Origin of the sequence: Streptomyces sp. NPDC005866 (assembly GCF_040629895.1) — a bacterium.
Classification (GTDB): Bacteria; Actinomycetota; Actinomycetes; order Streptomycetales; family Streptomycetaceae; genus Streptomyces.
On sequence record NZ_JBEXWP010000010.1, the window covers coordinates 188,818 to 244,654 of the forward strand.

At 71.3% G+C, this 55,837-nt stretch carries 53 protein-coding genes and 2 pseudogenes (2 of these 55 running past the window's edge); 33 read left to right on the forward strand and 22 right to left on the reverse strand.

The window, feature by feature from the left end; genetic code table 11:
- Together ABZ396_RS17425 and ABZ396_RS17430 are read left to right on the forward strand one after the other, a co-directional pair.
- A protein-coding gene (locus ABZ396_RS17425) for a beta-L-arabinofuranosidase domain-containing protein (RefSeq protein WP_358921938.1) crosses the window boundary here: on the forward strand, positions 1–760 show its end. It extends 2,024 nt beyond the left edge of the window; the window shows 760 of its 2,784 coding nt (coding positions 2,025–2,784); its start codon lies beyond the left edge, outside the window; its stop codon occupies positions 758–760.
- Positions 761–850: 90 nt separating this feature from the next.
- Entirely contained in the window at positions 851–2,287 is a 1,437-nt protein-coding gene (locus ABZ396_RS17430; protein WP_358921939.1) for an MFS transporter, read from the forward strand.
- Positions 2,288–2,330: 43 nt separating this feature from the next.
- Here the strand turns inward: ABZ396_RS17430 and ABZ396_RS17435 are convergent, their stop codons facing one another.
- Positions 2,331–3,104, reverse strand: coding sequence for a LysR family substrate-binding domain-containing protein (locus ABZ396_RS17435; protein ID WP_358921940.1), 774 nt, complete (start codon positions 3,102–3,104; stop codon positions 2,331–2,333).
- 83 nt (positions 3,105–3,187) lie between these two features.
- Here ABZ396_RS17435 and ABZ396_RS17440 point away from each other — a divergent pair, with 83 nt between their 5' ends.
- The 3 genes and pseudogenes from ABZ396_RS17440 to ABZ396_RS17450 form a co-directional block, all read left to right on the forward strand.
- A complete protein-coding gene (locus ABZ396_RS17440; protein WP_358921942.1) occupies positions 3,188–3,580 on the forward strand; it encodes a DUF5997 family protein in 393 nt (130 codons plus the stop codon).
- Between the two features lie 274 nt (positions 3,581–3,854).
- A complete protein-coding gene (locus tag ABZ396_RS17445) occupies positions 3,855–4,595 on the forward strand; it encodes a class I SAM-dependent methyltransferase (protein ID WP_358921944.1) in 741 nt (246 codons plus the stop codon).
- A gap of 7 nt (positions 4,596–4,602) precedes the next feature.
- Positions 4,603–4,815: pseudogene (locus ABZ396_RS17450) on the forward strand (transcriptional regulator); the annotation flags it as partial.
- 124 nt (positions 4,816–4,939) lie between these two features.
- On the opposite strand, the gene ABZ396_RS17455 reads toward ABZ396_RS17450, so the two are convergent.
- Complete coding sequence (locus ABZ396_RS17455) at positions 4,940–5,368, reverse strand: secondary thiamine-phosphate synthase enzyme YjbQ (RefSeq protein WP_358921946.1); 429 nt, start codon at positions 5,366–5,368, stop codon at positions 4,940–4,942.
- 85 nt (positions 5,369–5,453) lie between these two features.
- Between ABZ396_RS17455 and ABZ396_RS17460 the strand changes: the two genes are divergently transcribed.
- Positions 5,454–6,530, forward strand: coding sequence for an NAD(P)-binding domain-containing protein (locus tag ABZ396_RS17460; protein ID WP_358921948.1), 1,077 nt, complete (start codon positions 5,454–5,456; stop codon positions 6,528–6,530).
- Positions 6,531–6,558: 28 nt separating this feature from the next.
- Here the strand turns inward: ABZ396_RS17460 and mltG are convergent, their stop codons facing one another.
- Complete coding sequence (mltG, locus tag ABZ396_RS17465) at positions 6,559–7,407, reverse strand: endolytic transglycosylase MltG (protein ID WP_358921950.1); 849 nt, start codon at positions 7,405–7,407, stop codon at positions 6,559–6,561.
- A gap of 173 nt (positions 7,408–7,580) precedes the next feature.
- Complete coding sequence (locus tag ABZ396_RS17470; protein WP_358921951.1) at positions 7,581–9,485, reverse strand: ABC transporter ATP-binding protein; 1,905 nt, start codon at positions 9,483–9,485, stop codon at positions 7,581–7,583.
- Between the two features lie 137 nt (positions 9,486–9,622).
- Between ABZ396_RS17470 and ABZ396_RS17475 the strand changes: the two genes are divergently transcribed.
- Complete coding sequence (locus ABZ396_RS17475; RefSeq protein WP_358921953.1) at positions 9,623–10,075, forward strand: MarR family transcriptional regulator; 453 nt, start codon at positions 9,623–9,625, stop codon at positions 10,073–10,075.
- Positions 10,076–10,193: 118 nt separating this feature from the next.
- Here the strand turns inward: ABZ396_RS17475 and ABZ396_RS17480 are convergent, their stop codons facing one another.
- Both ABZ396_RS17480 and ABZ396_RS17485 read right to left on the reverse strand, forming a co-directional pair.
- Entirely contained in the window at positions 10,194–10,340 is a 147-nt protein-coding gene (locus ABZ396_RS17480) for a hypothetical protein (RefSeq protein ID WP_358921955.1), read from the reverse strand.
- Between the two features lie 18 nt (positions 10,341–10,358).
- A complete protein-coding gene (locus ABZ396_RS17485; RefSeq protein ID WP_358921957.1) occupies positions 10,359–11,954 on the reverse strand; it encodes a peptide-N4-asparagine amidase in 1,596 nt (531 codons plus the stop codon).
- 130 nt (positions 11,955–12,084) lie between these two features.
- Here ABZ396_RS17485 and ABZ396_RS17490 point away from each other — a divergent pair, with 130 nt between their 5' ends.
- Positions 12,085–13,611 (forward strand): M1 family metallopeptidase, encoded by a 1,527-nt coding sequence (locus ABZ396_RS17490; protein ID WP_358921959.1) that lies wholly within the window; start codon positions 12,085–12,087, stop codon positions 13,609–13,611.
- A gap of 215 nt (positions 13,612–13,826) precedes the next feature.
- Positions 13,827–15,824 (forward strand): N-acetylmuramoyl-L-alanine amidase, encoded by a 1,998-nt coding sequence (locus tag ABZ396_RS17495; protein WP_358921961.1) that lies wholly within the window; start codon positions 13,827–13,829, stop codon positions 15,822–15,824.
- Between the two features lie 21 nt (positions 15,825–15,845).
- Here ABZ396_RS17495 and ABZ396_RS17500 read toward each other — a convergent pair whose 3' ends face one another.
- On the reverse strand, positions 15,846–16,616 hold the full coding sequence (locus ABZ396_RS17500) for a L,D-transpeptidase family protein (RefSeq protein ID WP_358921963.1): 771 nt from the start codon (positions 16,614–16,616) through the stop codon (positions 15,846–15,848).
- 196 nt (positions 16,617–16,812) lie between these two features.
- On the opposite strand from ABZ396_RS17500, the gene ABZ396_RS17505 reads away from it, so the two are divergent.
- The 4 genes from ABZ396_RS17505 to ABZ396_RS17520 all read left to right on the forward strand — a co-directional run bounded on the left by ABZ396_RS17505 (position 16,813) and on the right by ABZ396_RS17520 (position 21,410).
- Complete coding sequence (locus ABZ396_RS17505; RefSeq protein ID WP_358921965.1) at positions 16,813–18,654, forward strand: ABC transporter ATP-binding protein; 1,842 nt, start codon at positions 16,813–16,815, stop codon at positions 18,652–18,654.
- Positions 18,651–20,432: an ABC transporter ATP-binding protein gene (locus tag ABZ396_RS17510; protein ID WP_358921966.1), complete on the forward strand. Its 1,782-nt coding sequence runs from the start codon at positions 18,651–18,653 to the stop codon at positions 20,430–20,432. The genes ABZ396_RS17505 and ABZ396_RS17510 overlap by 4 nt, the downstream gene beginning before the upstream one ends.
- Positions 20,433–20,627: 195 nt before the next feature.
- Complete coding sequence (locus tag ABZ396_RS17515) at positions 20,628–21,092, forward strand: DUF5709 domain-containing protein (RefSeq protein ID WP_358921968.1); 465 nt, start codon at positions 20,628–20,630, stop codon at positions 21,090–21,092.
- A 57-nt stretch (positions 21,093–21,149) separates the two neighbouring features.
- Positions 21,150–21,410 (forward strand): type B 50S ribosomal protein L31, encoded by a 261-nt coding sequence (locus ABZ396_RS17520; RefSeq protein ID WP_358921970.1) that lies wholly within the window; start codon positions 21,150–21,152, stop codon positions 21,408–21,410.
- A gap of 8 nt (positions 21,411–21,418) precedes the next feature.
- Here ABZ396_RS17520 and ABZ396_RS17525 read toward each other — a convergent pair whose 3' ends face one another.
- Complete coding sequence (locus ABZ396_RS17525; RefSeq protein ID WP_358921972.1) at positions 21,419–22,213, reverse strand: metal-dependent hydrolase; 795 nt, start codon at positions 22,211–22,213, stop codon at positions 21,419–21,421.
- Positions 22,214–22,358: 145 nt separating this feature from the next.
- On the opposite strand from ABZ396_RS17525, the gene ABZ396_RS17530 reads away from it, so the two are divergent.
- Together ABZ396_RS17530 and ABZ396_RS17535 are read left to right on the forward strand one after the other, a co-directional pair.
- Positions 22,359–24,872, forward strand: a complete 2,514-nt coding sequence (locus ABZ396_RS17530) for a DUF3516 domain-containing protein (protein ID WP_358921974.1) — start codon at positions 22,359–22,361, stop codon at positions 24,870–24,872.
- Positions 24,873–24,891: 19 nt separating this feature from the next.
- Positions 24,892–25,758, forward strand: coding sequence for an acyl-CoA thioesterase II (locus ABZ396_RS17535; protein WP_358921976.1), 867 nt, complete (start codon positions 24,892–24,894; stop codon positions 25,756–25,758).
- A 58-nt stretch (positions 25,759–25,816) separates the two neighbouring features.
- On the opposite strand, the gene ABZ396_RS17540 is transcribed toward ABZ396_RS17535, so the two are convergent.
- Positions 25,817–26,725 carry a DUF6397 family protein gene (locus ABZ396_RS17540; RefSeq protein ID WP_358921978.1) on the reverse strand — a complete coding sequence of 303 codons (909 nt, stop codon included), beginning with the start codon at positions 26,723–26,725 and terminating at the stop codon, positions 25,817–25,819.
- 127 nt (positions 26,726–26,852) lie between these two features.
- Entirely contained in the window at positions 26,853–27,266 is a 414-nt protein-coding gene (locus tag ABZ396_RS17545; protein ID WP_358921979.1) for a roadblock/LC7 domain-containing protein, read from the reverse strand.
- A gap of 95 nt (positions 27,267–27,361) precedes the next feature.
- Between ABZ396_RS17545 and ABZ396_RS17550 the strand changes: the two genes are divergently transcribed.
- Complete coding sequence (locus ABZ396_RS17550) at positions 27,362–27,790, forward strand: PPOX class F420-dependent oxidoreductase (RefSeq protein ID WP_358921981.1); 429 nt, start codon at positions 27,362–27,364, stop codon at positions 27,788–27,790.
- Between the two features lie 3 nt (positions 27,791–27,793).
- Here the strand turns inward: ABZ396_RS17550 and ABZ396_RS17555 are convergent, their stop codons facing one another.
- From ABZ396_RS17555 to ABZ396_RS17575, 5 genes are all read right to left on the reverse strand, one after another.
- A complete protein-coding gene (locus ABZ396_RS17555) occupies positions 27,794–28,399 on the reverse strand; it encodes an ATP/GTP-binding protein (RefSeq protein ID WP_358921983.1) in 606 nt (201 codons plus the stop codon).
- Positions 28,400–28,638: 239 nt separating this feature from the next.
- Positions 28,639–29,052, reverse strand: a complete 414-nt coding sequence (locus tag ABZ396_RS17560) for a DUF742 domain-containing protein (RefSeq protein WP_358921985.1) — start codon at positions 29,050–29,052, stop codon at positions 28,639–28,641.
- Positions 29,053–29,068: 16 nt separating this feature from the next.
- Positions 29,069–29,506, reverse strand: a complete 438-nt coding sequence (locus tag ABZ396_RS17565) for a roadblock/LC7 domain-containing protein (RefSeq protein WP_358921986.1) — start codon at positions 29,504–29,506, stop codon at positions 29,069–29,071.
- Entirely contained in the window at positions 29,503–32,007 is a 2,505-nt protein-coding gene (locus ABZ396_RS17570) for a sensor histidine kinase (protein ID WP_358921988.1), read from the reverse strand. The genes ABZ396_RS17565 and ABZ396_RS17570 overlap by 4 nt, the downstream gene beginning before the upstream one ends.
- A 44-nt stretch (positions 32,008–32,051) precedes the next feature.
- Positions 32,052–32,825 (reverse strand): MHYT domain-containing protein, encoded by a 774-nt coding sequence (locus ABZ396_RS17575; protein ID WP_358921990.1) that lies wholly within the window; start codon positions 32,823–32,825, stop codon positions 32,052–32,054.
- Between the two features lie 150 nt (positions 32,826–32,975).
- Here ABZ396_RS17575 and ABZ396_RS17580 point away from each other — a divergent pair, with 150 nt between their 5' ends.
- Complete coding sequence (locus tag ABZ396_RS17580) at positions 32,976–33,575, forward strand: methyltransferase domain-containing protein (protein ID WP_358921992.1); 600 nt, start codon at positions 32,976–32,978, stop codon at positions 33,573–33,575.
- A gap of 578 nt (positions 33,576–34,153) precedes the next feature.
- On the opposite strand, the gene ABZ396_RS17585 is transcribed toward ABZ396_RS17580, so the two are convergent.
- The 4 genes from ABZ396_RS17585 to ABZ396_RS17600 form a co-directional block, all read right to left on the reverse strand.
- A complete protein-coding gene (locus ABZ396_RS17585; protein WP_358921993.1) occupies positions 34,154–34,393 on the reverse strand; it encodes a hypothetical protein in 240 nt (79 codons plus the stop codon).
- 171 nt (positions 34,394–34,564) lie between these two features.
- Positions 34,565–35,020, reverse strand: a complete 456-nt coding sequence (locus tag ABZ396_RS17590) for a hypothetical protein (RefSeq protein WP_358921995.1) — start codon at positions 35,018–35,020, stop codon at positions 34,565–34,567.
- The gene (locus tag ABZ396_RS17595; protein WP_358921997.1) at positions 35,017–35,901 is read right to left on the reverse strand and encodes a metallophosphoesterase; all 885 of its coding nucleotides are present in this window, start codon (positions 35,899–35,901) and stop codon (positions 35,017–35,019) included. The genes ABZ396_RS17590 and ABZ396_RS17595 overlap by 4 nt, the downstream gene beginning before the upstream one ends.
- A 125-nt stretch (positions 35,902–36,026) precedes the next feature.
- Positions 36,027–36,572 carry a cupredoxin family copper-binding protein gene (locus ABZ396_RS17600; protein WP_358921999.1) on the reverse strand — a complete coding sequence of 182 codons (546 nt, stop codon included), beginning with the start codon at positions 36,570–36,572 and terminating at the stop codon, positions 36,027–36,029.
- Positions 36,573–37,315: 743 nt separating this feature from the next.
- Here ABZ396_RS17600 and ABZ396_RS17605 point away from each other — a divergent pair.
- The 8 genes and pseudogenes from ABZ396_RS17605 (at position 37,316) to ABZ396_RS17640 (ending at position 43,762) form a co-directional block, all read left to right on the forward strand.
- Positions 37,316–37,918: a sigma-70 family RNA polymerase sigma factor gene (locus ABZ396_RS17605; RefSeq protein ID WP_358922001.1), complete on the forward strand. Its 603-nt coding sequence runs from the start codon at positions 37,316–37,318 to the stop codon at positions 37,916–37,918.
- A 25-nt stretch (positions 37,919–37,943) separates the two neighbouring features.
- Positions 37,944–38,732, forward strand: a complete 789-nt coding sequence (locus ABZ396_RS17610; protein ID WP_358922003.1) for an anti-sigma factor — start codon at positions 37,944–37,946, stop codon at positions 38,730–38,732.
- Positions 38,733–39,302: 570 nt separating this feature from the next.
- Positions 39,303–39,731 carry an ATP-binding protein gene (locus tag ABZ396_RS17615; RefSeq protein WP_358922005.1) on the forward strand — a complete coding sequence of 143 codons (429 nt, stop codon included), beginning with the start codon at positions 39,303–39,305 and terminating at the stop codon, positions 39,729–39,731.
- A 292-nt stretch (positions 39,732–40,023) separates the two neighbouring features.
- Positions 40,024–40,440 carry a hypothetical protein gene (locus ABZ396_RS17620; RefSeq protein ID WP_358922006.1) on the forward strand — a complete coding sequence of 139 codons (417 nt, stop codon included), beginning with the start codon at positions 40,024–40,026 and terminating at the stop codon, positions 40,438–40,440.
- Positions 40,441–40,789: 349 nt separating this feature from the next.
- A complete protein-coding gene (locus ABZ396_RS17625) occupies positions 40,790–41,077 on the forward strand; it encodes a hypothetical protein (RefSeq protein WP_358922008.1) in 288 nt (95 codons plus the stop codon).
- Positions 41,078–41,254: 177 nt separating this feature from the next.
- A pseudogene (locus ABZ396_RS17630) lies at positions 41,255–42,187 on the forward strand (IS5 family transposase).
- Between the two features lie 348 nt (positions 42,188–42,535).
- Positions 42,536–42,775: a hypothetical protein gene (locus ABZ396_RS17635; protein ID WP_358922015.1), complete on the forward strand. Its 240-nt coding sequence runs from the start codon at positions 42,536–42,538 to the stop codon at positions 42,773–42,775.
- 144 nt (positions 42,776–42,919) lie between these two features.
- Entirely contained in the window at positions 42,920–43,762 is an 843-nt protein-coding gene (locus tag ABZ396_RS17640; protein WP_358922010.1) for a hypothetical protein, read from the forward strand.
- 55 nt (positions 43,763–43,817) lie between these two features.
- Here the strand turns inward: ABZ396_RS17640 and ABZ396_RS17645 are convergent, their stop codons facing one another.
- The gene (locus ABZ396_RS17645) at positions 43,818–44,000 is read right to left on the reverse strand and encodes a hypothetical protein (RefSeq protein ID WP_181809683.1); all 183 of its coding nucleotides are present in this window, start codon (positions 43,998–44,000) and stop codon (positions 43,818–43,820) included.
- Positions 44,001–44,376: 376 nt separating this feature from the next.
- Here ABZ396_RS17645 and ABZ396_RS17650 point away from each other — a divergent pair, with 376 nt between their 5' ends.
- Both ABZ396_RS17650 and ABZ396_RS17655 read left to right on the forward strand, forming a co-directional pair.
- On the forward strand, positions 44,377–45,579 hold the full coding sequence (locus ABZ396_RS17650) for a lipase (RefSeq protein WP_358925737.1): 1,203 nt from the start codon (positions 44,377–44,379) through the stop codon (positions 45,577–45,579).
- Between the two features lie 201 nt (positions 45,580–45,780).
- The gene (locus ABZ396_RS17655) at positions 45,781–47,121 is read left to right on the forward strand and encodes an esterase-like activity of phytase family protein (protein WP_358925739.1); all 1,341 of its coding nucleotides are present in this window, start codon (positions 45,781–45,783) and stop codon (positions 47,119–47,121) included.
- A 54-nt stretch (positions 47,122–47,175) separates the two neighbouring features.
- Here the strand turns inward: ABZ396_RS17655 and ABZ396_RS17660 are convergent, their stop codons facing one another.
- Both ABZ396_RS17660 and xylA read right to left on the reverse strand, forming a co-directional pair.
- A complete protein-coding gene (locus tag ABZ396_RS17660; protein WP_358925735.1) occupies positions 47,176–47,694 on the reverse strand; it encodes a hypothetical protein in 519 nt (172 codons plus the stop codon).
- Between the two features lie 187 nt (positions 47,695–47,881).
- Complete coding sequence (xylA, locus tag ABZ396_RS17665; protein ID WP_358925734.1) at positions 47,882–49,048, reverse strand: xylose isomerase; 1,167 nt, start codon at positions 49,046–49,048, stop codon at positions 47,882–47,884.
- Between the two features lie 240 nt (positions 49,049–49,288).
- Between xylA and xylB the strand changes: the two genes are divergently transcribed.
- The 6 genes from xylB to ABZ396_RS17695 all read left to right on the forward strand — a co-directional run.
- The gene (gene xylB, locus ABZ396_RS17670; protein ID WP_358925732.1) at positions 49,289–50,734 is read left to right on the forward strand and encodes a xylulokinase; all 1,446 of its coding nucleotides are present in this window, start codon (positions 49,289–49,291) and stop codon (positions 50,732–50,734) included.
- 54 nt (positions 50,735–50,788) lie between these two features.
- Complete coding sequence (locus tag ABZ396_RS17675; RefSeq protein WP_358925730.1) at positions 50,789–51,997, forward strand: ROK family transcriptional regulator; 1,209 nt, start codon at positions 50,789–50,791, stop codon at positions 51,995–51,997.
- A gap of 201 nt (positions 51,998–52,198) precedes the next feature.
- Positions 52,199–53,692: an APC family permease gene (locus ABZ396_RS17680; protein WP_358925728.1), complete on the forward strand. Its 1,494-nt coding sequence runs from the start codon at positions 52,199–52,201 to the stop codon at positions 53,690–53,692.
- The gene (locus ABZ396_RS17685; RefSeq protein ID WP_358925726.1) at positions 53,689–54,702 is read left to right on the forward strand and encodes an acetamidase/formamidase family protein; all 1,014 of its coding nucleotides are present in this window, start codon (positions 53,689–53,691) and stop codon (positions 54,700–54,702) included. Before ABZ396_RS17680 ends, ABZ396_RS17685 begins: the two co-directional genes overlap by 4 nt.
- Positions 54,703–54,750: 48 nt before the next feature.
- Complete coding sequence (locus ABZ396_RS17690; protein ID WP_358925724.1) at positions 54,751–55,356, forward strand: peptidoglycan recognition family protein; 606 nt, start codon at positions 54,751–54,753, stop codon at positions 55,354–55,356.
- 42 nt (positions 55,357–55,398) lie between these two features.
- On the forward strand, positions 55,399–55,837 hold the beginning of the coding sequence (locus ABZ396_RS17695) for a GAF domain-containing protein (protein WP_358925722.1). 860 nt of this gene lie beyond the right edge of the window; 439 of the gene's 1,299 nt are visible here — the first part of the coding sequence; its start codon is at positions 55,399–55,401; the stop codon falls past the right edge of the window.

Genomic DNA, 55,837 nt, shown 5'->3' on the forward strand with positions numbered 1-55,837 from the left:
CAGCCCGTCCACGCTGACCTGGGCCGAGAAGGGGATCACCGTCGGCCAGACCACCGGCTACCCCCGGGAACAGGGCAGCACGCTCGCTGTCGGCGGGAGCGGGCGGGCCGCCTTCGAACTGCGGCTGCGGGTGCCGGTGTGGGCGACGGCCGGGTTCCGGGTGACCGTCAACGGGCGTGCGGTGCCGGGCACTCCGGTACCGGGCAGCTACTTCGCCGTGCCCCCGAGGACCTGGCGGGCAGGGGACACCGTGCGGGTGTCGGTTCCCTTCCGGCTGCGGGTCGAGAAGGCCCTCGACGACCCTTCGCTGCAGGCCATGTTCTACGGCCCCGTCAATCTCGTCGGCCGCAACTCGGCCACGGAGTATCTGAAGTTGGGGCTGTACCGGAACGCGGGGCTCTCCGGGGACCTGCTTCCGTCCCTGACTCCGGTGCCCGGCACCCCGCTCCACTTCACCCTCGACGGAACCGAGTTCGCCCCCTTCCACGAGGGGACCGAGGACCCGACCCACGCCTACTTCCGGCGCTCGGAGCCCACGGTGGTGTTCGGCGGCCTCGACTCGGCGGTCGCCAACCCGGTCAAGCCGGACGGCGGTTCACTGCTGGACGAGGTCTGGGCCGGGGCGCCGTTCCACGCCAAGGGGGCACTGGTGGCGCGGGTGCGTTCGGTCGTGGCCGCGTGGGTGGCGGGAGGCCTGCTGACCGGGGCGGACGGGGACCGGATCGTGGCTACCGCGGGGAAGGCGTCGTACGCGCGCTGACATCCGGGCCGTCACCCGGAAGGGCCAGTGCTGCCAGCCGTTCGCTCCGCCGGTCGTGCGATGTGCGTGACGACTGCATAGCGTTGCCGCATGACCATGACCTGGGCAAAGCCGCAGCGACCGGCCACCGAGGACCGGCGCTGGCGGGCGCTCGGGGTCTGTCTGGCGGCCGGCTTCATCTCGCTGCTCGACACCTCGATCGTCAATGTGGCGTTGCCCTCGCTGGAGCGCGGGCTGGGCGCGTCGGCGGCCGCCCAGTCCTGGGTGGTCTCCGGGTACGCCCTGACCTTCGGGCTGGCGCTCGTCCCGGCGGGCCGGCTGGGTGACATGCGCGGGCGGCGCCAGGCCTTCCTGTTCGGGCTGGCCATGTTCACGCTGGCCTCGGCGGCGTGCGGGCTCGCGGCGAGTCCCGACTGGCTCGTGGTGTTCCGGCTGATCCAGGGCGCGGCGGCGGGCTTGGTCGCGCCGCAGACCTCGGGGCTGATCCAGCAGATGTTCCAGGGCGCCGAGCGGGCCAAGGCCTTCGGGCTGCTCGGCAGCGTCGTCGGGGTCTCGACGGCGGTGGGCCCGCTGGCCGGCGGTCTGATCATCGACGCCGTCGGCACCGGCGACGGCTGGCGCTGGGTGTTCTTCGTCAATCTGCCCATCGGGGTGGCCGCCTTCGTCGCGGGGCTGCGGCTGCTGCCCCGGTTCCCCGCTTCGCCGGGCCGGCGGGAGGAGTTCGACCCCGTCGGGGTGGTGCTCCTCGGTGCCGGGGTGCTCGCGCTGATGCTGCCACTGGTGCAGGAGCAGCAGTGGCCCGGGCGGCTGAAGTGGGCACTGCTGCCGGTGGGCGGACTGCTGCTGGGCCTGTTCTGGGCGTGGGAGCGGCGGCAGGGACGGCTCGGACGGGCACCCCTGGTCGATCTGGACCTGTTCTCGCTGCGGTCCTTCACCCTCGGCGCGCTGATCAGCCTGACCTACTTCGCGGGCTTCACCACGGTCTTCTTCGTCCTCGCCCTGTTCCTTCAGAACGCGGCCGGATACAGCGCACTGGCCTCCGGTCTCACGGTGCTGCCGTTCGCGATCGCCTCGGCGGTCGGTGCCGCCCTCGGGGGCCGGCTGGTGGTGCGCCACGGGCGCAATCTGGTCGTCATCGGCCTCAGCGGGGTGGCGCTGGGGCTGCTCGGGATCATCGCGGTGGTGCGGCTGGTGCCGTTGGAGAGCGCGGGGTGGGCCATGGCGGTACCGATGATCATTGGTGGGATCGGCTCCGGTCTCGCGATCTCCCCCAACACGACGCTCACGCTCACCCGCGTCCCGGTGAAGCGGGCCGGCGCGGCCGGAGGCGTGCTGCAGACCGGCCAGCGCGTCGGCTCGGCGGCCGGGATCGCCGTGGTGGGCGCGGTGTACTTCGCCCACTTCGCGAACGGCGGCCCGGCCACCGAGGCGCTCCAGCTGGGCCTGCTCACGTCCGTCGGGTTGATCATGGTGGCGCTGTGTCTGGCGGTCGCCGATCTGCGCGAGCGGGCGAAGGCACCGGAGTAAGACTGAACCCAGGCCGGCCCGGTCCTGGCCCAGGACCTCGGGCTTATGACCGGCGGCGGGGCTTTCCGCGCTTCGCGGGCTTGGCGGACTGGGTGCGCTTCGCTCCGGTGGTCCGGCCCTGTGCGCCACGGCCGGCCGCGGTCGCCTTCTGCGGCCGTTTGGGCTGCGCCTGCGATGCCCTTGATTCCTGAGGCGTCTGTCCGGCCTGACGGCCGCGTGTGCTGTTGACCGTGCGGCCACGGACGATGCCGATGAAGTCCTCGACCATGTCCGTGGTGGCCTCCTCGGGCCAGGACAGGACTACGGTCGACTGCGGGGCGTCGGTGAGCGGCCGGTAGGTGAGGTCCCGGCGGTGGTACAGACGGGCCAGCGACTGTGGGACGACCAGCAGGCCGACGCCGGCGGCGACCAGTTCGACGGCGTCCTCGGTGGTGGCCGGGCGCTCGAAGGCGGGCTCGCCGGGCGGTGCGTCCCAGTCGAAGACGTCGTCGAGGGGGTGGAAGAGGACCTCGTCGGCGAGGTCGGCGACGGTGACCTCCTCGGCCGCCGTGATGACGTGGTCCTTGGGTACGACGACCACCGTGGTCTCGGTGTAGAGGGGGATCGCGCTCAAGAACGTACGGTCCACCGGGAGCCGTACGAAACCGGCGTCCGCGTCACCCGCGCGCAGCATGTCGGACGCCTCGGCCGCCGTGACCTGGTGGAGGCTGAGAGGGATGTCGGGCAGGCGCTCGTTCCAGATCCTCGCCCATTTGGCGGGCGTCACGCCGGGGACGTACGCGAGCCGGAACGACGGTGTTTCCTCCGAGCCTGTCACCAGGCCAGGTTAACCGGCCGGGGCCGTCAGCCCCGCATCGGCCGTGGTCGGCGCCTGCGTGCCCGGCCGATACCCTTGACCTCATGAGTTCGCACCAGACCGCCCAGACGATGAAGCCCGCGACCGCGGCGAAGAAGCTGGGTGTGTACCTGCCCGCCACGCCCGCCGCCTTCCAGGAGGGTGTGGTCTCGCGCGCCGAGCTGACCGAGCTCCAGGCCGACCCGCCCGAGTGGCTGCGCGAGTTGCGGGCCAACGGCCCGCACCCGCGTCCGGTGGTCGCGGAAAAGCTGGGCGTGTCCATCGCGGGGCTGGCGCGCGGCGGGGTGACGGAGCCGCTCACCACCGAGCAGATCGACGAGCTCAAGCGCGAGCGGCCCGAGTGGCTGGACAAGGAGCGCGCCACGCAGGCAGAGGTCCGCAAGGAGGGCGCGCGGCTGAAGAACCTGAAGCGGGAGAAGGACGCGGGACAGGACTGAGGTCCCGACCCGCGCCGCCCGCTCACGGCCCCGGTCCAGGCGTATCCGCCTGCGGACCGGGGCCGTCGCCGTACCCTGCCGTACGCCTCTCAGCCGTGCGGGGAATCCGCCACCGTGCTCCCGGCAGGCCCGGTCGGGCTGCTCCGGCGTGGCGCGGCCGTGCGGCGGATGCGGTAAGGCCGTCCCGGCCGCCACTGACCACGCGGAGTCGGAGGGCCCGGGGCCGTGAAATTGCGTGGACGACGGCTCTGGCCGCCCGGCAGAGTGACCGCCCATGACGAGCAGTGAACTGTGGAGCCGCGCCGAGGCCGACCGCTACGACGCGGAGGAGACCGAGATGACCTCGGCCGCCGTGCTCGGGCCGACCGTGGACTTCCTCGCCGAACTCGCCGCAGACGGCCGGGCGTTGGAGTTCGCCATCGGAACCGGCCGGGTCGCTGTCCCGCTCCGGGAGCGCGGGGTGCCCGTGGTGGGCATCGAGTTCTCCGAGCACATGGCGGCCGTTCTGCGCCGCAAGGCCGACGCCGAGACGCTGCCGGTGGTGATCGGGGACATGGCGACGACCACCGTGCCCGGCGAGTTCTCCCTGGTCTATCTCGTCTACAACACGATCTCGAACCTGCTCACGCAGGACGAGCAGGTCGAGTGCTTCCGCAACGCGGCCCGGCATCTGTCGCCCGGCGGCCGGTTCCTGATCGAACTGGGCGTGCCGCCGCTACGACTGCTGCCGCCCGGCCAGGTCGCAGTGCCGTTCGACGTCTCCGCGGGGCATATCGGGTTCGACACCTTCGACCTGGTCGAGCAGATCCTCGTCTCGCACCACCTCACCCGTGACCGCGAGGACGGCCGCTACCGCCGCGGCCGCTCCCGGCACCGGTACGCGTGGCCGGCCGAGCTGGATCTGATGGCCAGGATGGCGGGGCTCGAACTGGAACGGCGCGTCGCGGACTGGGACGGTTCCCCGTTCACCCAGGACTCGACGAAGCACATCTCCCTGTGGCGCAGGCCCGTGTAGCGCCGCCAAGGTGGTCCGGCACCCCCTCGTCGGCGAGCTGACCCTCGACTGGGACACGCTGGCCCCGACCGTCGACGCCGAGCACCAGCTCGTCGTCTGGTCCGCCGAACCCGGCTCGCCCTCCCACGACGCGCTGCGCATCCTCGCCTCCTGGGCAGGCGCGACAACCCCGGCTCCGACGGACACCGGCGCCGCCCGCGATCGCTCCATGCCCAGCTGACCTCCGTAGCGCCCGCAGCCACACCGGAACCCTGAGCAGCGGCAACCCGAAAGAACCGGGCGTGTTCCTCAAGGCCCGCCGGGCCGCTCTGGACCCCCTCCAGCTGGCCCTGCGCGAGCCGGAATCAGGCGCCGGCGAGAAACGAAAGGCGCACCTTTCGTTCGGAGTTGTCCCTGTTCGTATCGACCAGGCACACCGACTGCCAGGTGCCCAGTTCCAGGTGGCCGTCGATCACCGGAAGGGTGGCGTGCGGGGCCACGAGCGCCGGGAGGACGTGGTCGCGGCCATGGCCCGGGCTGCCGTGCCGGTGCTGCCAGCGGTCGTCGGCGGGGAGCAGGGTGTGCAGGGCGGCCAGCAGGTCGTCGTCGCTGCCGGCGCCGGTCTCGATGATGGCGATACCGGCCGTCGCGTGTGGGGTGAAGACGTTCAGCAGGCCGTCGCGGCCGGCCGCGGCCTCGCGCAGGAAGGCCTCGCAGTCGGCGGTCAGGTCGACGACCCGCTCGCGGGTACCGGTGGTGACTTGGAGCACTCGTGTGGTGAAGGCATCCGACATGCCCCCATCCTCGCCCATCCGCCGGGCCGCCGTTGCGAGCGACCGCGTCGGGAAGATCCACGGCCACCCCCCGGTTGGTAGAAGCGTGAACAACATGCGCGAGGTCGAGGTAGTCGTCACAGGCGCTGGTCAGGCGGGTCTGTCCAGCGCCTATCACCTGCGGCGCACCGGTTTCGAGCCGGACCGCGACTTCGTGGTCCTGGACCACTCCCCCGCCCCGGGCGGCGCCTGGCAGTTCCGATGGCCGTCGCTGACGTACGGCAAGGTCCACGGGATGCACGCGCTGCCGGGCATGGAACTGACCGGAGCCGACCCGGCACGACCGTCCGCCGAGGTCATCGGTGAGTACTTCGCGGCCTACGAACGCACCTTCGAGCTGCGGGTACGGCGGCCCGTGGACGTCCGCGCGGTCCGCGAGGGCGACGGCGGACGGCTGCTCGTGGAGACGGACGCCGGGGACTGGTCGGCGCGGGCGCTGATCAATGCCACCGGCACCTGGGACCGGCCGTTCTGGCCGCGCTACCCGGGCCAGGAGACCTTCCGCGGGCGGCAGTTGCACACCGCGCGGTACGCCGGGCCCGAGGAGTTCGCCGGGAAGCGGGTGGTGGTCGTCGGCGGCGGGGCCTCCGGCACCCAGCAGCTGCTGGAGCTCGCCCCGTACGCGGCCGCCACCACCTGGGTCACCCGCCGGCCGCCGGTCTTCCGCGAAGGGCCCTTCGACGAGGGCGTTGGCCGGGCCGCGGTGGCGCTGGTGGAGGAGCGGGTGCGGCAGGGACTGCCGCCGCGCAGCGTGGTCTCGGTCACCGGGCTGCCCCTGAACGACGCCGTCCGGCAGGGCCTGAAGGACGGCGTCCTGGACCGGCAGCCGATGTTCGACCGCATCACTCCGGACGGGGTGGAGTGGAACGACGGCCGGCATGTCGACGCCGACGTCATCCTCTGGGCGACCGGTTTTCGCGCCGCCCTCGACCATCTGGCGCCGCTGCGGCTGCGCGAGCCGGGAGGCGGGATCCGCGTCGAGGGGACCCGGTCGGTCGTGGATCCGCGTGTCCACCTCGTGGGCTACGGCCCCTCGGCCAGCACCATCGGCGCCAACCGCGCGGGCCGCGAAGCCGTCCGGGACATCAGGCGGCTGCTCGCCGGGGAGCCCGTCGCCGCGTGACGGGTGACGTACCGGCGTCACCTCGGCCTCAGTGGGACCGCTGCGAGACCTGCGGCGACTCCTTGGCCTTGCTGTTGCGCACCGCGTTGAACTCGGCGACATTGCGCTGGTGTTCGGCGTAGTCGGCGGTGAACCGCGTGTCCCCGGGCTTGACCGTGACGAAGTAGAGCCAGTTGCCCGGCGTCGGGTTCATCGCGGCACGCATGGCGTCCTCGCCCGGGCTGTCGATCGGCGTGGGCGGCAGGCCCATGCGCTGGTAGGAGTTGTAGGGGTTCGCGATACGCGTGTCCTCAAGAGTGGTGTTGAGGGTGCTGCGGTTGAGGGCGTAGTTGAGGGTGGAGTCCATCTGCAGCGGCATACCGCTCTGCAGCCGGTTGAAGACGACCCGGGCCACCTTGCCCATGTCGGCCTTGTCCGCCGCCTCGGCCTGGACGATGCTGGCAATGGTCACCGCCTGGTAGACGTTCATCGCGTTGCGCTGAGCGCCGGCCGCGACGGGCGCCGCACCGAACGTCTGGTTGGCGGTGTCCACCATGAACCGCAGCACGGACTGCGGGGTCGCGCCCTTGTCCAGGGGATAGGTGGCCGGGAAGAGATAGCCCTCCGGGTTGCCCCCGGCGTCGCCTGGCAGCTTCAGGCCGGCGGTGCCGACGGACCGCTTGGTGCTACCGGCGGGGAGAGCGAGCGCCTTGTCGACGGCGTCGTAGACCTGGGAGGCGCGCCACCCCTCCGGGATGACCAGGGTGGCGGGCCTGGCGGCCGCGCCGTGCACCAGGGACAGCAGCGGCACCGCCACGGCGGCCCCCGCCACCACGACGCCGGCCACCACGATAAGGAGTCTGCCCCTGCGCGTCAGCCGGACCGCCTTCCGTCGCATCGCCCCCGGGCGGCTCGCGTTCCGCCGGCTCGCGTTCCGCCGGCTCGTGTTCCGTCGGCTCGTGTTCCGTGACGGAGTGTTCGTCTGCATGTGGGCACGTTAGCCCGCAGACTGCCGCAAACCCGACATATCTTCAGCTTGTCGGCTGTAGTCGTCGGCTCACGTAGCCGGCTTCAGCTTGTCGGCGGAGTCGCCGGCTGACGCCCCCGGTCGCCCCGCCGGCGCCCCGCCCGTCTCACCGACTCCCACTGGGTTGCCTCACCGGTTCCGGTCGGCCGCTCCCCCGCCGTGTCCACTCGGGCGTCCCGGCGCACCAGCGCCGCGTACCGTCCGTCGAGTTCCAGCAGTTCCTCGTGCGTGCCCCGTTCGGCCACCCGGCCGGAGTCGAGGACGACGATCTGGTCGGCGCCGCGGATCGTGGACAGCCGGTGGGCGATGGTGACGGTCGTCCGGTTGGCCGACAGGGCGTCGATGGCTTCCTGGACGGCGTGTTCGGTGCGGGTGTCCAGGGCGCTGGTCGCCTCGTCGAGGATGAGGACCGGCGGGTCGCGCAGGATGGTGCGGGCGATGGCCAGCCGTTGCTTCTCACCACCGGAGAAACGGTGACCGCGTTCGCCGACGACGGTGCCGTAGCCGTCGGGCAGCGCGGCGATGTGGTCGTGGATCTGGGCCGCGCGGGCGGCCGCGTGGAGTTCCTCGTCGGTGGCTTCCGGCTTGGCGAAGCGCAGGTTTTCGGCGACCGAGGCGTGGAAGAGGTACGTCTCCTGCGAGACGACCCCGACCGCACGGGCGAGGGTGTCGAAGTCGAGGTCACGGACGTCGACGCCGTCCAGGGTGACCCGGCCGCCAGTCACGTCGTAGAGCCGGGGAACCAGGTAGCCGAGCGTGGACTTGCCGGCGCCGGTCGGGCCGACGATCGCCAGGCTGCCGCCGGCCGGGACGGTCAGGTCGATGCCGTCGAGGACGGGCCCGCTCTTGTCGTCGTAGCGGAACTCGACCTTCTCGAAGCGCACCTCGCCCTTCACACGGTCCAGGTGGACCGGCTCGTCCCGCTCGGTGATGTCCACGGGCAGGTCGAGGTACTCGAAGATGCGCTGGAAGAGGGCGAGCGAGGTCTGGATCTGGACGCCGGTCTGCAGCAGGCTCACGGCCGGGCGGAACAGGCCCTGCTGGAGGGAGACGAAGGCGACGATGGTGCCGAGCGAGATCTGCGGGCCGCCCAGCTGGAGGGCCATGCCGGCGGTCCAGTAGATGACGGCCGGCATCGCGGCCATCACGATCGTGATCACGGCCATGCGCCAGCGGCCGGCCATGTTCGAGCGTACTTCCAGGTCGACGAGCTGCTCGGACTCGTCGGCGAAGGAGGCGGTGAGCGAGTCGGCGCGGCCCATGGTCCGGCCGAGCAGGATGCCGCTGACGGAGAGCGACTCGGTGACCGTAGCGGCCATCGAGGCCATCTGCTTCTGGCGTTCGGTGGTGATCTTCTTGCGCTCGTTGCCGACCCGGCGGCTGACCCACACGAAGGCCGGGAGCAGGACCAGCGAGACGACGGTGAGCCGCCAGTCGAGGGCGATCATCGCGACGATCGTGGCGACCACGCTGGTCAGGTTGGAGACCAGGGAGGTGGCCGTGGAGGTGACAGTGGCCTGCATGCCGCCGATGTCGTTGGCGATGCGGGACTGCACCTCGCCGGTGCGGGTGCGGGTGAAGAAGGCGAGCGACATGCGCTGGAGGCGGCCGTAGACGGCGGTGCGCAGGTCGTGCATGACGCGCTGGCCGACTGTGGTGGATATCAGCGTCTGCAGGACCCCGAAGACGCTGGTGAGGACGGCGCTGAGGATCATGCCCAGCGCCAGCAGGCTGAGCAGTCCGGTGCGGCCCTGCGGGATCGCGGTGTCGAGGATCGCCTTCAGGAGGAAGGGCGTGGCGACCGAGACCAGCGAGGCGGCGCCGACCAGCAGGCCGACGATCGCGAGCCGGCCGCGGTAGGGGCGGAAGAGTGTGAGGATGCGGCGCACCTGGCGGGGTTGTCCGGCCGAAGTGCCGTCCGGGGTCCAGTTGATCTCGTCTCGGGGCATGGCTCCTACGGATGGGTGCGGTGGTCAGGGACTCGGAAGTCCGAGTATCGGCTCGCGGAGGCTGTCCTGCAGGCTCACGGAGCTTAGCTCATTGTTACCTATACTCACAATGAACATGGTCCTGATATTGTTCCCCTATGACCACCCCCGATTCCGAGGGCCGGCTCGCCGACCAGTTGCTGCGGCTCACCCGCCGGGTGCACCGCATCCAGAAGCGCCATTTCGAGGCGCGTCATCTGGGCGTCACCCCGGCGCAGTCCCGGCTGCTGCGCACCCTCGCCCACTACGACACGCCCCCACGGATGGCCGATCTCGCCGAGCGCCTGGAGGTGGTGCCGCGCGCGGTGACCACGCTGGTCGACGGCCTGGAGGCGAGCGGCAAGGTGCGCCGGGCGGCGGATCCGACGAACCGCCGGGTGACGCGGATCGAGATCACGGACGAGGGGCGCGAGACCCTGCGGGAGCTGCGGGGTGCCCGGCGGTCGGCCGCCGAGGAGATCCTGGCCCCGCTGTCGGAGGAGCAGCGTGCGGCACTGGGCGGGCTGCTGGACGCCCTGGTCGACGGAGCGGCGGCGGCGAAGGGCTGCTGAGACACGAAGGGGCTCCCCTCCCGAACTTCCGAAGGGGAGCCCGTTCCCGTCGCGGCCTTCCCACGGGAGCGGCTTCCTTCGCGGGCCTTGCCGAGGGGAGCCCCTTTCCGTCGCCGGGTCAGCTCTCGGAGACGAGTTCCTCGGCCCGTTCGTTCTCCCGCACGGCCGCGGTCTCGCCGCCCAGCACCCGCTCGGCCCGCTCGACGTCCAGCGCACCCTCCCAGCGGGAGACGGCGAAGACGGCCATGCCCTTGCCGGTGAGCATCAGCAGCAGGACCTCGGCTCAGCAGCCGCTGCGATCCTCCGTCAGCACCCCCTGTTCGGTGGCCAGCGAACGGTCGTAGCACCCGTCGGACCCGTACAGCCGGTAGCGCTCGCTCGATGTGCCGACCGCGTGCCGCTGGTCGCGCGGCACGCCTAGGGTGTATGTCGCGTCACCGCGGTAGGTGTCGTCGAGCCGCGACCAGCCGCCCCCGGCCCGCGTGACCGCCGCCCGGTCGCCGAGGGTGAGTTCGGTGCGCAGCCGGTCGTCCGTGCCGACGGTGATGGCGCCGTTCATCGTGTACGTCCGGTGGGTGCGTGTCGTCCGGGGCGCTCCGCCCGCCTTCGCGATGACGCTCTGGTCGTCCGTCCAGGTGGCGTCGAGCGCGTCCGTCGTCTCGCCGTCGGTCCAGCGGTGCGCGGACGTGTTGGCCAGCGTCCGGCTTACGGTGGTGGTCACCCGGCCGTGCGAGGTGTCGACGTATCCGGAGACGGCGAGCCGGTGCCCGGCGTCGGTGTCGAGCCGGTACTCCCCCGGACCCGGCGTGTACACCGAGGAGTTGACGGGATTTGAGGCTTCGGCGTCGGTGAGCTTCCCGGTGACGTGGGCGCGGTGCGCGTCCTGCCAGACCAGCACGTTCACGGGGGCGCTCCAGCCGGCCTGGCCCTCGGGCACCCCGGCGACGGAGACCTCGACCTGGTGCGGGCGGCCGTCGTTGAGCAGTCCAGCGAACGGCGTCAGGTCGTATTCGATCGGCTTGACGTCGAAGGCGCGCGGGCCCGGAATGACGTACCAGAGGAAGGGGTTGGACCAGCCGCCTGTCCACACGTTCGGGAACGGTGAGGCGATTCCGGCGAGTTGGCCGTCGACCTTGATCTGCACCTCCCGGTAGGGCCCCTTGTCCGCCTTGCAGGAGTACGACGCCGGGTCGGCCACGGTGAGATACCAGAACTCCTCGCAGCCGCCGCCGGATCCGGTGGCGTACACCTCGGCGACGATGCGTTCGCTGTTGCGCGGGGTGGTGAGGGTGGTGCCGCCGTCCAGGGTGAGCACCTTGTCGGGGACGGTGGCCTGGGGGCGTCCTGCGTAGAAGGTGAGCGTGGCCTTGACGTCGATGACGCCGGTGTACGTGTCGTCGACGACGTTGCCGATGAGCATCTCGACGTCCCGGGTGCCGCGGAACGTGTCGCTGTAGCGGGTGACGTCCTTCTCCACATGCCACCCGATGCCGTCCGGCGAGGGCTCGGGGGTGGAGGTGCGCAGCACCTCCACGCCTCCGACGTGCAGATAGCCGAGCCGGTCGTACTGACGGCCCTTCACCTTGCCGTCTAGCCGCAGCACCACCTTGCTCCAGCGGTCACCGCAGCCCTGGGGTGGCGTGTAGGTGCCTCTGTACGGTGTGAAGTCGCGGAACTGGACCTCGGCCAGGGTGACTTGGCAGGACCTGGCGCCCTTGGGCACGGACACCGGCGGGGCGGCGGTCACCGGGTCGTGCCAGTCGGTGCCGAACTCGGCCGGGACGTCGGCGGCTACGGCGGCGGGGGCCCCCGTACCGAGGAGCGCGCTCGTCAGGAGGGTCGCCCCTGCAAGCATGGACATGACGATCCGTCTTCTCATGGCCGGTGTTCTACGGGGAGTTGGCCGCCGGCCGCAATGAGGAGACCGGCCGACCGCTCCATAACCCGTGCGGACGCGCACAACAGGCACATATAGTGCTATAAGCGGATCTTACTGCCACAGTGGTTCCATGGAGATCACGACCGCTCGCGTCCGTCGCGCGGCCCTCGCCCTCGCCCTCGGCGGTGCCGTCGCCCTCACCTGCGACGCCGTGTTCGCCGGCCTCCCGCACCGCGGCCACGACTCCCCCGCCCCCGGCCCCTCGGCCGCCTCCTCCGGCCCGGCCCGGGACCCGGCCCCCGGCGCACCGGGCATCGGCGACCCGCTGATGCCGCTCGACGGCAACGGCGGCTACACGGTGCGCCGTTACACGCTCGATTTCGACTGGCAGGCACCCGAGACGCCGTTCGAGGCCGGAGCCACCATCAGCGCCACCGCCACCCAGGCCCTGTCCCGCTTCGACCTGGACTTCGCGGGCAACACCCTGCACGGGGTCACCGTCGACGGCGTACCGGCCACCGCGGTACGGGACGGCGACGAACTCGTCGTCACGCCCGCGCGAGCGATCCCCCGCGGCAGCACCTTCGCCGTCCGCGTCACCTACACCGCCGACCCCACCCAGCGCCGGCAGCGTGGCGACGCGATCCGGGAGTACGGCTGGGTGCCCACCGCCGACGGCACCCTGCTCTGTCTGCAGCCCGACGGCGCCAAGCTGGTCTTCCCGGTGGACGACCACCCCAGCCTGCGGGCGCCGGTCACCTTCCGCATCACCACCCCCGCGGGACTCCGCGCGGTGGCCAACGGCCGGCTCGTCGACCGCGTCCAGCGCCCCGGCGGACGCGTGCGCTGGACGTACGACTCCGAGGAACCCATCGCGGCACAGCTGGTCCAGATGGCGATCGGGAAGTTCGCGTTCGTCGACGGCACGGGCCCGCGCGGACTGCCCGTCCGGGACGTGGTGCCGGACGGCCTGGTCGCGGACACCGAGTCCCACCGCGCGCTCACCCCGGAGCACCTCGCCTGGCTGGAACGGCGGCTCGGCCCGTACCCGTTCCGCCGCTATGGCGTGCTGGTCGGGGACACCGATCTGCCGGTGGCGCTGGAGACGCAGTCGCTGTCCGTCGTACCGAAGGACGACCTGCTGGGCGACCGGGTCCACGCCGAACGCAATCTCGTCCACGAGCTGACCCACCACTGGACGGGGGACAGCGTCGCCATCCGGCGCTGGTCCGACCTGTGGCTGAGTGAGGGTCATGCCCGTTTCTACGAGCGGCTGTACTCCGACGAGCACGGCGGCACCAGCATGGAGGACGCCATGCGGGCGGCGTACGAGCAGCACGACCAGTGGCGCCACGACGACGGAGCGCCCGCCGAGCCGACGGAGCCGACGCTGTTCAAGGTGATGCGGTACGACGGCTCGGCGCTGGTGCTGTATGCCCTCCGGGAGAAGGTCGGTGACGAGACGTTCGACCGGATCGAGCGCACCTGGGTGACCAGGTACCGGGGCCGGGCAGCCGGCACCAAGGACTTCGTCGCGCTCGCCTCCGAGGTCGCGGGCGAGGACCTGACGCCGTTTCTGACGCCCTGGCTGTACGGGCCGGACACCCCGCCCATGCCCGGCCATCCCGACTGGCACGTGGACCCGGTCGAGGACTGAGCCCGGACGGTGTGCGACCGCCCCCCGGATGCCGATCCGCTGCCGCCGACCGGGTGGCCTCCGCCGGACCGCTGGTCCACCCGGTTGACGCTCGGCGCGCCGTGCCGCGCCGGACACGGAAACGTACGAGGGGTGACGTTAAGGGCAGCCCCTTTTGCCCTGGTTGCGACGAGCGTGGTTGGAGACCCTCAGCAAGCGGTTGGAGAACCTCCGGTATGAGAAGAACTGTCGCCCCACGTGTGCCCGGCGCTCTGCGGACGTGCCGCCTGACGGCCTGTCTGCTCGCGACGGCCGCGCTGCTGCCACCGCTGCTGATCCTCCCGGCGTCGGGCGCCGACGAGGCGGAGGACCAGCGCCTGCAGAACGCCTTCACCGATGCCGCGCGCGAGTTCCACGTGCCGCGCAGTGTGCTCATGAGCGTGTCCTACATGCAGTCGCGCTGGGACTCCCATCCCGGCACCCCCAGCGTCGCGGGCGGCTACGGGCCGATGCACCTGGTGGAGCCCGACCACGGCCAGGCCCCGGCGCCGGCGCCGGCGGCGGGCCCGTCGGCGCCGGACGGCCGCGGGAACGGTTCGCTCGAGGGGACGGAGTTCGCCTCGGGCGGTCACGCCGTACAGCCGGCGGACCTGGAACACGCCGCACGGCTGATCAAGGTCCCGGCCGCGGCGCTGCGGACGGACGCCGTCGCCAACGTACGCGGCGGCGCGGCCCTGCTGGCCGCCGTGCAACGGCATCTCGGCAAGCCGCTCAGCGACGACCCTGAGGACTGGTGGCAGGCGGTGGAACGTTTCCCCGGCACACGTGACGTCGCTTCGGCGACGACGTACGCCGACGATGTCTTCACCCTGATCCGCCGGGGGGCGCACCGGACCACCGCCGACGGGCAGCAGGTCACGCTCCCCGCCACCCCCGGCGTCAGCCCGCACCCCGGCCCGCAGGTCCCACCACGGCCCAAGGAGGTCGAGTGCCCTCCCGAGCTGGCCTGTGACTGGCTCGCCGCGCCGTACCAGGAGATCGACGACGACGGCGACTACGGCAACCACGACCTGGCCGACCGGCCCCGGGACCAGCGGATCGAATACATCGTCATCCACGACACCGAGTCGACACTGCCGAACATGTTCAAGACCGTGCAGGACCCGACCGAGGCGTCCTGGCACTACTCGATCCGCTCCAGCGACGGCCACGTCACCCAGCACGTCAGGACGAAGGACGAGGCCTGGCACTCCGGCAGCAAGTTCGTCAACGCCCGCTCGATCGGGATCGAACACGAAGGGTTCCTCACCCACCCCGGCACCTGGTACACGGAGCAGATGTACCAGTCCTCGGCCCGCCTGGTGCGCTACCTGGCGAAGAAGTACGGCGTCCCGCTCGACCGGCAGCACATCTTCGGCCATGACAACGTGCCGGCTCCGACCGGCGACTCCATCCCCGAGATGCACGAGGACCCCGGCCCCTTCTGGGACTGGCAGCACTACTTCGACCTGCTCGGCGCGCCGCTGCGGGCCACGGCCGGACCGGACAGCGACATGGTGATGATGCTGCCGGACTACGCCACCCACAAGCCGCGGTTCACGGGGTGTGAAGGTCACGGCAAACGGTGCCTGCCGCACGGCTCCAGCGCCGTCCGTCTCCACACCGGACCGGACGAGAACGCGCCGCTGATCCAGGACCCGGGCCGCAGGCCGGAAGGCGACGAATCCACGGAGGACGTCAGCGACCTCGGATCGCGTGTCTCCACCGGCCAGACATTCGCCGTCGCCGACCGCAGCGGCGAGTGGACGGCGATCTGGTACCAGGGCAACAAGGCCTGGTTCAGGAACCCCAAGGATCACCCTGCGGCCGTCGGCGCGAACGGGCGCATGGTGACGCCGAAGGAGGGCCTGGACGAGATCCCGGTGTACGGACGTGCCCTGCCGGAGGCGGAGGCCTACCCGGAGGGAATGGAGGAGGAGTCCGACTCGCCGCTCCCGTACAGCCTCCGGGCGGGCCAGCGGTATGTGACACAGTCCGGCGTCGGCAGTTCCTACGTCGACAGGTCGTCCTTCTCCGGCACGCCCCAGCCCGTCGTACTGGGCCAGGAGAGGTACTACGAGATCCAGTTCGGCCACCGGCTCGCCTACGTCCGGGCGAACGACGTGGACCTGGTGCACACGAGCGCCGGCTCCTCCGGGGTGCCCGGACCGAAGCCCGGCCCGGCCGGCCGGTGACCAGCGTCCCCCGGTGCCCCGTCAGGGCGGATCCCTCCTTTCCCCCATCACCACGACCGGATCGCGGTCCGGATCGAGCGTGTGGAGCAGGAACCGCATGGCCTCTCCGGAGAGGCTGATGCAGGCCGAGGTGCCGCTGCCGTTATCGAGATGCAGCCAGATGCCGCCGCCCCGTTCGGCGCCCCGTGGGCGGGTGGCATCGTGCGGCGGTACACCCCGCAGCCGGTTGTGGTCGATGGCGATGACGTAGTCGAAGTCGTGCCGGTGCGCCGAGTCCCAGTCGTACGGGGGCGCGCAGGCGTCCTCGTCCTGGGCGTAGGGGAGCCGGGTACCCGGGTCGGGGAGCACCCCGCCCGCGTCGGTGAGGGTGAACACGCCGACCGGGCTGCGTTCGTGGCCCGCATAGTGGTCGGTGCTCCAGCCGTTCCGCCCGTTGTGCGCGGGCCAACTGCCCACCGGGCGCCAGCCGTCGTCCTGCAGGACGTACAGCACGACCGTGGAGTCGGACGAGTCCTCGCCCTCGCCGTACACGGCCAGGACCTGGCTGGAGTCGGCGGGGATCTCCCCGTGCAGCCGCTCGCCGACACCGGGGAGCGCGATGGGGCCGCCTACGGGGACGGCCGGCCTCGGCTGCGCCACCCGGCTCGCCGGGGCGGCTCTGGGGGGCGCGCCCGGTACGCCGTCGCTCGCGCCACCGCTCTCCGATCCCCCGCACGCGCTCAGGGTCCACGGGACGGCTCCGAGGGCCATCTCCATCACGGCGGTCACACGCCGAACGCTCTTGATCTGCACCCGCCCCTCCTGGCATCGCATAACGCGCCATTGCCTGAATTTCCCGGCGTTATTTGCGTGTGGGGCGGCAATCCCTGGCGAGAAGACGGCTGATTTCGCCGGCCGCCGGGGAAAACCGTTTGATTTCGACCACGCTCCGACGCGAACCTTTCACGGCTTGTCGCCACCTCCCCCCGACACAAGCCGCTGGGACGTCATGCAGATTCAAGATCTTCCGTATTCCCATCCGGGCGTGCCGGACGCACGCTCGGGTCCCCGATTCCTGTGGTGGCTCGGGCGAAATCAACTGGGTGGCCAGCTCAAGGCGCTGGCCTGGGGACTGCTGCACTTCGTGGCCGTCTCCGCGCTCCCCTTCTGTGTGGGGCTCGCCGTCCAGGCCGTCACCGACCGCTCCGGCACGCGGCTGGCGCTGACGGGCGGTCTGCTCGTGCTGTGCGGCATGGCGATCGCCGTCGGCGACACCTTCCTGCACCGGGCCGCCGTCACCAACTGGATCACCGCGGCCGCCCGCGTCCAGCAGTTGCTCGCCCGCAAGGCCACCCAACTGGGCTCGGCGCTGACCCGGCGGGTGGCGGCCGGCGAGGTGGTCGCCGTCTCCACCGGCGACGTCGAAAAGATCGGCTGGTTCGTCGAGGCGGTCTCCCGGTTCACCGCGGCCGCCCTGACGGTCGTAGCGGTCGGCGTCGGCCTGCTCCTCTACCAGCCCGCGCTCGGCTGGGTGGTCGCCGCCGGGCTGCCCCTGGTGGCACTGGCCGTGCTGCCGCTGCTGCCCCGGGCGACCCGGCGCGCCGACTTGCAGCGCGCGAAGGCCGGCCGGGCCACCGAGCTGGCCTCGGACACCGTCGCGGGTCTGCGCGTGCTGCGCGGCATCGGCGGCGAGGACCTCTTCCTCGACCGCTACCGCCGTGCTTCCCAGGAGGTGCGGCGGGCCGCCGTACGCAGCGCCCGGATGTGGTCCCTGATCGCCGCGATCCAGGTGCTGGTGCCCGGACTGCTGCTGATCGCGGTCGTCTGGTACGGCGTCCACCTCGCCCGGCAGGGCCGAGTCACCGTCGGCGAACTGGTCACCGTCTACAGCTCGGTCATGATCCTCAACTACCCGCTGCAGCACTTCACCGAGATCGCCATGGCCTACTCCTTCTCGCGCCCCTCGGCGAAACGGGCCGCCCGGGTCCTCTCCCTGGAGCGGGCCACCGACACCGGCGGCTCCCGCGCGGACGCGCTGCCGGACGGCGACCTGTACGACCCGGACACCGGTCTGCTGGCGCCCGCGGGCCGGCTGACCGCCGTGGTCTGCGGCGACCCCGACGCGGCCGGCCACCTCGCCGAACGGCTGGGCGGCCACCCGGCCGAGGCCGCCACCTCCGTGCTGCTCGGCGGCGTACCGCTCGACGAACTGCCGCTGGAGACCGCCCGCACCGCGGTGCTCGTCCAGGACAAGGACCCGGTGCTGCTCTCCGGTTCGCTGCGCGAGCTGCTCGACGTGCCGGCGTCAGGGGCCGTACGGGCCCAGGACGCGCTGTCCGCCGCCCAGTGCTCGGACGTCCTGGAGGCCCTGGTCCAGGGCTCGTTGGACGTCACCGACCCGCTGGACGCCCGGATCACCGAGCGGGGGCGTTCCCTGTCGGGCGGGCAGCGCCAGCGGCTCGCGCTGGCCCGGTCGCTGATCACCGACCCCGAGGTGCTCGTCCTGGACGAGCCGACCTCCGCCGTCGACTCGCACACCGAGGCGCGGATCGCGGAGGGGATCCGCGAGGTGCGGTCCGGCCGTACGACCGTGTTGTTCACCTCCTCTCCCCTGCTGCTGGACCGGGCCGACCGGGTCGTCCTCGTCCACGAGGGCGCGGTCGCGGCGGTCGGCGTGCACCGCGAACTGGTGCGCACCGAGCCCCGGTACCGGGCGGTGGTGACCCGGGAGACGGACGCGGAAGCGGTCCTGCGGGGCGCGATGAAGGAAGAGGTCCCTCTCGGAGGCACCGTGAACGACGAGGCCGCGCTGCGAGCCGGCGCGCTGGAAGAGATCGAGGAAAGCGCATGATCGGCGTCGCACCACCGGCGTACGACCCGGCCGCCCCGACGACCGCCACCACGCTGCCCATCGGCGCCACCTCGACAGTGCGCGCCTACGTGGCCGAACTGTTCCGCCGGCATCGCCGGGCCTTCTCCGTCCTCGTCATGGTCAACACGGTGGCCGTGGTCGCCTCCATGGTCGGCCCGTACCTGCTCGGCGGACTCGTCGAGCGGGTGTCGGACGGTGCCCGTGAACTTCATCTGGGCCTGACCATCGGCCTGTTCGTGCTCGCGCTCGGCGTCCAGGCCCTCTTCGTGCGCGAGGTGCGGCTGCGGGGCGCCGTGCTCGGCGAACGGATGCTGGCCGACCTGCGCGAGGACTTCCTCGTCCGGTCCGTCGGGCTGCCGCCGGGCGTCCTGGAGCGGGCGGGCACGGGCGACCTGCTGTCCCGGATCACCACCGACATCGACCGGCTCGCCAACGCCATGCGGGAGGCCGTACCGCAGCTGTCGATCGGCGTCGTGTGGGTCGTGCTGCTGCTCGGCGGGCTCGTGGTCACGGCGCCCCCGCTGGCCGCCACCGTGCTGCTCGCCCTGCCGATCCTGGTGGTCGTCTGCCGCTGGTACTTCAGGCGGGCGCCCTCCGGCTACCGCTCCGAGGCCGCCGGGTACGCGTCGGTGGCCGCGGCCCTCGCGGAGTCCGTGGACGCCGGGCACACCATCGAGGCGCACCGGCTCGGCACCCGGCGCATCGCCCTGTCCGAACGCCGGGTGAAGGAGTGGACGGCATGGGAGCGCTACACCCTGTGGCTGCGGTCGGTGCTGTTCCCGGCCGTCAACGCCACCCACACCGTCGTGCTGGGCTCGGTGCTCATGATCGGCGGCGCCTTCGTCCTCAACGGCCGGCTCGACGTCGGCCAGCTGACGACGGGCGCGCTCATCGCCCAGATGCTCGTCGAGCCGGTGAACCTGATCCTGCGCTGGTACGACGAGGTCCAGGTCGCCCAGGTGTCGCTGGCCCGGCTGGTCGGCGTCCGGGACATCGAGCCGGACGCCGGTGACGCCTCGCTGGCCCCCGAGGGCCGCAAGGTGCGCGCGGACGAGGTCCGCTTCGGCTACCTCCAGGGCGTCGACGTGCTGCGCGAGGTCTCCCTGGAGGTCGCGCCCGGCACCCGGCTCGCCCTGGTCGGACCGTCGGGCGCGGGCAAGTCCACCCTGGGCCGGCTGCTCGCCGGGATCTACGCGCCCCGCGACGGCCGGATCACCCTCGGCGGCGCGGAGCTGTCCCGGATGACCGCCGAACGGGTCCGCTCCCATGTGGCCCTCGTCAACCAGGAGCACCACGTCTTCGTGGGTTCCCTGCGCGACAACCTGCTGCTCGCCCGGACCGGCGCCGAGGACGCAGAACTGTGGGCGGCCCTGGGCGCGGTCGACGCGGACGGCTGGGCGCGGGCCCTGGAGCAGGGCCTGGACACCGAGGTGGGCTCCGGCGGACTCACGCTGACACCGGCGCAGGCCCAGCAGATCGCGCTGGCCCGGCTGGTGCTGGCCGACCCGCACACCCTCGTCCTGGACGAGGCGACCTCGTTGCTCGACCCGCGCGCGGCCCGCCATCTGGAACGGTCCCTGGCCCGGGTCCTCGACGGCCGCACCGTGGTCGCCATCGCGCACCGGCTGCACACCGCCCATGACGCGGACGTCATCGCCGTGGTCGAGAAAGGCCGGATCAGCGAGCTCGGCAGCCACGACGAGCTGGTGGCGGCCGACGGCGCCTACGCGGCGCTGTGGCGGTCGTGGCACGGGTGACCGGCCGCGGCACGGGGTACGCGGCGCAGGTCGCGCACCGTGCCGTTGCGCGGGGACGAGCAGGGGTGGAAGGCTGGATAGCGGCACCGGTTCGGGGACCGGCCGGGAACCACAGGGTTCGCGGCGAGCGAGGCCCGTGCCGAGCGTGCCGACGGCCCGCCCCTCGGACCGTCGCCTCACTCCCTGGAGGTAGCCGTGACCACCGCCGACGGATGGGGGGACGACGTCTACCAGCCCGACGGATCCGAGATCCGCGAGGACACCGGACTGCTCGACGTGGAGGACACGCTCGAGTCCGACGGCGTCAGCGATCCCCTGGACCGGGGCTGGTCCCCGCCCGAGCGGCCGTGGGCCGTTGAGCACACCGGGGTGACCGCGGCGGAGGGCCACCGGGGCGAGACCCTGGACCAGCGGCTCGCCGAGGAGCTGCCCGATCCGGCCGGCCCCGACGGCGACGGCATCGGCGACTGCCAGGGCAGCGACGGCGAACTCCTGGACAACGAGGTCGGCGATCTGCGCTCCGGCCGCCTCGTGGCACCCGACGAGGGGGCGCACGAGGACGACGAGAACGGTCTCGTCGCCACCGACGTCGGCATCGACGGCGCCGGGGCCTCCGCCGAGGAGGCCGCGATGCACATCGTCGATGAGGACACCGGCTAAGGCTGACGCCGGACCCCACTGCCCGACCGCCCCGACCGCCCTGTCCGAGGAGTCGCCATGCAGCAGGACAAGCACCCCGACTACCACCCCGTGGTCTTCCGCGACCGCGCCGCCGGGTACGCCTTCCTGACCCGGTCCACCGCGACCAGCGACCAGACCATCGAATGGGACGACGGCCAGACCTACCCGGTGGTCGACGTGGAGATCTCCTCCGAGAGCCACCCCTTCTACACCGGAAAGGCCCGCACGGTGGACTCCGAGGGCCGCGTCGCCGCGTTCGAGCGGCGCTACGGGAGCGGCTCCGGGAAGGCCGGCTGACCCTCCGGTCAGATCACGTTCAGGGCGGCCGCGCAGCCTATGCCGCCCAGCACCATGAACACGGGCATCAGCACCTTCAGCTCGACCCAGCTGCCCGCGCGGAACCGCATCATCTTCGGCGGGCCCAGCGGGTACCAGCGCTTGCGGCCGATCGGGATGGGCCACAGTATCGGGCAGCCGGAGACGGTCAGCGCGTCCCCGATGTCGTGCACCAGCGCCCCCAGCACCACCGGCAGCCCCAGCCACAGGTACTCCTGGCCGGGCTGGGTGAACAGCCAGTCCGAGCCGTTGCCCGGCTTGTCCAGGGTGCCCGCCAGGATCCAGGCGCTGGTCGCCGCGAGCAGCCACACCAGCACGTCGCTGCTGGAGCCGCGGGCCGCACGCCACAGCAGGCCTTCGATCGCCAGCACCATGTGCGCGAAGAGGATCGCCAGCACCGCCCAGCGGCCGCCGAGGATCGCCGCGGCCGAGCAGCCCGCGCCGATCAGCGCCGCCCACACCCAGGTGTGCGTCAGCGTGCGGTGCCCGCCGGAGCGGCGCGGGTCGCCCGGCTTCCGGGTCGTCTTGTAGACGGCGTAGGAGAGCTTGTCGACGATCTCGCAGAGCCCGCGCGACAGCGGTCCGAAGGCGCGCGAGATGGTGGCGGCCTTGTGGTCGAGGTCGGGGGCGAGTGCGGCGCCGGCGCAGATCAGTGCCCCGACCAGTAGCACCGGCCAGGGCATCCCATGCCCGGCCGCGGCAGCCGCGGCTCCGACGCCGAGCCAGGCGGCGGCTCCCGACAGTGAGTGTGCTGGTCCCATCATGGCCGCTATCCGCCCCATTCCTCGTATGCCGCTGTCCAGTTGACCGGGTGCGATGACGCTCCGTCGGCGACACAGCATAGGGGTCGTGATCTTCGGGCTCGCAGCCGATTCCCCCCTTGGGGGGTGGGCCAGGCAAGATGGGTGCGTGACCCTCATCGATCGCCTGCCGCCGACCGCCGACCCCGACACCCTGTACGAAGCCTTCGAGTCGTGGGCCCAGGAGCGCGGTCTCACGCTCTACCCCCACCAGGAGGAGGCGCTGATCGAGGCGGTCTCCGGGGCGAACGTGATCGTGTCGACGCCGACCGGCTCCGGCAAGAGCATGATCGCCGCCGGTGCGCACTTCGCCGCGCTGGCCCGGGATGAGGTCACCTTCTACACGGCGCCGATCAAGGCGCTGGTGTCGGAGAAGTTCTTCGAGCTGTGCAAGCTCTTCGGCACCGAGAACGTCGGCATGCTCACCGGCGACGCCTCCGTGAACTCCGACGCACCCGTCATCTGCTGCACCGCCGAGGTGCTCGCCTCCATCGCCCTGCGCGACGGCAAGCGGGCGGACGTCGGCCAGGTCGTCATGGACGAGTTCCACTTCTACGCCGAGGGCGACCGTGGCTGGGCCTGGCAGATCCCGCTCCTCGAACTGCCGCAGGCCCAGTTCATCCTGATGTCCGCCACCCTCGGCGACGTCTCCTTCTTCGAGGAGGACCTCGCCCGCCGCACCGGCCGCCCCACGTCGGTGGTCCGCTCGGCGACCCGCCCCGTGCCGCTGTCCTACGAGTACAAGCTCACCCCGCTCACCGAGACGCTCACCGAACTGCTGGAGAGCAAGCAGGCGCCGGTGTACATCGTGCACTTCACCCAGGCGCAGGCGGTGGAGCGGGCGCAGGCGCTCATGAGCATCAACATGTGCTCGAAGGAGGAGAAGGAGCAGATCGCCGAGCTGATCGGCAACTTCCGCTTCACCACCAAGTTCGGCCGCAACCTCTCCCGGTACGTCCGGCACGGCATCGGCGTCCATCACGCCGGCATGCTCCCCAAGTACCGGCGCCTGGTGGAGAAGCTGGCGCAGGCCGGTCTGCTGAAGGTCATCTGCGGCACCGACACCCTGGGCGTGGGCGTCAACGTGCCCATCCGCACGGTCCTGTTCACCGCCCTCACCAAGTACGACGGCAACCGGGTGCGCACCCTGCGTGCCCGTGAGTTCCACCAGATCGCCGGGCGGGCGGGCCGGGCCGGCTTCGACACGGCCGGGCTGGTGGTCGCGCAGGCGCCCGAGCACGTCATCGAGAACGAGAAGGCGCTCGCGAAGGCGGGCGACGACCCGAAGAAGCGGCGCAAGGTGGTGCGCAAGAAGGCGCCGGAGGGCTTTGTCGGCTGGACGGAGAACACGTTCGAGAAGCTGATCGCGTCCGAGCCCGAGCCGCTGACGTCGCGTTTCCGGGTGACGCACACGATGCTGCTGTCGGTGATCGCCCGCCCGGGCAACGCCTTCAAGGCGATGCGCCATCTCCTGGAGGACAACCACGAGCCGCGCAAGCAGCAACTGCGGCACATCCGCCGGGCGATCGCCATCTACCGCTCGCTCCTCGACGGCGGCATCGTCGAGAAGCTCGACGAGCCGGACGCCACCGGCCGTATCGTCCGCCTCACGGTCGACCTCCAGCAGGACTTCGCGCTCAACCAGCCGCTGTCCACGTTCGCCCTTGCCGCGTTCGAACTCCTCGACCCCGAGTCGCCGTCGTACGCTCTCGACATGGTGTCCGTCGTCGAGTCCACCCTGGACGACCCGCGCCAGATCCTCGTCGCCCAGCAGAACAAGGCGCGCGGTGAGGCCGTGGCCGCGATGAAGGCGGACGGCGTCGAGTACGAGGAGCGCATGGAGCGCCTTCAGGACGTCACCTACCCGAAGCCCATGGAAGAGCTGCTCTTCCACGCGTACGACACCTACCGCAAGAGCCACCCCTGGGTCGGCGACCATCCGCTGTCGCCGAAGTCGGTGATCCGGGACATGTACGAACGGGCGATGTCCTTCACGGAGTTGGTGTCCTTCTACGAGCTGGCCCGCACCGAGGGCATCGTGCTGCGCTACCTGGCGAGCGCGTACAAGACGCTGGACCACAACATCCCCGACGATCTCAAGTCCGAGGATCTGCAGGACCTGATCGAGTGGCTGGGCGAGATGGTCCGCCAGGTCGACTCCAGTCTGCTGGACGAGTGGGAGCAGCTCGCCAACCCGGAGGAGATGACCGCCGAGGAGGCTCAGGAGAAGGCCGACGAGGTCAAGCCGGTCACCGCCAACGCGCGCGCCTTCCGGGTCCTGGTCCGCAACGCGATGTTCCGCCGGGTGGAGCTGGCCGCCCTCGACCAGGTCGACGAACTGGGCGAGATGGACGCGGAGTCCGGCTGGGACGCCGAGGCCTGGGGCGAGGCGATGGACAAGTACTGGGACGAGTACGAGGACCTGGGCACCGGCCCCGACGCCCGTGGTCCCAAGCTGCTCGTGATCCAGGAGGAGCCGCAGAACGGGTTGTGGCGCGTCCGGCAGATCTTCGACGACCCGAACGACGACCACGACTGGGGTATCAGCGCGGAGGTCGATCTGACGGCCTCCGACGCCGAGGGCCGCGCGGTCGTCCGCGTCACCGATGTCGGCCAGCTCTGACCACAGGAGAACCCCACCCATGACGAACCCGGCCGAGAGACTGGTCGACCTGCTCGACCTGGAGCAGATCGAGGTCAACATCTTCCGTGGCCGCAGCCCGCAGGAGTCCCTCCAGCGGGTCTTCGGCGGCCAGGTGGCGGGCCAGGCGCTGGTCGCCGCCGGCCGCACCACGGAGGGCGACCGTCCGGTGCACTCGCTGCACGCGTACTTCCTGCGCCCGGGCCGCCCTGGCGTGCCGATCGTGTACCAGGTCGAGCGGATCCGGGACGGGCGGTCGTTCACCACGCGCCGGGTCACCGCCGTGCAGCAGGGCCGCACGATCTTCAATCTGACCGCCTCCTTTCACAAGCCTGAGATGGGGCCTTTCGAGCACCAGCTGCCGCCGGCCCGCGAGGTGCCGCACCCGGAGTCGCTGCCGACACTCGCCGAGGAGATCCGCAAGCATCTGGGCGTGCTGCCGGAGCAGTTGGAACGGATGGCGCGCCGCCAGCCCTTCGACATCCGTTATGTCGACCGGCTGCGCTGGCATCCCGAGGAGATAGCGGGCGCCGAGCCGCGCAGCGCGGTGTGGATGCGCGCGGTCGGTCCGCTGGGTGACGATCCGCTGGTGCACACCTGCGCGCTGACCTACGCCAGCGACATGACCCTCCTGGACGCGGTGCGGGTCCCCGTCGAGCCCCTGTGGGGACCGCGGAACTTCGACATGGCTTCGCTGGACCACGCCATGTGGTTCCACCGGCCGTTCCGGGCGGATGAGTGGTTCCTGTACGAGCAGGAGTCCCCCATCGCCACGGGTGGCCTGGGCCTGGCCCGCGGGCAGGTCTACGACCTGGAGGGGCGGCTGCTGGTGTCGGTCGTCCAGGAGGGGCTGTTCAGGGCCCTGTAGTACAGCAGAGCCTCTGACCCGTAGTCCTGGTTCTTCAGTGGGCGAGGCCCGGAGTTCTTCAGTGGGCGGGACGGGGGCTTCTGCCACGCAGCCAGCCGCGCAGGCCGCGCGCGGGGCTCGGTCGCGCCGGTGCCGGGTGCTGCGGATGCGGGGCAGGGCGGGGCGGCTGCTTGGCACAGTGGTGCGGTTGCTTGCCAGGGTGGGGCGCAAGGTGAAGCGTGCGGGCCTCCGCCACGGCCCGTGCCAGGTCGTTCCGGAACCAGTCGATCTCGTGCGGCTCGTCCGCCGTCATCAGTTCTTCGGCGAGCAGCGCGGTCGGCGAGCCCGGGGTGCCGTGAGCGGGCGGGGCCGGCCGGAAGGCCTTCACATACGCACGCTCATGAGGGTCTGTCACAACGTCGTCGATCTCGCCGGGGTCCAGGAAGCCGGCCACCACCCCGGCCCGCTCCCACGGCCCGTCCGCCTTCCTCAGCAGGAAACCGCAGTGGCGTCCGCGCCAGTTGCGGGCCCGCTGGTCCGCTCCCGCCCTCAGACGGTCACGCAACTCCTCGGGCGTGCGGCCGGTGAGCAGCCGTGCGTTCTTCTCGTCGGCCGCGAACTGCCGTAGCTCCTCCGCCAGATAGAGCCAGACCACGGCCCGATAGCGGTTCGGGTACCAGTTCACGGGAGTCACCAGGCCGAGTTTCGCGAAACGGGTGAACCTGCCCGCCGGAATCTCCATCAGGGCAGCACCCTCGGTCGTACCGACGACTCGCACACTCTCGCGGAGGGTTTCGGCCCAGGCCTGGAGCCGCTCGATCTCGGTCCGGAGGACACGGCGGCCTCCGCCGCCTTCGTCAGGTACTGTGCGGATCCGTCCAAGATGCACCGCGAGGTCGAACTCGCCTCGCCTGAGGCCCAGTTCACGGGCGGCGCGGCTGAACGTGCTGGTGAGCGGGTGGGGTCGGGCGATCGTGGTGCCGGACATGGTCGTTCTCCCCCGTGGAGCGGGTGGCTGGCGCCGGTTGCGCTCGCCGTGAAAAAGACCGTAGCCGCTTCGGCGAATCTCGTGGCGGCCCTGTGGACAACTCCGCCACAGATGGTGAATCCGCAGGTCAGAGGTCCACCACGGAGGAACGCTCCGCTTGCCGGGCGTCCACGCCGAGGTGTTCGCCGACCCGGTTGACGAGCAGGGTCATCTCGTAGGCGATCTGGCCGATGTCCGCCTCCGCGCCGCTGAGCACGCACAAGCAGCTGCCGGTTCCGGCAGCGGTGACGAACAGCACCGCGTCGTCGTACTCGATCATCGTCTGACGGACCTGGCCCGCGCCGAAGTGGCGTCCGGAGCCCTTGGCGAGGCTGTGCAGCCCGGAGGCGACGGCGGCCAGATGCTCCGCGTCCTCCCGGCGAAGGCCCGTGCTCGCTCCTGTGACCAGGCCGTCGTTCGAGAGGACCAGCGCATGCCGTACGTGCTCCACGCGCTCGGTCAGGTCGTCGAGCAGCCAGCCGAGTCCCTGGTTCTGCACCATGTCGTAACGTCTCCCCGTGTGCCGTCTCCCCCTGGCTGGAGGATCTCCCCGCCAGCCTTCCCCACCACCGCCGTCCGGGCAAGGAGGATGGAGGCATGGCCCAGAAGATGACCGACGAGGAATGGCGGGCGTTCGTCTCGCACGGCACCCGCACCGGCAAGCTGTCCACCGTCAACGCCGACGGCAGCCCGCACGTGGCTCCCGTCTGGTTCCTGTTGGACGGGGACGACCTGATCTTCAACACCGGCAAGGAAACCGTGAAGGGGCGCAATCTCGCCCGCGACGGGCGTGTCGCCTTCTGCGTGGACGACGACCGGCCCCCGTTCCATTTCGTGGTGCTGAGCGGGCGCGCCCGGCTGTCCGAGGAACTGGGTGAGTTGCGTGACTCGGCCACCCGGATCGCGGCCCGTTACGTGGGAGAGGAGCGCGCGGAGGAGTTCGGCGCCCGCAACGGCGTCCCGGGCGAGCTGCTCGTGAGGGTCACCGTGGAGAAAGTGGTGGCGCTCAAGGACCTCACGGCCTGAGGCTCAGCCCACCGAGTCGAGGAGCCGGGCGGTGTGCATCCGCCCGGCGTACTCAACGAGCCGGATCAGCACCTCCTTGCCGGAGTCCCGGTCACGGGCGTCGCACAGCACTACCGGTGTGCCCTGGTCCAGGTCCAGGGCGCGGGAGACGTCGTGCGCGCCGTAGGACCGGGTGCCGACGAAGCAGTTGACGGCGACGACGAACGGGATGTGCCGGTGCTCGAAGTAGTCGACCGCCGGGAAGCAGTCCTCCAGGCGGCGGGTGTCGGCGAGGACGACGGCCCCGAGGGCTCCTTGCGACAGCTCGTCCCAGAGGAACCAGAAGCGGTCCTGGCCCGGAGTGCCGAACAGGTACAGGGAGAGCCCGGAGCGAATGGTGATGCGGCCGAAGTCCATGGCGACGGTGGTGGTGACCTTCTGGTCCACGCCGTCCGTGTCGTCCACCGACTGGCCCGCTTCGCTGAGCATTTCCTCGGTGCGCAGCGGCCGGATCTCGCTGACGGCGCCGACCAGGGTCGTCTTTCCGACACCGAAGCCGCCGGCGACCAATATCTTGAGCGCCATGGCCGACGTGTCGTCAGCGGCGGGCTCGGAGTACTCGGAGACCATGATCACTTCTCTCGGGAGGGCCGGCTGCGGTGGACATGTGCGGGATGGTCGGGGGTCCGTGACGCGGGGTGCGCGCGACACCGCTCGGTGGGGTGGGTTCGCTCGGTGCGCCCGGTGCGCCGGGTTCGCTCTTTGAGCTCAGGACGTGAAGCCAGCATCATGACAACTGCGTTCCGGTCGTGGGCGGTTGGACCGGATCGCGTCTGCTCCGAACGGTGCGCGGGGTTGCGGATGCTCATCTACAGTGCACGCAATCCCGCGATGACCTCGCGCAGAATCCGTTCGTCGGGAAGTTGGGCCGGTGGCACCGGGCGGCTCACGGTGACGCAGCCCAGTTCCAGCAGGTCGCCCAGGAGCACCCGGACCACGCCCACGGGGAGATCGGCGCCGGCGGCGAGCTCGGCGACGGACTGCGTCTCCACCCGGCACAGGTCGATCAGCGCCCGGTGTTCCGGGCCGAGCGCGGTGTCGTCGTCGACGCCGGGCGCGCCCGGGTCGAGTGTGACCAGGGCGATCAGGTCGAACCGCACTCCGGAGGGGCCGGGTTTGGTGCGGCCGCCGGTCATGGCGTAGGGGCGGACGAGGGGCCCGGCCTCTCCGTCGTACCACTGGCTGCCCGGCTCGCGCGGGGCGCCGGTCGTGTACTCGGTCATCGGTGACACTTCCGGCTCATCCGGCGGCGGGCGGCCGGGTGGCGACGCGGGGCGCAGTGTAGAGGTGCTCGCCGACGCGCTTGACCAGGCGTGCCATCTCGTAGGCGACCAGGCCGATGTCGGCGGTGACGTCGGTGAGCACGGCGAGGCAGGAGCCCTCACCGGCGGCGGCAACGAAGAGGAAGGCATCGTCCATCTCGACCATGGTCTGGCGCACCCCGCCCGCTCCGAAGTGCCGTCCCGTTCCCTTGGCGAGGCTGTTGAAGCCGGAGGCGACGGCGGCGAGGTGCTCGGCGTCCTCGCGTCTGAGGCCGGTGGAGGCGCCGACGGCGAGGCCGTCGTTGGACAGCACCACGGCATGCCGTACTTCGTCGACGCGCAGCACCAGGTCGTCCAGCAGCCAGTCGAGTTCGCCGGAGTACCGGTCAGCCCTCATGCTCGGGTCCTGGATCATGCACGGTCTCCTTCGGTGCTGTCGGTGCCCTCTTCGGGTTCCGGGGTGGCTCCGCGGCCGGGCTGCCTGCCGCCGCCGCGCGCCCAGCCGTCGCGGTAGGCCGTCATGCGGTCGCGGACGAGTTCCGGGGTGCGCTCGTCCTGTCGTGGGGCGGGCGCGGGCTCCTCGGTGCGTGGCTCGCGCAGTTGGGGGGCGAGGCTCGCCTGCCGCACCCGGCGTGGGAGGTCGTCGTCGCAGGACGGGGAGTCGGGCGGTGGGCGGTGCGGCCTCAAGGTCGTGACTCCGGGGGGCGGTGGCTCGGGCGCCGGGTGCGGGGAGGGGTGGGCGGTGGTGGCGAGAGCGGGCCGTCCGGCGGGGGCGGCCTGCGGAAGGGCGCCGGGCACGCGCGCGTACTCGCGTTCCGGTGCCTGTTCGGTGCCGGCAGCCGGACGGCCGGCACGTTCCGCCACACCACCGTGCAGCAGGGCCTTCGGCAGCAGGACCACCGCGGTGGTACCGCCGTAGGGGGAGGTACGCAGGTTCACCTTGATGCCGTGGCGGGCCGCGAGTCGGCTGACGACGAAGAGGCCGAGCCGGTCGCTGTCGAACAGATCGAGGGCCTCGGACTGCTCGATGCGCCGGTTGGCCTCAGCGAGAGTCTCCTGGCCCATGCCGAGTCCGCGGTCCTCGACCTCCAGGGCATAGCCGTTCCCGACGGGTTCCCCGGTGACGCGCACGCGCGTGTGGGGCGGCGAGAACTGGGCGGCGTTCTCCACGACCTCGGCGAGCAGATGGGTGAGGTCGGCCACGGCCGCGCCGATGACGGCTGCCTCGGGGAGCTGGCGTACCTCCACGCGCGCGTAGTCCTCGACTTCGGATACGGCGGCCCGTACGACGTTGGTCAGGGAGACCGGCATACGCCAGGCCCGGCCGGGGGCCGCCCCGGAGAGGATGATCAGGCTCTCGGCGTGGCGGCGCATGCGGGTGGTGAGGTGGTCGAGGCGGAAGAGGTCGCTCAGTTCGTTGGGGTCGTCGGAGCGGCGTTCCATGCTGTCCAGCAAACTCAGCTGGCGGTGGACCAGGACCTGGCTGCGGCGGGCGAGGTTGACGAACACGCCCGAGATGCCGCTGGCGAGTTCGGCGCGTTCCACGGCGGCGCGCAGGGCGGCGCGGTGCACGGTGCCGAGGGCCTCCGCGACCTGTCCGGTCTCGTCCTCCGCGGGCGGCCCCGGGGGCGCCTCCGCGCGGATGTCGATCTCCTCGCCGGCCCGCAGTCTGCGCATCGCCTCGGGGAGCTTGTGCCGGGCGATCTCCAGAGCGCTGTTGCGCAGGCTCTCCAGCTCGACCACGAGGCCGCGTCCGATGCGTACGGAGATGACGAGCGAGGCGGCCACGGCGAGGAGCCCGAAGAGGACTGCGGCTCCTGCGGGGGTCAGCAGACCGCGTGCGAACGGATCGGCCCGGCCCGCGACCGTGTGTGCCGTGCCGGTCCCAATGGTCCGCATACCGTCCTGCACGCGCGCGTGAGCGGTGTTCCAGGTCGCTTCCGGGGCCGCGCCGACCGCCTTGGCTCCGGGTGAGCTCGCGAGGATTTCGTCCTCGGCGGTGCCCAGTGCGGTGTAGTCGTCGCCGTCGGCGAGCCGGCGCCAGGCGGTGCGCTGTGTCCCGGGCAGGTCGGCGACTGCCGCGTCGGTGAGGACACGTCGGGTGTCGACGGCGCCGGTGAACAGCCGCAGTCGCTCGCCGTCGAGGCCGCCGGCCAGCCGGGCGCCGGCGAGGAGCGTGTCCTCCTGGGCCAACGCCTCGCCCGCGCGGGCGAATTCGAGCAGCACGCGCGCGTCGGCGCCCATGTCGTCGGCCTGGACGCCGGTGAGGGCGCCGTCCACGGCGAAGGCCATGGCGATGGTCTGCGTGTACCGCCCGTAGGTCTCGTCCCAGCCGGCGCCGCGGTTCCGCACCGCCGTCCGCAGCGTGCGCAGTTGTTGGGCGCCGGTGACGAAGGCCTGGAGGCGCTGGGCGACGCCGGAGGGCAGTTCCTCGCTGTCGGCGACGGTGCTGCCCTTGCCGAGCCGCAGCTCGGCCACGGCCTGGTCAGTACGGGCGCCAAGGCTCTTGAGGTCGCCGGCCTGTTCGGCGGTGGGATCGGTCGCGTACCGGACGGCTGCGGCGCGCTCGGCCTGGAGCGCTGTCACGGCGACGGCGACCGGGGTCCGCAACGCGGCGTCGACGCGCTGGGACTGGCGCAGCCGGGAGACGTCCTGTGCGGTGGTGACCGTGGCGTACGCCCACAGGGCGAGCAGGGACATCACCGGCACCATGAGCGGGCAGACGACCTTGGCCCGCACGGTCCGGGGGCGGATCCGCCAGCTTCCGGTGGGCGCGGGCGCCTTGTCGGCCGCGGTGCCGAGGACGTCGTCGACCGGTTCGTCGGCGGGTGGTCCGGCGTGCGCGCGGCGGCCGCGTGGTGGCCGCGTGGACGGTGTCTCCGGGCCTGCTGTGGGGGTCCTACGGGGTGTACGCATGGCCTCCTCGCTCGGGAGTGGGTCGGGGCGCCGCGGGGGCGCGGTCAGCGCGCGGCGCTCGTGACGGGCGCCTGGGCCGAGGCGGACGCTTCGCGCTCCCCGGCCGTGGGCGAGAGCGCGACGAAGGCCGAGGTGAGGAACAGATAGGACCCGAGGCCGACGGCGAGGGGGAAGATGAACTGCATCGCCGTGGCCCCGGGCAGGGGGGTGCCGGCGGGCGTGACGTGCACGCTGACCGCGAACATCCCGGTGTAGTGCATGCTGCTGACGGCGGCCCCCATGACCAGGGAGGCGACGGTGACCGCGACGGGTGACTTGATGTTGAGCGCAGCCCACAGTGCTGCGGTCGCGGCGGCCACGGCGATGAGCACGGAGAGCCCGACGAGCATCGGGTCGTAGTGCACGTCGCCGTGCAGCCGGACGGCCGCCATGCCGAGGTAGTGCATGCTGGCGACGCCGAGGCCGGTGGTGAGCCCGCCCAGCAGAAGTGCTCGGTTGCGGTCGCGGCTGTAGCCGACGGCGAAGACGCCGACGGTGACCATGATCACGGCGACGAGCAAACTGAGGATGGTCAGCGGCACGTCGTAGCGGATGCTGGTGCCGCTGACGCCGAAGCCGAGCATGGCCACGAAGTGCATGGTCCAGATGCCGGTGCCGATCGCGGAGGCCGCGGTGAGGAGCCAATTGCGGCGCGAGCGGCCGGTGCTGCCGAGCGCGCGGACGGTGCAGCGCAGCCCCAGTGCGGCGCCTATGCAGGCCATGACGTACGACAGCACGGGGGTCAGCCAGCCGAAGGTGGCGTGGTCCAGGTGTCCCATGGCCAAGGGACGCTAGGTGGCACGGGAGCACAAAGGGGGCGCATTTCGAAAGGTGTTCCAATATGACCCGGAGATGTGCCGGAACGATCGCGTCCCGCTCGAACGTGCGCGCTGGTTCGTCCTCCGTGACGGTGAGGGAACATGCGGAACATGAACGACGACCACACGCACGTCCAGAAGTTCTTCACCGCGCGAGCGGCCGACTGGGACAGCAAGTTCCCGGACGACGATCCCGCGTACGCGGCCGCGGTAGGCAAATTGGGGCTGCGCGCGGGTGACCGGGTGCTCGACGCGGGCTGCGGCACTGGGCGCGCCCTGCTGCCGCTGCGCGCGGCCGTGGGGCCCTCGGGCGCGGTTCTCGGGATGGACCTGACCCCGGCGATGCTCCAGGCCGCCGTGCGGGCCGGCCGGCACCGCGAGGGGCGCTTGCTGCTCGCCGACGTCGCCGCGCTGCCGGTGCGCTCGCAGTCTCTCGACGCCGTGTTCGCCGCGGGTCTGATCGCTCACCTGCCCCGGCCCGCCCAGAATCTACGGGAGCTGGCCCGCGTGGTCCGCCCAGGCGGCACGCTCGCCCTGTTCCACCCCATCGGCCGAGCCGCTCTGGCGGCGCGCCAGGGACGGCAGATCACCCCCGACGACCTGCGCGCGGAGCACAACCTCGGCCCGCTGCTGGCCGGTTCGGGCTGGCACATGGCCTCGTACGTGGACGAGGACGCCCGGTTCCTCGCGCTGGCGGTACGCGGCGGCTAGGACCTGTCCGGCCGATCATGTGCGGAGTCAGATGCCGAGGGGCGCCACCGTGGCGGTGCCGAGGAAGACGTAGCCGCGCTTGTGGCGGCGGGTGGCCAAGGCCCGGGCCCGCGTCTTCTCCGGGATGGTGTGCCGGATACCCCGGAGCCGCTGGTAGGAACGGCAGGGACTGTTGCCGTATCCCTGTCTCCGAACTGCTCTTTCGCCCGCTGGCGAGCCGCAACCTGGTGCGCGGACCGTTGATCGCCTCGGCACTGACCATGCTGCTCGACTCGCTGCGTCATGCTGCTCACCTCCCGCAGTCCAGCGATCGTGCTGTTGTCCCTGGTCTTCGGCGTCACATCGGCCGCCACCACGGTCGGAAACCAGACCGCCGTCTGCCCCGCCCGACCAGATCGGCACCGCCTCCGGGCTGTTCCGGACCTTCTGGTACCTCGGAACCATCAGCTCCGCCGTGATCGGCGGCATCGTCTTCCGTGACGGCGCGAGCGACCACGGACTGCACACCCTCGGCCTCGTACTGGTCCTGGCGGGCCTCGCCGCCCTGCTGCTGACCCGTTCTCGACCACCGGTTCCGGTCAGCTCGGGCGGGGGCGGAGCAGGGTGGCCCGTAGGTCGTCATCGGTGACTTGGCCGGCGGGGTGGTCCAGTGTCCAGCGCTGCGCCTCGCCGTCCATGGACAGCACCGCGACGACGGTTTTCAGCTGTGGGCAGCCGGGTCCGGTGCAGGTCAGTTGGCGGATTATGACAGCGGTGTCGTCGTCCAGGCCGAGCAGGGCGCGCACGGCATCCCTCAGTTCGCGGAGGTGTGGGCTCAACCCGGCGATTCCTGGGTGCGGTTCCCGGTGCATGGAGAAACTCCTTGGTGTGTTCGGCGGCGAAGCCGATGTCGCAGGCGCTGCGGCGGGTCGCGCATGGAGGGACCGCCCGTCTGCCTGTTGGAGCGGCAGGGCGTGCGCCTGCGCTGTCGGCGGCTTCCCGCTGGTCGTTCAGTTGGGTGGTGTGCGGGTGCTGGGCCGGTTCCAGGTGGGTGTCCTGATGGGCGGACGGACAGCGCGGTGTTGTCTGGTCACGGTTATCTGCCAGATCGCGAGGAGCATCAGCGTGCCGGTTTCGGCGAAGAGGCTGAGAACGGCTTGTGGCGCGGGCTGCAGACCGTGCTCGGTGAATCCGAACACGCCAACGGTGCGCGAAGCGGTGAAGCCGCCGAGGGCGCCGAGCGCGACGCCCGCCACGGCGGTTCTCAGCAGGAGGGGTGGCGTCCCCATCAGCAGGAGGGCGCCGAGGGCGAAGGAGGCGCTCGCCTGGAGCAGGAACAGGGGGCCGATGATGTTGACGAAGCGGTACTCGTCGACGTAGAGCCGGGCGTGGATGTATCCGCCGGTGGCGAGGGTGGCGGCGGTCGCCGACCGCAGGGTGAGGGCGAGGAGCCCTTGGCTGTTCATGCCAGCCTCTGATCCTTGATGGCCAGTTCGCGATCGCCCTGGCGGTAGCCGACGCTGCGGATGCCCAGTGCGTCTTTGAGCTGCCGGGCGGGGACGACCTGCGGGGTGGGGGCCGGGGCGCGGCCCGGTTTGGGCAGGGGGTAGGCGGTGGTGGTGGCGGAGTGGAAGGTGATATTGCCCTCCGTCTTGCTGAACAACTGATGGACGTGTCCGTTGAGACAGGTGACGGAGGAGAAGCGGCGCAGCAGTGCGATGACCTTCAACGCGTCGTCCGTACTCCAGCCCCACTGGGGGTACATGGCGAACAGCGGGATGTGGCTGAAGACCACGACGGGGGTGTCCGACGACAGTCCCGCGAGATCCTTGCGGACGAAATCGACCTGCTCGTTGCCGAGGTGGCCGAGCTTCTCCAGACTCAGGGTGTTGACCAGGGCGATGAAGTGCACGCCGTGGGTGTCGAAGCTGTACCAGCCGTCGCCGAGCGTGCCCCTGCCGAAGGTCTGCCGGTAGGCGCGGCCTGCGTCGCCGATGGAGTCGTGCTCGCCGGGTACGGTGAGGACACGGTCTGTCCTCATACTGGTCATCATCTGCTTGACCTGGTCGAACTGTCCGGCCGTGGACAGGTGGGTCAGATCGCCGCTGTGCATGACGAAGTCAGGTCTGAATCCGAGCGAGTTGACCTGGTTGATGGCTTCGGTGAAGGAGCCGGCCACGTCCGTGTTCGCCGGGCCCTGGAACCCGATGTGGCTGTCGGAGACCTGCACGAACCGCAGTGCGCCGCTTCCCGTTGCGGCGGCCTCGACGGCCCCGGCGGCCCCGGCGTGGGTGTCCCGGGAGTCGGCGATGTGGCTGATCACCTCTCCACTGGCCACGGTCAGCACCACGGCTCCTCCGAACCACCCTGCATGTCGGAGTAGTTGGCGTCGGCTCATACCGTGCCCCGGGGCCGGGTCGGGCTGAGCGTCATCGCCGACCGGTGCTGCCTCGTGACTGTTGTGGTATGCGGTCATTGGGTCACCTCCACGGTGGCGGTCATGAACGGGTGGATGGTGCAGAAGTAGGCGTAGGTGCCGGGCTTGGTGAACGTGTAGCGGTAGGTGGCGTGCGTGTTCAGGGCGGCCGAGTGCAGCGGGCCTCCCGATCCGGCGCTGGTGACGGTGTGGGCGTCGGTGTCCTGATTGGTCCAGGTCACCGTCGTGCCCGCTTTGACCTTCAGCGTGGCCGGGGAGAATGCGAAGTTCTTGATCGCCACGGCCTTCCCGGTCACCGGCGCCGTCGGCGTCCCCGCGCTCGGGGGGCTCATGGGCATGCTCATGCCGGGCGTGGGCGAGGCGCCGTGGGCGGAACCCGCCGTGTTCCCCGGCCCTGCGGCGCCGGACATCCCGGCCAGCTGGTGCTGGCCCGGACCGGGCGTGCCGGCACCGGCTCCGGTGGACGAGGAATGCGACGAATGGCCGCACGCGCTGAGGAGCCCCACCGCGACGGCGGTGGCGACGGCCAGCCCGGCCGCGGCGCGTGATCGCCGACATGGTGTGCGCAGGTTCAGGTACATATGTCCGTTCCTCACTGATCAGGCGGAGAGGGGGCTGCACCGACTGGGCACAAGCCACCGCAGCCATGTGCGGCGGAGGCCGTGCTCATGGCCGAGTGCATCTGAGGGACCGTGCGAACGCGGGCTGGTGCTGCCTGGCCCCGGCCGCTCGCCTCGACGTGCCCCGCGCTGCGCATCCGCGTTTGCGCTGCGAAGTGGGGGGCTACACAAGGCAGTTCCCCATCCGGCGGCCGCGTGAGACGCATCGCAGGTCGACGATGCCCATGCGGGTGGTGCGTTCGCTGGGCGGGACAGTTCTGCTCCGGTGGTCGCGCAGAGCCCTCGATCGCCGTACGCGTCGAGCGCTCCGCAGAGCGGCAGGGGCCGGGACCGCACAGAGGAGCCGACTTCGACGCGCAGGGCCGGGGCGCGTGTGCCCGGCGCCAGGAGCACGCAGGCGTGATGCATTTCGTTCACCTCTGACCCGTCCTTCCTTGAGGAATAGATGAGGAATTGCCGCGTAAGTCCACTCATGTCCGGCTCCACGGACGGCAGGGGCCCGACGGTTCGACGGATGGGCATTTTTTGTGAGACTTCTTGCTGGCCGCCGCAGCTCGACCGCCTCCTGCGGGTGCTCCCCGCGCATGGTCTCGGCCGTGTCGTGAGATCCGGGCAGAGTGCCGGCCTGCGGCACTCACAGCCCGCCACCCAGACTAGACTGTGCGTTACAGGACAAAGCAGCCCGTATGCGTAATGATCGGCTTATGCCCTGGAGTTCCCGAAAACGTGGTCCCCGGACCGATCCGGATCGGTCCCTGCACCGTGTCTCTGGTAAAGGGACCCTTTCGACCGCGGACGAGGAACTGCTGCGCACTCTGTATGCGGAGCACGCACGGCCCCTGTTCCACTACGTGCTGCGACTGACCTCAGGAGACTGGCAATGGGCGGAGGATGTGGTGCAGGAGACGCTGCTGCGAGCGTGGCAGCACCCTGCCGCGTTCGAGCCCGCACGCGGCCCGGCCCGGGCATGGCTGTGTACGGTCGCCCGGCACCTGGTCATCGATGCCCACCGGGCCCGGCAGGCCAGGCCGGCCGAGGCCGGCGGCGAGGCGCTGGAGCGAGCCGCCGAGCAGGCGCAGGGCGAGGACGGGATCGAGCAGGCGCTGCAGAGCTGGGCGATTGCCGACGCCATCCGGACGCTGCCCCCGGACCACCGAGCGGTCCTGCTGGAGACCTACTACCGAGGCCGGACCATGGCAGAGGCCGCACAGGTGTTGGGCATTCCGCTGGGCACCGTGAAGTCGCGGACGTACTACGCCCTCCACGCCCTGCGGCTGGCGCTGGAGGAACGGGGAATCGAGCCATGACCATGGCGTGCAGGAGGTGGCGACCATGAGTACGGAGCGCGACCCACTCCGGCTGGCCCTGGGAGGATACGTCCTGGGCACGCTGCCCCCGGGGGAAATGGAACAGGTGCGCGTCCACCTCGCGGAGTGTGCCGAGTGCCGGGCCGAACACGCCCAGCTGGCGGGACTGCCCGCGCTGCTGGCGACAGTGACCGCAGCCGAGGCCGCGGGCGAGACGGTGCCGACGGCCGATGGGGAACTGGCCGAGCGGCTGGTGGCACGGGCAGCCGAGAGCACGCAGGGCTCCTCGTTCGCAGGACCCGCCATGCCTGTGATGCAGGAGGCGCCGCGGGCAGGTCATCTGGACAGGCTGCTCCAGCAGGCTGCGGCCCGGCGCCGCAAAACATGGCGTCTGCAGCTGGCCGGCGCCGCCGCCTACCTGATGTTCCTCGCAGCAGCGGTCGGCGGCACATGGCTGGCGACTGTCGGCACTGTGGGCAGTCAGGCGACGCCGCCCGCGCCGACCGCGCCGACCCCCCTGCGCACTTTCTCCGGAAGTGATCCCGCCACCGGCGTCACCGCCTCGGTCAAGGTCTCGCCCTCTGCCTGGGGCAGCGTTCTGCAGGTCTCGGCCAAGGGGGCGCCCGCCGGAATCACCTGTCGGCTGCAGGCGGTCGGGCCAGGCGGAACCAGGGCGGACGGCGCGACCTGGCGAGCAGGCACATACCCGGCCGGCAGCACGATCCAGGGGACGGTTGCCATGCCTCCGGGAGCCATCGACCACTTTGAGATCCTCGCAGGCAACGGTCAGAAGCTGGTCACGATCCGGGCCTGAGGCGAGGGGAGCCCGCCCGACAGTGCGTCGGGCGGGCTCCTGGCGCACCCGCCGACTCCTGGGCTCCGGCCGCTCCCGTCACGCGGCTGCCACAGCGGTGGCAGGCACGGCGATGTGGGGGCCGGCGGCATGCACCTCAACCTCCACCGGAAGTGGCCAAAGCCGGTGCCCCGGTCCTTCTCCCGGCGCGCCGACAGTTCCCGGCATCCGGTCGCCCTCACCGCCGACTCCCGCGAACCGGCCCAACCCTCAGCCGACTTGATGCGTGTGTGCACGACGGGTCGTGCTCACCCCCTCCGGGTGGCCATCGCCACCCCTGGGCTTACAAGGGCCCGGCCGAGATGCTCCCCGTTCCTCGGCAAGCAGAGCTCAGTCGGGCCACTGGCATTGACCTGTCCCAAAAAGAAGGTGGACAAAAGGCGCGGGCAGCTCGAACCGTTCGGCATGCGTCGCCCGTGGAACTGAATGAGCGCGCCCATGCACAGGATCCGGTCCAGTGACCGCCCCTCCAAGTCGTAGGCGGCCTCCCACGTTCCAGCTTCCGCACATCGACAGAAGAGCCAGAAGACCATGTCTGTGACCGATTCGCCCCACCCGAGTGCACTCCTCTGCCAGCCTTACCGCCACGAGGCGCTGCTCACCCTGCCCGCGCAGGAGGCGCACGTCTCCGCCGCTCGTCACTTCGCGGCCGATCTGCTGGAGACTTGGAGTGTTCCCGCGAGCGAGCGGGACTCCGCTGTTCTCATCGTGGACGAACTCGCCTCCAACGCCGCCCAGTACGGCCGCGAGCGCATGACCGTGCTGCTCGTCCTCGACCGCGGCACTCTGCACATCGTGGTTAGTGACTCCGGCATGGCGGTGGATCGCCGTCGCCCCGACATCGCCCCGGACGAACACGGCCGCGGCACCGGCATCGTGCAGTGTCTCGCCCAGTCGACCGAGGTCCACCAGTCGCGCGGCGGCCGCGAAGTCCGCGCCTGCCTGAGGTGCTCGGCATGACCGCCCCGGGCGTTCCGCACAGGCGGCAGCCCCTGGCCGGCGTCGGCACCACGGCGCGGCGACGGTTCACCGGGAGCGACTACGGCCCCGGGTCACCCGGCGGCCCCACCGAGTGGTACTTCACGACGCACAGGCCATGCCCCATCGACGGCTGTGCCGGACGGCCCCAGGTGTCCGTACGGTCCGCGGCAGACCCACCTGCCGTCGATCACGACGCCCGCGAAGCCGAGCACGACGCGGTGCTGTGTACCACCTGCGGCGCCGGCCCTTGCGTACCAGCGGGGGTGCGAGCGTGAACGTCAGCCCCGACAGCGGCGAGGACACCGGCGCACCGCCCCCGCACGAGGCGTACGTGAACGCGCCCAACCTGCACCGCGAAATGCACCAGGTGCTCGCCCTCGGGGCCGAACGCGACGGCCGCCAGGCCAGGCCCGTCACTCGCCCGCCGGTCGACCCGGCGGCCGCCGAACGCGCCTGGCTGCTGCGTCGCGCCGCCCTCATGGACCGGATGGCCCTGGGCGACCCCGGCCCCGGCCCTATCGACGCCGCCGCGCAAACCGCCGAACAACTCCTGCTGTACGACCGCCGTCATCCCCACCTGGCGGCCGGCTCGCACCACCCCGACGCAATCACGCCCGTCCCCAGCCGCCGCCTCTATGTCCGCCAGGAATACGCCGCCTGGACGGCCTCCGGACGCCCCGGCGCCTGAACCGCCCTCGACCCGACGCAGTCGGCGCAGATCCAGATGTCGGGGCCGGTGCCAGGCGGCCTTCGTCGCTGAGCGGCGGCAGCACCGCAGGTCTCTACCCTCCAAGTTACAACCTCCTGCAGTAAGTTGGACGCCGGGGTGATGGCGATGACGCTGCAGATCTCGCTCCCGCACAGCTGCCGGGAACCGGGCCCCTTGGAGACGGCCAAAGTCGCAAGGCCATCCCCTACAACGGTCAGCCCACGATCGCCCGGACAAGTCCTAGGGGGCGTATCGAGTCCTGATCAAACTGCCTGCTGCGTAAGCCGGTTGCGGCCGCCTGCGTCGACTCGCATGAGATCATCCCTCCATGAGCAGCGATCTGGAAGTAAGTGCTCTGGCGATCAACGTCGTGATCCCGCAGGCGCTCCGCTGGACGGATACTCGACGCGGTGAAGCGTTCACGCTGACCACACTCAACATCAGGCTTCTCCCGGACGGTCACCTCGCCGTGAAGGCTTATGGCAGACCAGTAGGTGGTGGTCGGGGCGCATACGTCTCGTTCCCTGTGCCCGATAAACCCGAACTGGCGGCCCTGGTCTCCGATGCTGCCAGCCGTGCCGGGGTGTTGTGGGCCGCCCATCGTGGTCTCGGCTGATCTTGGGGCGCATATTGGGCCGTGATCAATCTGCGGGAATCGCCCTCGTGGCGGCGGCTGCACCGGTAGATCTTCTTGCGTGACGCGAGTGCAACTGACTGACGAGGAATGGGAGTTCATCTAGGACTTGTCCGGCCGATCATGTGACTGTCTGCGGTCCGGATCGTTGATGCGGTCATGGGGCGGGGTGATCTGACGGATGCGGAGTGGGACCGACTGCGGCCGTTGTTGCCGGTCAGCAACGGGCGTTGTGGCCGGTGGCGGGATCACCGGCAGGTGATCGACGGGATCCTTCACCGGGTGCGGACCGGGGTGCAGTGGCGGAATCTCCCGGAGCGGTTCGGGCCGTGGAAGACGGTCTGTGAACGCCACCGGCTGTGGTCGGCCGACGGCACCTGGGAACGCCTGCTGCAGCAGGTCCAGGCCGCGGCCGATGCTGCCGGCGAGATCGACTGGGACATCGCCGTGGACTCCACCATCGTGCGGGCCCATCAGCACGCGGCCGGTGCCCGCACCGAACCACCCCCCGCGCCCGCCTCAAAGGAGGCCGGGGCAGCAGAACATCAGGGCGAAACACCGTGGCAGAGCCTCCTCGCCCGCCTGGTCGAGGTGGTGCAGAAGGTGAGGGACTCGGCCGTTCGCGCGGCGGGTTCACCAGCAAGCTCCACCTGAGCTCCGACGGCCGGTGCCGCCCGCTGTCCCTGGTCGTCACCGGCGGACAGCGGGCGGACTGCTCCCAGTTCACGACCGTGCTGGAAAAGATCCGTGTCCCACGCACCGGACCGGGCCGGCCACGCACGAAGCCCGACAGCCTCACCGCCGACAAGCCATACAGCAACAGTCCCTGCCGCTCCTACCTGCGGCTCCGGGGCATCCGGCACACCATCCCGGAGAAGACTGACAGCCAGGCCGCCCGCCTGCGCAAAGGCTCACGCGGCGGACGGCCATGCGGCTTCGGACGAAGAACGGTACAAGAAACGCAACACCGTTGAGCGGGCGATCAACAGGCTCAAGCAGTCCCGGGCCCTGGCCACCCGCTACCACAAGCGCGGCTACGTCTTCCTCGGCACCGCCACCGCGGCGGCCCTCGTCATCTGGCTCCGCACATGATCGGCCGGACAAGTCCTAGCCGGCGACCGCCCGGGGTCGCCTCCGTGAACACCAGCAGCGAGACCAGGCCCGGCCGTACTGCGCCGGCGGCTGACCTTCCTGGAGGCGCCCTCCGGCTTCTTCTACGACGGCGACCGGCCCGGCTGCGCGCCACCGTCGCCTCGCTTGCGGCCGGGGGCGGGCTGAGGCGTTCCGACGGCGCCCTCTTCTGTTGCCGGGACTTCAACTCTAGGTTCGGTAGTGGACAACGAGTGTTCGCAAGCGACAGCCGACAGGGGGAAGGTGGCCGACGTGTTCGACCGGGTTCGCAAGTACGCAGACAGATTTCGTGGCAGCGGGGGCGCCGAGGTGCCGGAGCGACGTGAGAGGCGTGCGCACAACTTGTTCGAGGCAGCGGCCGCCTATGTCACGGCCCGCGCGGAGGACGACCAGGACCGGATCGAGGAGGCGGCGGGCTGGGTGTCGCCGGAGGCGCTGTCGTTCGGGGTGAGCGAACTGGCCTGCCGTGCCGTCGTCGCGCTGGCGAGGGAGCGCGGCGAGCCGCCGCAGACGGTGGCGCGCGACCTCCTCGGCCTGCCGGTCGCCTGAAGCATCGCTCCGGGCGAGGTCGTTTCGTCCCGTCCCGGTGGAAAACTGCAGCTCCGCGTGTGGTGGCCGGTCGTGACAGTCGTGACAACAGCCTTCCGCTCGCACTAAGGTGCGCGCCGTTGGACGAACGACTGGGAGGCAGGCATGGCCGGGACGGACGAGGAGGCCCTCGCCGCCGCGGACGAGGCGCTGTACGTGCTCACAGCGGTGCTGCTGACGCCGGCGCAGTTCCCGAGCGTGCTGGGCGACGACTACCCGGAGGCCTGCGCGGCACTGGAGCTGGCGCCGCGCGCCGACGGCTACGGCCTGGTGCTCGGCCAGGACGGCGGCGGGGCACGCTGGACGGTCGTCGTCGACGACGTCTCGCTGGTCGCCGTCGCGATCGCGTCCTGGGACTGCGGCATGGAGCACGACCTCTCCCCGGACGAGCGCACGGTGGTCGCCGCCCTGCCCGGCTGGCCGCTCGCGGTCGCCGTGGCGGCCCCGAACGTGCCCGCACCGCACGACCCCGGCCCCGAGATGGCGGACCGTGTCCCGCTGACCCCGCCGGACACCAGCTTTTGGGGCCCGGCGCAGCGACGGCTGGGTGCGGACGAGATCGCCCTTCAGTGGGCGGTCTGGCGGGAGCAGATCGGCGACGACCACTTCCCGGCACCGGCGCACGAGACCGCGGAAGCCGCTGAGAAGGCCCCCGAGGACGGGGAGGCGGCCCCGAAGGGTCACCGCGGGATCCGGCGCGTCCTGGCCGAGGCGCGGGCCTACGTGGACACGCCTCCGCCCCTGGGCCGAGTCCGCTCGTCGTTCGCCCCGGGCGACGCCCGTACGCTGCGCGCCGACGGGCCCGGCTGGTCGATGGTGGCCCGCACCGACGATATCGCCTTCGTGCTCCTCGACGAGGAACCCGGCGAGGTTCTGCCCGTCGGCCGGGGCCCCGAGCTCCCCGGCCTCCTCGAGGCCCTCGACAAGATGGCCGTACGGCCCCTGTGAGGCGCCCGAGAGGCCGCGCCCCCGCGGCGGGGGCGCTGCCTCTCGGGCGGGCGGCTCAGCGGCCGATCTCCTTGCGTGTCACCCGGCGCAGCCTGCGCCGCTGCGAGGGGTCGAGGGTGAGGTAGGCGGCCACCGGGACGCCGACCACGATCAGGAACGTCACCCACCAGGGCAGCCATATCAGCAGGATGAGCCCGACCGCCACACCTCCTGCGGCGATCTTCGCGTTCTTCGACATCAGCGTCGCCTCCTTCGCGGCCACTGCCGCTCTCTGATCTGAAAACGGGCCCGCGCCTCCCGCGGTTCCGGACCGCGACCCTGAGACATCCCTGACGAGCGACCCCTACTGGTCCCTGAGATCGAGTCGAACAGGTTGTGAAGCCGTCCCGCTCTCAGCGTAGCCACTCCCGGACGACTGTCGGGACGGCTGTTCCCCGGTTGCCGGCCCTGCGGACGACGATTGCCGGTCCTGGGGAAAACCCCACTCGCACAGGCCGGTTAGCCGGATGGTCGGTGGCACCGGGGATTCGTACGGTCACGCTATGAAGCGAATGAGCAGGATACTGGTGGTTTCCGCGGTGTCGCTGGCGCTGACTGCGAGCAGCGTGACAGCCGTGACCGCACAGGGATCGGGCGCAGCGCGGGCCGCCGCCGCCACGCCGACGAGGGCCGGGGTGGACGTCTCGCGAGGCGACCTCGTGTCCGTCGAGCACCTGAGGACGCTGACCGCCCGGCAAGTCGCAGCCGAACTGGCGGGGGACGAGGAGGGGGCCTGGGACACCGGCGTCGTCCGCTACGGCCTCGACACCTTCCGGATCGTGTACCGCACGGTGGACCCCGACGGCCGGCGCACGATCGCGAGCGGACTGCTGGCCTTGCCGCGCAACGACGAACGGCGTCTGCGCATCGTGTCGTTCAGCCACGGCACCGAACTGTTCAAGGGCGATGTCGCCTCCGTCTCGGCGGATGTCTGGGGCCAGGCCGCAGCCCTGACCTACGCCGCGGCCGGCTTCGCCGCTGTGCTCCCCGACTACCTCGGTCTGGGCCTGGGTCCCGGCCCCCACCCCTGGATGGACGTGCCCTCGGAGACGACGGCCGCCCTGGACATGCTGCGGGCGTCCCGCACCGCCGTGACCGCACGGGGACGTGGACTTCGGCACGACGTACTGGTCACCGGGTTCTCCCAGGGCGCTTCGGCGGCACTGGGACTGGCCAGGTCGCTGCAGGAGGGGGACAACGGATGGTTCCGGCTGCGCGCGGTGGCACCCGTCAGCGGCGCATACGCCTTCCGAGCCGCGGAACTTCCCGCGCTGCTGGCGGGGCGGACGGAGCCCAAGGCTAGCGTGATCTACACGGCGCTGGCCCTGGTCGCCTTCAACCGCCTGCACCATCTGTACGACACGCCGGCCGAGGTGTTCCGCGAGCCGTACGACCGCACGATCGAAGGCCTGCTGGATGGCACGCACACCGGTCAGGAGGTCGTGGCCGGCACCCCGGACTCCCTGGACGGGCTCCTCACCCGCCGGGGCCGGGAGATGCTGGCCCACCCCGCCCGGGGACTGGCCACGGCCCTGCGGATCACCGACGGCGTCTGCACCGACTGGACGCCGAAGGCTCCGATCCGGCTCTACTACGCCGAGGGGGACGAGCAGGCCGTCAACGCGAACACGGCCCGCTGCCACGCCGCCCTGCGCGCCCACGGCGTCGACGCCCCGGTGGTCGACCTCGGTACGCCGGACTACGGCGGCTCCCGCCATCTGGGCTCCCAGCAGGCGGGAACCGCCGCCGTGGTGCGGTGGTTCCGGTCCCTGGGCTGAACGGGACCTACTGGATTCTCCGTACCGGCGGAGCGCCCGGCGGACAGGTGACGCACCGGAACCTGACAGTCCGCCGTCCTACGGCCGAGATCAGACGACCCGCCGAGCGGCTGTCGCCCGCCCTTCACCAACTGGTCGACCGGCGTTCGGTGCGGGGCCCAACTCTGGCCGCTGCCAACGAACTTGTCACCAGGAGGCTCGATTTCCCCGCACGCCATTGGCAGACGCCGCGTCCACCGTTCCGTCGCGACGGGTCTGCCCCTGGCGCTGGCCGCCGCCCTCGTGGCGGCGGGCACGGCAGACGCCTCGTCGTCCCGTGAGGCGCACGTCACCCGCACCGCCGTCCTCGGCGACATCCCGCTCGGCACCTTCAGCAACGCGCTGCTGCACGGCAGCGTCGACAACGACCGGGGCGACGACCTCGGCGGCATCGGCAGCGACATCTACCCAGCCGGCCGCAAGGGCGAGTACTGGACGGTCACCGACCGAGGCCCCAACGGCCGGATCAAGGTGGACGGCAAGAAGCGCCGGACCTTCCCGGTGCTCGGCTTCGACCCGTCGATCGTGAAGATCCGCGTCTCCGGCGACGCCATCGAGGTGATCGACGCAATTCCGGTCACCACGTCCTCCGGCAAGGCCGTCACCGGGCTGTCCAACCAGGCGAGCCGGGACGAGGCGCCGTACTCCTACGACGCCAAGACCGCGCTGTCGTACAACCCGAACGGCCTGGACACCGAGGGCATCGTGCGCGCCGCCGACGGCAGCTTCTGGCTCGTCGACGAGTACGGCCCGTCGCTCGTGCACGTCTCCGCGCGCGGGAGGGTGCTCACCCGTTATGTGCCCAAGGGGCTGAACCTCACCGGCACCGACTATCCGGTGGTGGAGGCGCTGCCGTCCGTGCTGCTGCACCGGAAGGTCAACCGTGGCTTCGAGGGCCTGGCCCTGCTGCCCGACGGGGACCTGGTGATGGCTCTGCAGAGCCCGCTCTCCCTGCCCGACGGGAGCGCCGGGGACGCCTCGCTCAACACCCGTCTGCTGCGTTTCTCGCCGCGCAAGAAGGCGGTCACGGCCGAGTACGCCTACCGGTGCGACCCGGTGAACGTGGTGGACCCCAGCGAGGACGACACCTCCGAGCTGAAGATCTCGTCCGTGGTCGCCGTGGGCGGCGACCGGCTGCTCGTCGAGGAGCGCACCGACAAGGCCGCGCGGCTCCAACTGGTGAAGCTGGGCGGCAAGTCGAACATCCTCGGCGGCAAGTACGACGACGACACCACGTCTCCGTCGCTGGAGCAGCTGGACGACCCTGCCGCGGCCGGTGTCCCGGTGCTCGCCAAACGTCTGGTCGTCGACCTGAACACGGTGGCGGGCGTGCCGCTGAAGATCGAGGGCGTCGCGCGCGTGGACCACGACACGCCCGCCCTGATCAACGACAACGACTTGGGGATGACCGACGGGGCTGGCGCCTTCGACGCGCAGGGCCGCCTGGTCGACAGCGGAATCAAGACGACCCTGGTGTACGTCCGGCTACCCAAGGGGCTGTAGTCAGCCGTACTCGGTTGTTGTCGGTCGGTTGTAGCCAGCCGTAGTCGGCTGTAGTCAGCCCAGCAGTGAGGGCAGCAGCGAGTCCAGACCGCTCGGCAGGTCGCTGGGGAGTTGCGACGGCCAGTCCGAGGGGACTTCGCTCGGCAGTCGCGAGGGCAGGCTGCTCGGCAGCTCCGTCGGGAGGCCGTAGGAGGGCCGCGACGAACCGGAGGTGCTCGGGCTGCTCGTGGTGGGCTGCTCCCGGTGTGAACCGTCGCCGCCGGACATCATCAGGACGACGGCGGCGACGGCCACGGCGGCCACCAGCACGGTCAGTACGGCGAACAGCGGGCCCCTGCGCCGGCGGGGCGGCTCCGGCGTCCAGCCGACGGCGGTGGGCGGGCCGTGGTCCCCGGGCGGGGCGACGAAGCCACCGTGCGCGGACCCGTAGTGTCCGTCGTCGGCGGGCGGCCCGAACCCCCCGCCGGAAGGCGGTCCGGAACCCACGTACGGAGGCGGGTCGTAGTCCCCGTCCGGGGGCGGGGTGCCGTTCGGCGGGCCGGGCGGTCGGGGCGGTACGGGTGGCATGGCCATACCGCCCAGAGTCACCGCGTACCGGTCATTGCGCGAGCCCCACCCGGGGGTTGATACGGACTCATGCAGCGGACCGCACGATTCCGGAGCATTTCGCGCGCGAGCCGGTCGTACGGGTGCGGGCAACGACACGCGCACGCGTGGGGCGTTCGCTCCGAGAGCCGCCCACACACGCGCGCGTGCGCGTTCAGCCCCGGGCGCCCAGCAGGTGGTCCATCGCCAGCTGGTCGAGCTGTTCGAAGGCCATTCCGCGCGCGGCAACCGAGTCCGCGTCGAACTCCTCGAAGGCCGTGCGGTCGCCGAGGAGCGCCTGGAGGCCGTCCGCGGCCGTCGGCTGGGCCAGCTGGTCCAGCCGGGAGGCGCGCAGCGCCTCCTGGACCTCCGGGTCCGCGCGGAAGGCGGCCGCGCGCTCCTTGAGGATCAGGTAGTTGCGCATGCAGCCGGCGGCAGAAGCCCACACGCCGTCGAGGTCCTCGGTCCGCGGCGGCTTGAAGTCGAAGTGCTTCGGCCCCTCGTAGCCAGCGGTCTCCAGCAGGTCGACCAGCCAGAAGGCGGCGCGCAGGTCGCCGGCGCCGAAGCGCAGGTCCTGGTCGTACTTGATGCCGGACTGGCCGTTGAGGTCGATGTGGAAGAGCTTGCCCGACCACAGGGCCTGGGCGATGCCGTGCGGGAAGTTCAGGCCCGCCATCTGCTCGTGGCCCACCTCGGGGTTGACGCCGTACAGCTCGGGGCGCTCCAGGCGCTCGATGAACGCGAGCGCGTGGCCGACGGTGGGGAGCAGGATGTCGCCGCGGGGCTCGTTCGGCTTGGGCTCGATGGCGAAGCGCAGGTCGTAGCCCTGGGAGGTGACGTACTCGCCGAGGAGGTCGAATGCCTCCTTCATGCGGTCGAGAGCGACGCGCACGTCCTTGGCGGCACCGGACTCGGCGCCCTCGCGTCCGCCCCAGGCGACGTACGTCTTCGCGCCCAGCTCGGCGGCCAGGTCGATGTTGCGGATGGTCTTGCGCAGGGCGTAGCGGCGGACGTCACGGTCGTTCGCGGTGAACGCGCCGTCCTTGAAGACCGGGTGGGTGAAGAGGTTGGTGGTGGCCATCGGCACGGTCATGCCGGTCGTGTCGAGGGCCTGACGGAAACGCTTGATGTGCGATTCACGCTCGGTGTCCGAGGACCCGAAGGGGATCAGGTCGTCGTCGTGGAACGTCACACCGTAGGCGCCCAGTTCGGACAGGCGCTGCACCGTCTCGACCGGGTCAAGGGCGCGGCGGGTGGCGTCGCCGAACGGGTCCCTTCCCTGCCAGCCGACGGTCCACAGGCCGAAGGTGAACCTGTCCTCGGGGGTGGGCTGGAAGCTCATGCCGCGGCTCCTTGCTTGATGCCTGTGCTTGGTGAGTGTGCTCGACGACGGTCGGGACGACGGTCGGGACGACTGTCGGGCCGACTATTTCGTCATGGCCGTTTACAAATTAGTATGCCAACGCATCCCTGGGAAGGGTCACCCTGTCCCCAAGGGATGAAATCCGGGTAGCGACACCCCGGTGAACCGGGAAAACTGCAGGTCAGGGAAACCGCCAGGCGCGGAAAAAGGGAGAGCCCGATGTCAGCAGCCGAGGGTCCGCTCGTCGTCGGCGTGGACACGTCCACCCAGTCCACCAAGGCGCTGGTGGTCGACGCGTCCACCGGCCAGGTCGTGGCAAGGGGCCAGTCGCCGCACACCGTGTCCTCCGGCGCGGGCCGGGAGAGCGATCCGCGCCAGTGGTGGGACGCGCTGTGCGAGGCGCTGCGGCAGTGCGGGGACGCGGCGCACGAGGCGGCAGCCGTGTCGATCGGCGGGCAGCAGCACGGTCTGGTCACGCTGGACGAGCGGGGCGAGCCGGTGCGGCCGGCCATGCTGTGGAACGACGTCCGATCGGCGCCCCAGGCGCGGCGGCTGATCGAGGAGCTGGGCGGCCCGAAGGCCTGGGCGGAGCGCACCGGCAGTGTTCCGGGCGCCTCGTTCACGGTCACCAAGTGGGCCTGGCTGGCGGAGCACGAGCCGGAGTCGGTCCGCGCCACCAGGGCCGTGCGCCTCCCCCACGACTACCTCACCGAGCGCCTCACCGGGCAGGGCACGACCGACCGCGGTGACGCCTCCGGCACCGGCTGGTGGGCGTCGGCGACCGAGGCGTACGACGAGGAGACCCTCGCGCACGTGGGCCTGGACCCGGCGTTCCTGCCCCGGGTGGTCCGCCCCGGCGAGGTCGCCGGTACCGTGCGCGACAGCCACGACCTGCCGTTCTCCAAGGGCACCCTGGTCGCGCCCGGTACGGGCGACAACGCGGCGGCCGCGCTGGGGCTCGGGCTGCGTCCGGGCACCCCGGTGCTGAGCCTCGGCACGTCGGGCACGGTGTACGCCGTCTCGAAGCACCGTCCCGCCGACCCGACGGGTACCGTCGCGGGCTTCGCCGACGCGCACGGCGACTGGCTTCCGCTCGCCTGCACGCTGAACTGCACCCTCGCGGTCGACCGGGTCGCGGCGCTGGTGGGCCTGGACCGCGAGGCCGTCGAGCCGGGCACATCGGTCACCCTGCTGCCGTACCTGGACGGCGAGCGCACCCCCAACCTGCCGATCGCGTCGGGCCTGCTGCACGGCCTGCGCCATGACACCACCGCCGGCCAGCTCCTGCAGGCCGCCTACGACGGCGCCGTGCACGCCCTGCTCGGCGCCCTGGATCTGGTACTCGACGAGGACGCCGACCGGACCACGCCACTGCTGCTGATCGGCGGCGGCGCCCGGGGCCGGGCCTGGCAGGAGACGGTACGGCGGCTGTCGGGGCGCCCGGTGCAGGTGCCCGAGGCGAAGGAGCTGGTCGCCCTCGGCGCCGCCGCTCAGGCGGCCGGGCTGCTGACCGGCGAGGACCCGGCGGCGGTGGCGCGGCGCTGGAACACGGCCGCGGGGCCGGTGCTGGACGCGGTGGAGCGGGACGCGGCGACGGTGGCCAGGATCTCCGGGGTACTCTCCGACGCGGCCCCGCTGCTGGAGCGGGCCCCGGAGGACCGCTGACCGGGCGGGAGGCCGGTCGCAGGACCGTCCAGGGGACTGAGGATTGATGGAGGCATGACCGCACCGCTGCACGAGGCCCGCCCGACGGCGACCGGCCGCGCCCTTCCGGACACCCAGCAAGGCATGCGCCGGCGCAACCTCGCGCGCGTGCTGCACGCGGTCAGTGCCGAGGGTTCGCTGTCGCGGGCCGCGGTCGCCTCGCGCATCGGTCTGACCAGGGCAGCGGTGTCGACCCTGGTGGACGAGCTGATCCGCTGGGGACTCCTGGAGGAGCTGGGCCCCGAGCGGCCCAGCCGCGTCGGGCGGCCGGGTTCGGCGCTCGCGGTGAGCGGGCACGGCCCGGCCGGCATCGGGGCGGAGGTCGGGGTCGACCATCTCGCCGTGTGCGCGGTGGACCTGCGCGGCGACGTACGCGCGCGTGCCGTACGGCACGGCACGAACCGGGGCCGGGCACCGAAGCCGGTGGTCGAGGAGCTGACCGCGCTGGTCCGCCGGGTCGTGGCGGACGCGGAGCGAGAAGGCCTGTGGCCGGCCGGCCTCGCGGTCGCCGTCCCCGGCCTGGTGTCCCGCGACCGGCACACGGTCGTCCACGCCCCGAACCTCGACTGGCACGGCACCGACCTCGGCGCGCTGCTGCCCGCGGACCTTCCGCTGACGGTCGACAACGAGGCCAACTTCGGCGCCTTGGCGGAGTTGTGGCTCGGCGACGCCACCCCACCGGATTTCCTGCATGTGTCCGCGGAGATCGGTATCGGCGCCGCGGTCGTCGTGGACGGCCAACTACTCCGCGGGAAACGCGGTTTCGCGGGCGAGCTCGGCCATGTGCCGGTCCACCCCGACGGGCCGCGCTGCGCCTGCGGCGGACGCGGGTGCCTGGAGCAGTATGCCGGCGAGGAGGCGGTGCTGCGCGCGGCCGGTCTGGAACCGCGCGAGGACGCGGTGGGACTGCTCGCGCAGCAGGCGGGCGAGGACCACGAGGGGGTACGGCGCGCTCTGCACGACGCCGGTACGGCCCTGGGCATCGCCCTGACCGGTGCCGTCAACCTCCTCGACCCCGAGTCGGTGGTCCTGGGCGGTGCCCTGGCCGGACTCGCCCCGTGGCTCCTCCCGTCGCTGGAATCCGAACTGGCCGACCGCACGACCGGGCCGGCCTGCCCGGTCACCGTCTCCCACCTCGGCTCGGAGGGCCCCCTCCTGGGCGCCGCCCACTCGGTGGTCCGTGCCGTACTGGACGATCCGGCGACGGTGGCGGAACGGGTCTGACGGCTGGCTGACCAGCGGTTGCCCGCGATCGACCGGGCACGCCGCCGCTCTTGCTCACCCGTTCGGGTGGCGAGGTTTTCCACTACCGCCGCCCCGTCCACGGAATCCCCCGGCGCTCTTCTGCCCAACCCGCAAGCGCCGTACCGTGATTCACGCGAGCGGTCCGTGGGGCCGATGGGTTCACGCACGTCGGGGGTGTGTATGGCCGGAGAGGTGACCGCAGGGCTGCGGCGGGACGCGGTCGGGTTGCGGGAGGTTCTGTTCCAGAGCGTCACGGCGATGGCGCCTGCCGCCGCTGTCGCCGCGTCCATTCCGTCGGGGGCGGCCTTCGCCGGGGGCAGTCTGCCACTGGCGGTGGTGATCGCTCTGGTGGCCTGTCTGTTCACCGCCTCGTGTGTGGCCGAGCTGGCTCGGGAACTGCCGGCGGCGGGCTCCGTGGCCACGTATGCGGCGCGGGGGCTGCATCCGGCCGTGGGTTTCCTGGTCGGCTGGGGTTATGTGTTCGTGGAGGCGCTGGTACCGCCGTTGCTGCTGCTCCAGCTCGGGTTCACCGCGGCGGGAACCTTGCATGAGGAGTGGGCCTCCTGGCCGGCTGACCTGTGGTGGCCGTGGTCGCTGGCCGGCGCCGCCGTCATCGCCGTCACCGGGTATCTGGGGGTGCGTGCCTCGGCGCGTTTCGGGACGGTCCTCGGGGTCTTCGAGATCGCGGTCTTCCTCGTCTTCGCCGTGTGGCTGATCGGCAAGGCCGGTGCCCACAACACCCTCTCCGTGTTCGGCACTTCGCACACGGCGGAGGGCTACGGTGGCATCAGCGGGGTCTTCGCAGGTTCCGTCTACACCGTGCTGGCGTTCGCCGGTTTCGAGGCGGCCGCGCCGCTCGCCGAGGAGACCCGCGACCCGCGCCGCACGATGCACCGCGCTGTGCTCGGCGCGGCCCTGGGGATCGGCCTGTTCTATGTGGTGACGACCTATGCGATGACCGTGTACTTCGGGCCGGACCGGTTCGCCGGCTTCGGCGCGGCGGGCGACGCGTCCTGGGAAGGCGTCGCCCGGGCCTCCTTCGGGCTCTTCTGGGTCCTGGTGTTCCTGGCCGTGGTCAACTCGACCATCGCCAACGCCAACGCATGCGCCAACGTGTCCACGAGGACGGCGTTCGCGCTGGCCCGCATCCGGGTCCTCCCGCGCGTCCTCGCCACGCTCCATCCCCGGTACCGCTCCCCCGTCGCGGGTATCGCGGTCCAGACGGTCGTGGCGGTCGGCGCCGTGCTCGGGCTGGGCTTCGGTTACGACCCGGTGACCGCGTTCCTGCTGCTGGCCACGGTGATCGTCACGGTGGTCATCGGCGTCTACATCGTCGTCAACCTCGCCTGTGCGGGCTACTTCCTGCGCCGCGGCCGCGAGTCCCTCCAACCGGTACGGCACCTGCTCCTCCCCCTGCTTGGCATCGTGGCTTTCGTGCCCGCTCTGCTCACCGCCGCCGGCCTGCCCGTCTTCGACTTCGTGACGAAGCTGACCGCCCCGGTGTCGTACGCCGGTCCGGTGGTTGGGGTCTGGATGGCGGCCGGAGTGGTCGTGCTCCTGGTGCTGATACGCCGTCACCCCGAGCGCATAGCCGAGACGGCACGCGTCCATCTCGAAGAAGGCGACGACCGAGCCGGCGCCGTCGACCAGCGGAACGGAGACCTCCCGCGATGACCGAGCCCCCCATCCTCACCGTCCGGCCCGGACCGGGCGAGTACGCGTGGACGTTCGGCGGAGCGCCGCCGGTGGCGCGGATCACGCCCGGCACGGTTCTCGACCTGTACACCGAGGACTGCTTCGCCGGACGGGTGCGGTCCGAGAAGGACCTGGTGTCCGAGGTGTGCGAGTTCCCGTTCCTCAACCCGCAGACCGGGCCCTTCCACGTCGAGGGCGCGGAGCCGGGCGACACCGTCGCCGTGCATTTCGTGTCGATCGAACCGGCGCGGGACTGGGCGGCGTCGACGACGGTCCCCCTGTTCGGCGCGCTCACCTCGACGCACACCACGGCCACCCTGCAGCCGCCGCTCCCGGAGAAGGTCTGGATCTGGCAGCTGGACCGGCTCCGGCGCACGGCGCTGTTCCGGGCGCACGAGGGCGATATCGAACTGGAGCTGCCGCTGGACCCGATGCACGGAACGGTCGGCGTGGCCCCCGCCAACCTGGAGGTCCGTTCGGCCCTGGTGCCCGACGCACACGGCGGGAACATGGACACGCCCGAGATGCGGGCAGGCGTCACCTGCTATCTCGGGGTGAACGTCGAGGGCGCGCTGCTCAGCCTCGGAGACGGGCACGCCCGGCAGGGCGAGGGCGAGACCTGCGGGGTGGCCGTCGAGTGCGCGATGAACACCGTGGTGATCGTCGAGCTCCTGAAGGGGGTCGCGACGCCGTGGCCCCGGCTGGAGTCGGACACGCACATCGTCTCGACGGGTTCGGCGCGTCCCCTGGAGGACGCCTTCCGGATATCGCAGCTCGACCTGGTGCAGTGGCTGGTGCGCGACTACGGGTTCGCCGAACTGGACGCGTACCAGTACGCCACTCAGGCGGTCGAATCGCCGTTGGCCAACGTGTGCGACACCAACTACACATGTGTGGCCAAGCTCCGCAAGGAGTGGCTGCCCGCGCGCGAGACTTACCGCGGACTGCACGCGCGGCTGCGCGAGACAGCGGCGGCACTGCGCCGCTGACCGCACTCCCCCCATGCTTCAGGCACGCTTCCGAAAGGCACCTCATCCATGGACCGGGCACGACCGCTCCCCAGCAGGCGACGGCTCCTGAAGGGCGCGGCCCTCGCAGCCGTCCCGTACACGCTGCTCCCCCAGAGCCTCGCGGGCGCGCAGAGCGGAGTCGTCGACTATCCGAAGGCCGAGTGGCAGTCGGCGAGCAGTGAGAACTGCACGCCGGCCCAGCGCCCCGACGAGTACGACATCGACCGTGTGATCATCCATGTCACACAGCAGTCGTACGCCGGCACGCTGTCCATCTTCCAGAATCCGAAGAAGCGGGTGTCCGCGCATTACCTGGTGCGTTCGGCCGACGGCCATGTGGCGCAGTGCGTCCGGGAGTCGGACGTCGCCTGGCACGCGGGGAACTGGGACTACAACACCCGCAGCGTCGGCATCGAGCACGAGGGCTGGGTGAGCAAGCCGGAGTACCTCACCGCCGCCCTGTACGCGGAGTCGGCGCGCCTCACCGCGTCGATCTGCGACAGATACGGCATCGCGAAGGACCGCGACCACATCATCGGCCACGTAGAGGTGCCCGGGACCGACCACACCGATCCGGGGAAGTACTGGGACTGGGTCCGTTACATGAGACTGGTCGGCCTGTCCTCGGAGTGAGAGCGGTCGAAACGGTTGTCGGCGCGAACACCCCGAGTGACGATGTCCCCAGCCGCATCGCCGAACGGGGAGGCCGAGTTGACCGATCCGTGGGTGGCCCTGGAGCCGGGGGCCGACCCTTCCGAACGCGTCCGGGTGCTGCGCCGGGCGCACGAGACATTCACCACGGCGGGTACCGTGCCGCGCCCGGTTCGGTCGGTGGTCGCCGAGTCGTGGCGGCGTTCGGCACGGGCCGGGGTGGGTCCGGACGGCGCGGCGCGGGTGGAGTTGACGGACGGCGACCTCGGGGCCTATCGGGCGGAGCATCTGCTGGCCAGGGTGATGCCGCTGGTCCGGGAGCTGATGGGCACGTTCGCGTCGGACGGCGAACATCTGCTGGCGGTGTGCGACGCGGACGGCAGGCTGCTGTGGGTGGAGGGGCATCCGGCGACCCGGCGGCGGGCGGACCGGATGAACTTCGTGCCAGGCGCGCGCTGGTCGG

Excerpts from the sequence above, each read along its gene's own strand:
- ABZ396_RS17430 (WP_358921939.1), top strand. The coding sequence starts at position 851 with ATGACCATGACCTGGGCAAAGCCGCAGCGACCGGCCACCGAGGACCGG.
- ABZ396_RS17440 (WP_358921942.1), top strand. The coding sequence starts at position 3,188 with ATGAGTTCGCACCAGACCGCCCAGACGATGAAGCCCGCGACCGCGGCG.
- ABZ396_RS17445 (WP_358921944.1), top strand. The coding sequence starts at position 3,855 with ATGACGAGCAGTGAACTGTGGAGCCGCGCCGAGGCCGACCGCTACGAC.
- ABZ396_RS17455 (WP_358921946.1), bottom strand. The coding sequence starts at position 5,368 with ATGTCGGATGCCTTCACCACACGAGTGCTCCAAGTCACCACCGGTACC.
- mltG (WP_358921950.1), bottom strand. The coding sequence starts at position 7,407 with ATGCGACGGAAGGCGGTCCGGCTGACGCGCAGGGGCAGACTCCTTATC.
- ABZ396_RS17470 (WP_358921951.1), bottom strand. The coding sequence starts at position 9,485 with ATGCCCCGAGACGAGATCAACTGGACCCCGGACGGCACTTCGGCCGGA.
- ABZ396_RS17475 (WP_358921953.1), top strand. The coding sequence starts at position 9,623 with ATGACCACCCCCGATTCCGAGGGCCGGCTCGCCGACCAGTTGCTGCGG.
- ABZ396_RS17480 (WP_358921955.1), bottom strand. The coding sequence starts at position 10,340 with ATGCTCACCGGCAAGGGCATGGCCGTCTTCGCCGTCTCCCGCTGGGAG.
- ABZ396_RS17485 (WP_358921957.1), bottom strand. The coding sequence starts at position 11,954 with ATGAGAAGACGGATCGTCATGTCCATGCTTGCAGGGGCGACCCTCCTG.
- ABZ396_RS17490 (WP_358921959.1), top strand. The coding sequence starts at position 12,085 with ATGGAGATCACGACCGCTCGCGTCCGTCGCGCGGCCCTCGCCCTCGCC.
- ABZ396_RS17495 (WP_358921961.1), top strand. The coding sequence starts at position 13,827 with ATGAGAAGAACTGTCGCCCCACGTGTGCCCGGCGCTCTGCGGACGTGC.
- ABZ396_RS17505 (WP_358921965.1), top strand. The coding sequence starts at position 16,813 with ATGCAGATTCAAGATCTTCCGTATTCCCATCCGGGCGTGCCGGACGCA.
- ABZ396_RS17510 (WP_358921966.1), top strand. The coding sequence starts at position 18,651 with ATGATCGGCGTCGCACCACCGGCGTACGACCCGGCCGCCCCGACGACC.
- ABZ396_RS17520 (WP_358921970.1), top strand. The coding sequence starts at position 21,150 with ATGCAGCAGGACAAGCACCCCGACTACCACCCCGTGGTCTTCCGCGAC.
- ABZ396_RS17525 (WP_358921972.1), bottom strand. The coding sequence starts at position 22,213 with ATGATGGGACCAGCACACTCACTGTCGGGAGCCGCCGCCTGGCTCGGC.
- ABZ396_RS17535 (WP_358921976.1), top strand. The coding sequence starts at position 24,892 with ATGACGAACCCGGCCGAGAGACTGGTCGACCTGCTCGACCTGGAGCAG.
- ABZ396_RS17540 (WP_358921978.1), bottom strand. The coding sequence starts at position 26,725 with ATGTCCGGCACCACGATCGCCCGACCCCACCCGCTCACCAGCACGTTC.
- ABZ396_RS17545 (WP_358921979.1), bottom strand. The coding sequence starts at position 27,266 with ATGGTGCAGAACCAGGGACTCGGCTGGCTGCTCGACGACCTGACCGAG.
- ABZ396_RS17550 (WP_358921981.1), top strand. The coding sequence starts at position 27,362 with ATGGCCCAGAAGATGACCGACGAGGAATGGCGGGCGTTCGTCTCGCAC.
- ABZ396_RS17555 (WP_358921983.1), bottom strand. The coding sequence starts at position 28,399 with ATGGTCTCCGAGTACTCCGAGCCCGCCGCTGACGACACGTCGGCCATG.
- ABZ396_RS17560 (WP_358921985.1), bottom strand. The coding sequence starts at position 29,052 with ATGACCGAGTACACGACCGGCGCCCCGCGCGAGCCGGGCAGCCAGTGG.
- ABZ396_RS17565 (WP_358921986.1), bottom strand. The coding sequence starts at position 29,506 with ATGATCCAGGACCCGAGCATGAGGGCTGACCGGTACTCCGGCGAACTC.
- ABZ396_RS17570 (WP_358921988.1), bottom strand. The coding sequence starts at position 32,007 with ATGCGTACACCCCGTAGGACCCCCACAGCAGGCCCGGAGACACCGTCC.
- ABZ396_RS17575 (WP_358921990.1), bottom strand. The coding sequence starts at position 32,825 with ATGGGACACCTGGACCACGCCACCTTCGGCTGGCTGACCCCCGTGCTG.
- ABZ396_RS17580 (WP_358921992.1), top strand. The coding sequence starts at position 32,976 with ATGAACGACGACCACACGCACGTCCAGAAGTTCTTCACCGCGCGAGCG.
- ABZ396_RS17590 (WP_358921995.1), bottom strand. The coding sequence starts at position 35,020 with ATGAACAGCCAAGGGCTCCTCGCCCTCACCCTGCGGTCGGCGACCGCC.
- ABZ396_RS17600 (WP_358921999.1), bottom strand. The coding sequence starts at position 36,572 with ATGTACCTGAACCTGCGCACACCATGTCGGCGATCACGCGCCGCGGCC.
- ABZ396_RS17605 (WP_358922001.1), top strand. The coding sequence starts at position 37,316 with ATGCCCTGGAGTTCCCGAAAACGTGGTCCCCGGACCGATCCGGATCGG.
- ABZ396_RS17610 (WP_358922003.1), top strand. The coding sequence starts at position 37,944 with ATGAGTACGGAGCGCGACCCACTCCGGCTGGCCCTGGGAGGATACGTC.
- ABZ396_RS17615 (WP_358922005.1), top strand. The coding sequence starts at position 39,303 with ATGTCTGTGACCGATTCGCCCCACCCGAGTGCACTCCTCTGCCAGCCT.
- ABZ396_RS17625 (WP_358922008.1), top strand. The coding sequence starts at position 40,790 with ATGAGCAGCGATCTGGAAGTAAGTGCTCTGGCGATCAACGTCGTGATC.
- ABZ396_RS17640 (WP_358922010.1), top strand. The coding sequence starts at position 42,920 with ATGGCCGGGACGGACGAGGAGGCCCTCGCCGCCGCGGACGAGGCGCTG.
- ABZ396_RS17645 (WP_181809683.1), bottom strand. The coding sequence starts at position 44,000 with ATGTCGAAGAACGCGAAGATCGCCGCAGGAGGTGTGGCGGTCGGGCTC.
- ABZ396_RS17660 (WP_358925735.1), bottom strand. The coding sequence starts at position 47,694 with ATGGCCATGCCACCCGTACCGCCCCGACCGCCCGGCCCGCCGAACGGC.
- xylA (WP_358925734.1), bottom strand. The coding sequence starts at position 49,048 with ATGAGCTTCCAGCCCACCCCCGAGGACAGGTTCACCTTCGGCCTGTGG.
- xylB (WP_358925732.1), top strand. The coding sequence starts at position 49,289 with ATGTCAGCAGCCGAGGGTCCGCTCGTCGTCGGCGTGGACACGTCCACC.
- ABZ396_RS17675 (WP_358925730.1), top strand. The coding sequence starts at position 50,789 with ATGACCGCACCGCTGCACGAGGCCCGCCCGACGGCGACCGGCCGCGCC.
- ABZ396_RS17680 (WP_358925728.1), top strand. The coding sequence starts at position 52,199 with ATGGCCGGAGAGGTGACCGCAGGGCTGCGGCGGGACGCGGTCGGGTTG.
- ABZ396_RS17685 (WP_358925726.1), top strand. The coding sequence starts at position 53,689 with ATGACCGAGCCCCCCATCCTCACCGTCCGGCCCGGACCGGGCGAGTAC.
- ABZ396_RS17690 (WP_358925724.1), top strand. The coding sequence starts at position 54,751 with ATGGACCGGGCACGACCGCTCCCCAGCAGGCGACGGCTCCTGAAGGGC.